At 71.9% G+C, this 57,671-nt stretch carries 47 protein-coding genes, 1 tRNA gene and 3 pseudogenes (1 of these 51 running past the window's edge); 15 read left to right on the top strand and 36 right to left on the bottom strand.

All coding sequences use genetic code 11. The features are described 5' to 3' along the window. Positions 1-424: the 3' portion of a 2-amino-4-hydroxy-6-hydroxymethyldihydropteridine diphosphokinase gene (gene folK, locus ABT288_RS24100; protein ID WP_351611292.1), read on the top strand. The gene continues 188 nt to the left of window position 1, outside the view; 424 of the gene's 612 nt are visible here — the last part of the coding sequence; the start codon falls outside the window, past its left edge; the stop codon is at positions 422-424. An 80-nt stretch (positions 425-504) separates the two neighbouring features. Next, entirely contained in the window at positions 505-993 is a 489-nt protein-coding gene (locus ABT288_RS24095; protein WP_351611290.1) for a DUF3180 domain-containing protein, read from the top strand. 24 nt (positions 994-1,017) lie between these two features. Here the strand turns inward: ABT288_RS24095 and folE are convergent, their stop codons facing one another. The 6 genes from folE to dacB form a co-directional block, all read right to left on the bottom strand. After that, positions 1,018-1,623, bottom strand: coding sequence for a GTP cyclohydrolase I FolE (folE, locus tag ABT288_RS24090; protein WP_351611288.1), 606 nt, complete (start codon positions 1,621-1,623; stop codon positions 1,018-1,020). A gap of 133 nt (positions 1,624-1,756) precedes the next feature. After that, positions 1,757-3,799 carry an ATP-dependent zinc metalloprotease FtsH gene (ftsH, locus tag ABT288_RS24085; protein ID WP_351611313.1) on the bottom strand — a complete coding sequence of 681 codons (2,043 nt, stop codon included), beginning with the start codon at positions 3,797-3,799 and terminating at the stop codon, positions 1,757-1,759. Between the two features lie 216 nt (positions 3,800-4,015). Next, a complete protein-coding gene (gene hpt, locus ABT288_RS24080) occupies positions 4,016-4,576 on the bottom strand; it encodes a hypoxanthine phosphoribosyltransferase (protein ID WP_031165039.1) in 561 nt (186 codons plus the stop codon). A gap of 90 nt (positions 4,577-4,666) precedes the next feature. After that, the gene (tilS, locus tag ABT288_RS24075) at positions 4,667-5,770 is read right to left on the bottom strand and encodes a tRNA lysidine(34) synthetase TilS (RefSeq protein ID WP_351611285.1); all 1,104 of its coding nucleotides are present in this window, start codon (positions 5,768-5,770) and stop codon (positions 4,667-4,669) included. A gap of 190 nt (positions 5,771-5,960) precedes the next feature. Continuing rightward, a complete protein-coding gene (locus ABT288_RS24070; RefSeq protein WP_351611283.1) occupies positions 5,961-7,094 on the bottom strand; it encodes an Rv3626c family coenzyme F420 biosynthesis-associated protein in 1,134 nt (377 codons plus the stop codon). A 161-nt stretch (positions 7,095-7,255) separates the two neighbouring features. Further along, positions 7,256-8,851, bottom strand: coding sequence for a D-alanyl-D-alanine carboxypeptidase/D-alanyl-D-alanine endopeptidase (dacB, locus tag ABT288_RS24065; RefSeq protein ID WP_351611280.1), 1,596 nt, complete (start codon positions 8,849-8,851; stop codon positions 7,256-7,258). A gap of 79 nt (positions 8,852-8,930) precedes the next feature. On the opposite strand from dacB, the gene ABT288_RS24060 reads away from it, so the two are divergent. Together ABT288_RS24060 and ABT288_RS24055 are read left to right on the top strand one after the other, a co-directional pair. Further along, complete coding sequence (locus ABT288_RS24060) at positions 8,931-9,422, top strand: inorganic diphosphatase (RefSeq protein ID WP_030342671.1); 492 nt, start codon at positions 8,931-8,933, stop codon at positions 9,420-9,422. Between the two features lie 141 nt (positions 9,423-9,563). Then, positions 9,564-11,219, top strand: coding sequence for a threonine/serine exporter family protein (locus ABT288_RS24055; RefSeq protein ID WP_351611276.1), 1,656 nt, complete (start codon positions 9,564-9,566; stop codon positions 11,217-11,219). Positions 11,220-11,229: 10 nt separating this feature from the next. Here the strand turns inward: ABT288_RS24055 and ABT288_RS24050 are convergent, their stop codons facing one another. Beyond that, on the bottom strand, positions 11,230-12,138 hold the full coding sequence (locus ABT288_RS24050) for a DedA family protein (protein ID WP_351611273.1): 909 nt from the start codon (positions 12,136-12,138) through the stop codon (positions 11,230-11,232). A 166-nt stretch (positions 12,139-12,304) separates the two neighbouring features. On the opposite strand from ABT288_RS24050, the gene ABT288_RS24045 reads away from it, so the two are divergent. Next, entirely contained in the window at positions 12,305-12,670 is a 366-nt protein-coding gene (locus ABT288_RS24045; protein WP_351611270.1) for a YbjQ family protein, read from the top strand. Positions 12,671-12,698: 28 nt separating this feature from the next. On the opposite strand, the gene ABT288_RS24040 is transcribed toward ABT288_RS24045, so the two are convergent. Then, a complete protein-coding gene (locus ABT288_RS24040) occupies positions 12,699-13,466 on the bottom strand; it encodes a MerR family transcriptional regulator (protein ID WP_351611267.1) in 768 nt (255 codons plus the stop codon). Positions 13,467-13,579: 113 nt separating this feature from the next. Between ABT288_RS24040 and ABT288_RS24035 the strand changes: the two genes are divergently transcribed. Both ABT288_RS24035 and gad read left to right on the top strand, forming a co-directional pair. Beyond that, positions 13,580-14,866 carry an ion channel protein gene (locus tag ABT288_RS24035; protein WP_351611264.1) on the top strand — a complete coding sequence of 429 codons (1,287 nt, stop codon included), beginning with the start codon at positions 13,580-13,582 and terminating at the stop codon, positions 14,864-14,866. Between the two features lie 29 nt (positions 14,867-14,895). Then, entirely contained in the window at positions 14,896-16,305 is a 1,410-nt protein-coding gene (gad, locus tag ABT288_RS24030) for a glutamate decarboxylase (RefSeq protein ID WP_351611262.1), read from the top strand. 18 nt (positions 16,306-16,323) lie between these two features. Here the strand turns inward: gad and ABT288_RS24025 are convergent. The 4 genes and pseudogenes from ABT288_RS24025 to ABT288_RS24010 all read right to left on the bottom strand — a co-directional run. After that, positions 16,324-16,494, bottom strand: a pseudogene (locus ABT288_RS24025) (ABC transporter permease); the annotation flags it as partial. Between the two features lie 48 nt (positions 16,495-16,542). Next, a complete protein-coding gene (locus ABT288_RS24020) occupies positions 16,543-17,091 on the bottom strand; it encodes a DinB family protein (protein WP_351611259.1) in 549 nt (182 codons plus the stop codon). Between the two features lie 146 nt (positions 17,092-17,237). Beyond that, a complete protein-coding gene (locus ABT288_RS24015) occupies positions 17,238-18,698 on the bottom strand; it encodes an aldehyde dehydrogenase family protein (protein ID WP_351611256.1) in 1,461 nt (486 codons plus the stop codon). Positions 18,699-18,790: 92 nt separating this feature from the next. Next, positions 18,791-19,627 (bottom strand): Sco1979 family transcriptional regulator, encoded by an 837-nt coding sequence (locus tag ABT288_RS24010; protein ID WP_502972802.1) that lies wholly within the window; start codon positions 19,625-19,627, stop codon positions 18,791-18,793. Positions 19,628-19,959: 332 nt separating this feature from the next. On the opposite strand from ABT288_RS24010, the gene ABT288_RS24005 reads away from it, so the two are divergent. Next, positions 19,960-20,454, top strand: coding sequence for an ATP-binding protein (locus tag ABT288_RS24005; protein ID WP_351611253.1), 495 nt, complete (start codon positions 19,960-19,962; stop codon positions 20,452-20,454). 115 nt (positions 20,455-20,569) lie between these two features. Here the strand turns inward: ABT288_RS24005 and ABT288_RS24000 are convergent, their stop codons facing one another. The 4 genes from ABT288_RS24000 to ABT288_RS23985 form a co-directional block, all read right to left on the bottom strand. Next, positions 20,570-20,839: a DUF397 domain-containing protein gene (locus ABT288_RS24000; RefSeq protein WP_351611250.1), complete on the bottom strand. Its 270-nt coding sequence runs from the start codon at positions 20,837-20,839 to the stop codon at positions 20,570-20,572. A gap of 169 nt (positions 20,840-21,008) precedes the next feature. Then, the gene (locus ABT288_RS23995) at positions 21,009-21,488 is read right to left on the bottom strand and encodes an SRPBCC family protein (RefSeq protein WP_351611247.1); all 480 of its coding nucleotides are present in this window, start codon (positions 21,486-21,488) and stop codon (positions 21,009-21,011) included. After that, positions 21,485-21,841, bottom strand: a complete 357-nt coding sequence (locus tag ABT288_RS23990; protein WP_351611244.1) for an ArsR/SmtB family transcription factor — start codon at positions 21,839-21,841, stop codon at positions 21,485-21,487. The genes ABT288_RS23995 and ABT288_RS23990 overlap by 4 nt, the downstream gene beginning before the upstream one ends. Positions 21,842-21,848: 7 nt before the next feature. Next, positions 21,849-22,223: a VOC family protein gene (locus ABT288_RS23985; RefSeq protein ID WP_351611242.1), complete on the bottom strand. Its 375-nt coding sequence runs from the start codon at positions 22,221-22,223 to the stop codon at positions 21,849-21,851. A 251-nt stretch (positions 22,224-22,474) separates the two neighbouring features. Here ABT288_RS23985 and ABT288_RS23980 point away from each other — a divergent pair, with 251 nt between their 5' ends. Next, positions 22,475-22,948, top strand: coding sequence for a hypothetical protein (locus ABT288_RS23980; protein WP_351611239.1), 474 nt, complete (start codon positions 22,475-22,477; stop codon positions 22,946-22,948). A 267-nt stretch (positions 22,949-23,215) separates the two neighbouring features. After that, on the top strand, positions 23,216-23,731 hold the full coding sequence (locus tag ABT288_RS23975; protein ID WP_351611236.1) for a DUF4232 domain-containing protein: 516 nt from the start codon (positions 23,216-23,218) through the stop codon (positions 23,729-23,731). Positions 23,732-23,815: 84 nt separating this feature from the next. Here ABT288_RS23975 and ABT288_RS23970 read toward each other — a convergent pair whose 3' ends face one another. After that, positions 23,816-24,925, bottom strand: coding sequence for a DUF2786 domain-containing protein (locus tag ABT288_RS23970; RefSeq protein WP_351611233.1), 1,110 nt, complete (start codon positions 24,923-24,925; stop codon positions 23,816-23,818). A 215-nt stretch (positions 24,926-25,140) separates the two neighbouring features. On the opposite strand from ABT288_RS23970, the gene ABT288_RS23965 reads away from it, so the two are divergent. The 3 genes from ABT288_RS23965 to ABT288_RS23955 all read left to right on the top strand — a co-directional run bounded on the left by ABT288_RS23965 (position 25,141) and on the right by ABT288_RS23955 (position 28,351). After that, on the top strand, positions 25,141-25,767 hold the full coding sequence (locus tag ABT288_RS23965; protein WP_351611230.1) for a LysE family translocator: 627 nt from the start codon (positions 25,141-25,143) through the stop codon (positions 25,765-25,767). Positions 25,768-25,837: 70 nt separating this feature from the next. Then, a complete protein-coding gene (locus tag ABT288_RS23960; RefSeq protein WP_351611227.1) occupies positions 25,838-26,602 on the top strand; it encodes a Clp protease N-terminal domain-containing protein in 765 nt (254 codons plus the stop codon). A gap of 48 nt (positions 26,603-26,650) precedes the next feature. Further along, a complete protein-coding gene (locus tag ABT288_RS23955) occupies positions 26,651-28,351 on the top strand; it encodes a bifunctional 3'-5' exonuclease/DNA polymerase (protein ID WP_351611225.1) in 1,701 nt (566 codons plus the stop codon). Between the two features lie 55 nt (positions 28,352-28,406). On the opposite strand, the gene ABT288_RS23950 is transcribed toward ABT288_RS23955, so the two are convergent. The 3 genes from ABT288_RS23950 to ABT288_RS23940 all read right to left on the bottom strand — a co-directional run bounded on the left by ABT288_RS23950 (position 28,407) and on the right by ABT288_RS23940 (position 34,946). Then, complete coding sequence (locus ABT288_RS23950; RefSeq protein WP_351611223.1) at positions 28,407-31,655, bottom strand: AfsR/SARP family transcriptional regulator; 3,249 nt, start codon at positions 31,653-31,655, stop codon at positions 28,407-28,409. 1,004 nt (positions 31,656-32,659) lie between these two features. Beyond that, positions 32,660-33,553, bottom strand: coding sequence for a glycosyltransferase family 2 protein (locus tag ABT288_RS23945; RefSeq protein WP_351611220.1), 894 nt, complete (start codon positions 33,551-33,553; stop codon positions 32,660-32,662). Between the two features lie 682 nt (positions 33,554-34,235). Beyond that, the gene (locus ABT288_RS23940) at positions 34,236-34,946 is read right to left on the bottom strand and encodes a 2-phosphosulfolactate phosphatase (protein WP_351611217.1); all 711 of its coding nucleotides are present in this window, start codon (positions 34,944-34,946) and stop codon (positions 34,236-34,238) included. 126 nt (positions 34,947-35,072) lie between these two features. Here ABT288_RS23940 and ABT288_RS23935 point away from each other — a divergent pair. Beyond that, positions 35,073-35,360, top strand: a pseudogene (locus tag ABT288_RS23935) (tyrosine-type recombinase/integrase); the annotation flags it as partial. A gap of 13 nt (positions 35,361-35,373) precedes the next feature. Here ABT288_RS23935 and ABT288_RS23930 read toward each other — a convergent pair. The 11 genes from ABT288_RS23930 to bldG all read right to left on the bottom strand — a co-directional run bounded on the left by ABT288_RS23930 (position 35,374) and on the right by bldG (position 52,054). Continuing rightward, a tRNA-Thr gene (locus tag ABT288_RS23930) sits at positions 35,374-35,450 on the bottom strand. 108 nt (positions 35,451-35,558) lie between these two features. Then, a complete protein-coding gene (locus ABT288_RS23925) occupies positions 35,559-37,163 on the bottom strand; it encodes an alpha/beta hydrolase (RefSeq protein WP_351611214.1) in 1,605 nt (534 codons plus the stop codon). A 140-nt stretch (positions 37,164-37,303) separates the two neighbouring features. Then, the gene (locus ABT288_RS23920) at positions 37,304-38,509 is read right to left on the bottom strand and encodes a DNA polymerase III subunit delta' (protein ID WP_351611211.1); all 1,206 of its coding nucleotides are present in this window, start codon (positions 38,507-38,509) and stop codon (positions 37,304-37,306) included. Positions 38,510-38,685: 176 nt separating this feature from the next. Then, positions 38,686-41,958 carry a dTMP kinase gene (tmk, locus tag ABT288_RS23915; protein WP_351611208.1) on the bottom strand — a complete coding sequence of 1,091 codons (3,273 nt, stop codon included), beginning with the start codon at positions 41,956-41,958 and terminating at the stop codon, positions 38,686-38,688. A 133-nt stretch (positions 41,959-42,091) separates the two neighbouring features. Further along, a complete protein-coding gene (topA, locus tag ABT288_RS23910) occupies positions 42,092-44,926 on the bottom strand; it encodes a type I DNA topoisomerase (protein ID WP_351611205.1) in 2,835 nt (944 codons plus the stop codon). Positions 44,927-45,194: 268 nt separating this feature from the next. Further along, complete coding sequence (locus ABT288_RS23905) at positions 45,195-45,392, bottom strand: hypothetical protein (protein WP_351611202.1); 198 nt, start codon at positions 45,390-45,392, stop codon at positions 45,195-45,197. Between the two features lie 455 nt (positions 45,393-45,847). After that, positions 45,848-47,368 (bottom strand): DUF7059 domain-containing protein, encoded by a 1,521-nt coding sequence (locus ABT288_RS23900; RefSeq protein ID WP_450861735.1) that lies wholly within the window; start codon positions 47,366-47,368, stop codon positions 45,848-45,850. Between the two features lie 154 nt (positions 47,369-47,522). Continuing rightward, a complete protein-coding gene (locus ABT288_RS23895) occupies positions 47,523-48,152 on the bottom strand; it encodes a small secreted protein (RefSeq protein WP_351611196.1) in 630 nt (209 codons plus the stop codon). Positions 48,153-48,406: 254 nt separating this feature from the next. Then, on the bottom strand, positions 48,407-50,809 hold the full coding sequence (locus tag ABT288_RS23890) for a sodium-translocating pyrophosphatase (RefSeq protein ID WP_351611193.1): 2,403 nt from the start codon (positions 50,807-50,809) through the stop codon (positions 48,407-48,409). 270 nt (positions 50,810-51,079) lie between these two features. Continuing rightward, on the bottom strand, positions 51,080-51,511 hold the full coding sequence (locus tag ABT288_RS23885) for an ATP-binding protein (protein WP_351611192.1): 432 nt from the start codon (positions 51,509-51,511) through the stop codon (positions 51,080-51,082). 201 nt (positions 51,512-51,712) lie between these two features. Further along, entirely contained in the window at positions 51,713-52,054 is a 342-nt protein-coding gene (bldG, locus tag ABT288_RS23880) for an anti-sigma factor antagonist BldG (RefSeq protein ID WP_010986038.1), read from the bottom strand. An 82-nt stretch (positions 52,055-52,136) separates the two neighbouring features. Between bldG and ABT288_RS23875 the strand changes: the two genes are divergently transcribed. Continuing rightward, complete coding sequence (locus tag ABT288_RS23875) at positions 52,137-54,704, top strand: DEAD/DEAH box helicase (protein ID WP_351611190.1); 2,568 nt, start codon at positions 52,137-52,139, stop codon at positions 54,702-54,704. 380 nt (positions 54,705-55,084) lie between these two features. On the opposite strand, the pseudogene ABT288_RS23870 reads toward ABT288_RS23875, so the two are convergent. From ABT288_RS23870 to ABT288_RS23850, 5 genes and pseudogenes are all read right to left on the bottom strand, one after another. Beyond that, a pseudogene (locus ABT288_RS23870) lies at positions 55,085-55,450 on the bottom strand (Rv3654c family TadE-like protein); the annotation flags it as partial. Next, positions 55,447-55,785: a TadE family type IV pilus minor pilin gene (locus ABT288_RS23865; RefSeq protein ID WP_351611188.1), complete on the bottom strand. Its 339-nt coding sequence runs from the start codon at positions 55,783-55,785 to the stop codon at positions 55,447-55,449. The pseudogene ABT288_RS23870 and the gene ABT288_RS23865, both read right to left, overlap by 4 nt. 22 nt (positions 55,786-55,807) lie before the next feature. Beyond that, positions 55,808-56,008 (bottom strand): DUF4244 domain-containing protein, encoded by a 201-nt coding sequence (locus tag ABT288_RS23860; protein ID WP_351611186.1) that lies wholly within the window; start codon positions 56,006-56,008, stop codon positions 55,808-55,810. Positions 56,009-56,095: 87 nt separating this feature from the next. Then, positions 56,096-56,875, bottom strand: a complete 780-nt coding sequence (locus tag ABT288_RS23855; RefSeq protein ID WP_351611184.1) for a type II secretion system F family protein — start codon at positions 56,873-56,875, stop codon at positions 56,096-56,098. A gap of 373 nt (positions 56,876-57,248) precedes the next feature. Then, a partial coding sequence (locus tag ABT288_RS23850) for a type II secretion system F family protein (RefSeq protein ID WP_351611182.1) occupies positions 57,249-57,671 on the bottom strand: 423 nt, incomplete at its 5' end.

Genomic DNA, 57,671 nt, shown 5'->3' with positions numbered 1-57,671 from the left:
CCCGGGTGTCCGCGTGAAGGCCGTCTCCCCGGTGTACGAGACCGAGCCCTGGGGCGTGGAGCCGGGCAGCCAGCCGTCGTACTTCAACGCCGTCGTGGTCCTCAAGACCACCCTGCCCCCGGCCTCCCTCCTGGAGCGGGCCCACGCCATCGAGGAGGCGTACAAACGCGTCCGCGACGAGCACTGGGGCCCGCGCACCCTGGACGTCGACATCGTCGCCTACGCGGACGTCACCTCCGACGACCCGCAGCTCACCCTGCCCCACCCCCGCGCCCACGAGCGCGCCTTCGTGCTCGCGCCCTGGCACGACGTGGACCCGCAGGCCCAGCTGCCCGGCCGCGGTCCGGTGGCCGAACTGCTGTCGGCCGTCACCCGTGCGGGCGTCGAACCCCGCGAGGACCTGGAACTCCGACTGCCCGAATAGTCGTTAAGGTCAAGACGACTCAAACGACAAGGTCGAGACGACCGCAGTCCGGACCGGTCCGGGGGAGCTGAAGGGACACCGTGAGAGAGCTGCGCATCAGGGTGCTGGCGGGCGTGTTCGTCGTGGCCGGCATCCTGTCCTGGGCGGGCGCCCGCCTCTGGAACTCGACCGGGACCCTCCCCAGCGTCCCCCTGGCCGCCCCCATCGTGCTCGCCCTGATCGCGGTGGTGCTGCTGTCGACGGCGCTCTCGCTGCGCGCCCGTCTCAAGGCCCAGCGCGAGCGCCGCCCCGGTGCCAAGGGCGTCGACCCCCTGATGGCCGCCCGCGCGGTCGTCTTCGGCCAGGCCAGCGCCCTGGTCGCCGCCCTCGTCGCCGGCATGTACGGCGGCACGGGTGTCTTCCTGCTGGAACTCCTCGACATCCCCGCCCGCCGGGACCAGGCGTTCTACGCCGGCTTCTCGGTCGTGGCCGGCATCGGTGTCATAGCGGCGGCCCTGTTCCTGGAGCGGGTGTGCAGGCTGCCGGAGGACGACGACCAGAACCCCCCGGGAGCGGAACCGGCGGCGTGACCGCCGGTTTCCCCAGACACCGGTTCAGCGCGCCATGATCAGGCTCATGGCCTCGTTCCGCGTCGCCGCATCCCGCAGCTGACCGCGCACGGCGGACGTTATGGTCTTCGCGCCCGGCTTGCGGATGCCGCGCATGGACATGCACATGTGCTCGCACTCGACGACCACGATGACGCCCCGCGGCTCCAGGATCTCCATCAGGGAGTCCGCGATCTGCGTGGTGAGTCGTTCCTGCACCTGCGGCCGACGGGCGTAGACGTCGACCAGGCGGGCCAGCTTGGACAGGCCGGTGATCTTTCCGGTGACGGACGGGATGTAGCCGACGTGGGCGAGCCCCCGGAACGGGACCAGATGATGCTCACACGTGCTGTACACCTCGATGTCCTTCACGAGCACCATCTCGTCGTGCCCCAGGTCGAACGTCGTGGTGAGCACGTCCTCGGGCCGCTGCCACAGGCCGGCGAAGATCTCCTTGTAGGCCCGCGCCACCCGCGCCGGTGTCTCCCTCAGACCCTCCCGGTCCGGGTCCTCGCCGACCGCGATCAGCAGTTCCCGTACGGCATTCTCGGCGCGCTTCTCGTCGAAGTCACCGATGCGGCCCTCGCCGTCCAGCGTCACCGGGTCGGTCATGTGCTTCCTCGTTCCTGTACCTCTTCCGCGCGGCGGCGGCCACGCGTCTGACTGCGGACATACGAACGCCGCGCCCCCAGGCTAAAACCTGGTGGACGCGGCGTTCATTCCAGGCCGGTTGGCCGAAACGCGGTCAGCTCTCCGGGCGGTCCTCCGGCGTCTGGTCCGTCACCGGGGCCGACTCCGCGGCGGTGGACTTGACCGTGCTGATCGCGGCCGTCGCGCCGTTGGCGCCGTTCGTCAGTGCCAGCTCCTTCGGGGAGAGCACCGGCGGACGGGTGGACGGGGTGCGACGGGAGGAGCCGGTCCAGGCGGGCCGCGGGGGGCGCTTGACGATCGGGGCGAAGATCTCGGCGATCTCCTCCTTGCCCAGGGTCTCCTTCTCCAGCAGGTGAAGGACGAGCTGGTCGAGCACGTCACGGTTCTCGACCAGGATCTCCCAGGCCTCGTTGTGCGCGGTCTCGATGAGCTTCTTGACCTCTTCGTCGACCAGCGCGGCGACCTCTTCCGAGTAGTCGCGCTGGTGAGCCATCTCACGTCCGAGGAAGGGCTCGCTGTTGTCGCCGCCGAACTTGATGGCGCCGAGCCGCTCGGTCATGCCGTACTGGGTGACCATCGCGCGGGCCAGGTTGGTGGCCTTCTCGATGTCGTTGGCGGCGCCGGTGGTCGGGTCGTGGAAGACCAGTTCCTCGGCGGCGCGGCCGCCCAGCATGTAGGCCAGCTGGTCGAGCATCTCGTTGCGCGTGGTCGAGTACTTGTCCTCGTCGGGCAGGACCATCGTGTAACCGAGGGCACGGCCGCGGGACAGGATCGTGATCTTGTGGACCGGGTCGGAGTTCGGCGAGGCCGCCGCGACCAGGGCGTGACCGCCCTCGTGGTACGCGGTGATCTTCTTCTCCTTGTCCGACATGATCCGGGTCCGCTTCTGCGGGCCCGCGACCACGCGGTCGATCGCCTCGTCCAGCGCCCGGTTGTCGATCAGCTTCTGGTCGCCTCGGGCGGTGAGCAGCGCGGCCTCGTTCAGCACGTTCGCGAGGTCGGCGCCGGTCATGCCGGGGGTGCGGCGGGCGACGGCGGCCAGGTCGACGTCGGGCGCGACCGGCTTGCCCTTCTGGTGGACCTTGAGGATCTCCAGGCGGCCCTGCAGGTCCGGCGGGTCGACCGCGATCTGGCGGTCGAAGCGGCCGGGGCGGAGCAGTGCCGGGTCGAGGATGTCCGGGCGGTTCGTGGCGGCGATGAGGATCACGCCGCCCTTGACGTCGAAGCCGTCCATCTCGACGAGCAGCTGGTTCAGGGTCTGCTCGCGCTCGTCGTGACCACCGCCGAGGCCGGCGCCGCGATGGCGGCCGACCGCGTCGATCTCGTCGACGAAGACGATCGCCGGGGCGTTCGCCTTGGCCTGCTCGAACAGGTCACGCACTCGGGAGGCACCGACACCGACGAACATCTCGACGAAGTCGGAACCGGAGATCGAGTAGAACGGCACCCCGGCCTCGCCGGCCACGGCGCGCGCGAGCAGCGTCTTACCGGTACCGGGGCGGCCGTAGAGCAGCACGCCCTTGGGGATCTTGGCGCCGACGGCCTGGAACTTGGCCGGCTCCTGCAGGAACTCCTTGATCTCGTGGAGCTCCTCGACGGCCTCGTCGCAGCCGGCGACATCGGAGAAGGTCGTCTTCGGGGTGTCCTTGGTGATGAGCTTGGCCTTGGACTTGCCGAAGTTCATCACCCGGGAGCCGCCGCCCTGCATCTGGTTCATCAGGAACAGGAAGACGACCACGATCAGCACGAAGGGCAGCAGGGAGAGCAGGACGCCGACGAACGGGTTCTGCTTGGACGGCGAGACCGTGTAGCCGTCCGGGATCTGCTTGCTCTCGTACTTGGTCTGAAGGTTGGTGGCGAGCTGGGTGCCCTGCTGGTCGCCGATGTAGCTCGCCTGGATCTTCGAGCTGCCGTCGACCTTCTGGCCGTCCTTGAGGGTGACCTTGATGGTCTGCTCGTCGCCGGTGGTGAGCTTGGCCGACTGGACCCTGTTGTCATTGATCGCCGCGACGACCTGGCCGGTGTCCACCGTCTTGTAGCCGCCGGACGAGCCGACGACCTGCATCAACACGACCACGGCAAGGACGGCCAGCACGATCCACATGACCGGCCCACGGAAGTATCGCTTCACGTCCATCCATACGGAGCGGTGCCGCCCCGTCCCTCCTGCCATAGTGAGTTTGATAAGACAGTTCTTCTGACGGTACCCCAGCGCGGTGGCCCGAAGCCGCACGAAGTTCGCTTCGGACCGCCGGGGAGCCCGTCTCTGCACGCTTCAACGGCCCGGAACCCGCCGGGGTTCCCGATCGTCCTACAAGGCTTGAGCCGAGTGGCTCACACCACGCGGTGCGGCTCAGCCGCCGTAGACGTGAGGCGCGAGCGTACCGACGAACGGCAGGTTCCGGTACTTCTCGGCGTAGTCGAGGCCGTACCCGACGACGAACTCGTTCGGGATGTCGAAGCCGACCCACTCGACGTCGATGGCGACCTTGGCGGCGTCCGGCTTGCGCAGCAGCGTGCACACCTTCAGCGAGGCGGGCTCGCGGGAGCCGAGGTTGTTGATCAGCCAGGACAGGGTCAGGCCGGAGTCGATGATGTCCTCGACGATCAGGACGTGCTTGCCCTTGATGTCGGTGTCGAGGTCCTTGAGGATCCGCACGACACCGGAGGACTGGGTGCCCGCGCCGTAGGAGGACACGGCCATCCAGTCCATGGTGACGGGGGTGGACAGCGCCCGGGCGAGGTCGGCCATGACCATCACCGCGCCCTTGAGGACGCCGACGATCAGCAGGTCCTTGCCCGCGTACTCCGCGTCGATCTTCGCGGCCAGCTCGGCCAGCTTCGCGTCGATCTCTTCCTTGGTGATGAGCACCTGCTGGAGGTCGGCACCCATGTCTTTCGCGTCCACCCGCATCACTTTCGGTCGTCCCGCACTTACGGCCGTAGGTCACGGCCACCGGCTGCCCGGACCGGCCGCCGGAGGGTCGCTCCGCGGGGCCTGGATTCAGCCTTGCCGAATCACCAGTCTGCCACCCTGCCGCTGGGCGACGACTTTGCCCGGGAGATTGATGGCTCCCTGACCGCGCCAGCCGGTGATCAGCCGGTCGACTTCCTCGATGTGGCGGGCGAACAGTGAACCGGCCGGGGCACCGGCCTCGATGGCGGCGCGGCGCAGGATGCGGCGGCGTACGGCGGGCGGGAGGGCGTAGAGCTTGGCGCACTCCAGCAGGCCTGCGGCGTCGCGTACGGAGGCCTCGGCGCGGCTGGCCCAGGCGTCGAGGGCGTCGGCGTCGTCGCGGGAGAGCTGGGCGGTGCGGGCGAGCGCCTCCACGACGCCTTTGCCGAGGGCCTTCTCCAGGGCGGGCAGGCCTTCGTGCCGCAGCCGGGAGCGGGTGTAGGCGGGGTCGGCGTTGTGAGGATCGTCCCAGACGGGGAGGGACTGGACCATGCAGGCCTTGCGGGCGGTCTGCCGGTCGAGCTCCAGGAAGGGGCGCCGGTAACGGCCGCCGGCCCCCGAGACCGCGGCCATGCCGGACAGGGAGCGGATGCCGGAGCCGCGGGCGAGGCCGAGCAGGACGGTTTCGGCCTGGTCGTCGCGGGTGTGGCCGAGCAGGACGGCGGTGGCGCCGTGGCGTTCGGCGACGGCGTCGAGGGCGGCGTAGCGGGCGTCGCGGGCGGCGGCTTCGGGTCCGCCGTCGCGGCCCACGGTCACGGCGACGGACTCGACCGGGTCGAGGCCCAGTTCGCGCAGGCGCAGGACGACCTCGTCGGCGCGGAGGCCGGAGCCGGGCTGGAGGCCGTGGTCGACGGTGACGCCCCCGGCGCGGATGCCGAGCTTGGGCGCTTCGAAGGCGAGGGCGGAGGCGAGGGCCATGGAGTCGGCGCCGCCGGAGCACGCGACGAGCACGAGCGGGGAGGGGAGCCGCTCGGCTGTCCGGTCCGGGTGCGTGGCGACGGCCTGCCGGCCGGGCTCGCCGGAGGTCTGCCGGCCGAGCTCGCCGTAGGGCTGCCGGCCCGGGCCGCCGGAGGTGTGGTGGTCGTTGAGGATGTCGTGGAGGACGCGGCGGACCGCCAGGCGTATCGCCGCGACCGCAGGATGGGGACCCATGTCCGGTTCCCTTCATGAAGTTTTCGGGGGTGAGCCCGAGTCGGTCACTCAGAGTGTGTAGATGGTGACAGAAGCGGGCGGTTCCCCGAGCATTGCACGCCTACGCATGCCCCACGGTCCCTCGGACGGGTGATTGGAGGGGCGTTCGCCTGCCGTCGGCCGGATTCTGTTCACGACGTGTCCATGCCGTTCACGACTCGGCCTTGCGGTGCACCCGCGCGACCCAGTCCGCCGGTTTGGCGATCTCCGCCTTGGTGGGCAGGGTGTTGGGCGAGGTCCACACGCGGTTGAAGCCGTCGATGCCGACCTGCTCGACGACGGCCCGGACGAACCGTTCGCCGTCCCGGTACTGCCTCAGTTTGGCATCCAGACCGAGCAGCTTGCGCAGGGCGAGGTCGAGGCGGGAGGCACCCTTGGCGCGGCGCTGCTGGAACTTCTCGCGGATCTCCGCCACGGTCGGTACGACGCTGGGGCCGACACCGTCCATGACGTAGTCGGCGTGGCCCTCCAGCAGGGACATCACGGCGGTGAGGCGGGCGAGGATCTCGCGCTGGGCGGGGGTCTGCACCAGCTCCACGAAGGAGCGGCCGCCGTCCTCCTCCTCGCCCTCGGGGCGGCCTCCGGCGAGAGACTGGGCGGCTTCCCTGATGCGCTCCAGGAAGGTCATCGGGTCGACGTCGGTCTCCGCCAAGAACGACTGGATTTCGCCCTCCAGATGGTCGCGCAGCCAGGGCACGGCCGTGAACTGGGTGCGGTGCGTCTCCTCGTGCAGGCACACCCACAGGCGGAAGTCATGCGGCTGGACGTCGAGTTCGCGCTCGACGTGGACGATGTTCGGCGCGACGAGGAGGAGCCGGCCGCCGCCGTTCTCGCCGGCCGGGAGGTCGCGGGTGGCGGGGGCGAAGGTCTCGTACTGGCCTAGGACGCGCGAGGACAGGAACGACAGCAGCATGCCCAGTTCCACGCCGGTGACCTTGCCGCCGACGGTGCCGAGGACCGCGCTGCCGGGGCTGCCGGCGCGCCGTTCCTGCATCTTCTCCAGCAGCGGCCTGAGGATCTCGCGGAAACCGGCGACGTTGGCGCGGACCCATCCGGGGCGGTCGACCACCAGGACGGGGGTGTCGTGGACCTCGTCGAGGCCCATACGAGTGAAACCCCGGACGTGTTCCTCCGAGGCTTTGGCGTGCCGGCGCAGCTCCGCGACGACGGCGCGGGCCTCGTCGCGGCTGACGTCGGGGCCCGGTCGTACGAGCCGTGTCGCGGTCGCCACCGCGAGGTTCCAGTCGACCATCCCGGGAGATGCTGTGCCACCGAAGCCAGTCATGCCGTCAACCGTACGGGACCGCTCCCGCTTGGGGCAGGCCGTGACGGGCTGGCGGGGGCCGGGGCGTTGAGCGGGCACCCGATGGTGTCGGCGCGTACGACGGTGCGGCCGGCCGGGTGTGGGTACGGCGGCGCGGCCGGGCCCACGGCAGTCGGCAGGAGTCACCGGCAACCGCAGGCCGCCAGCGCCGTGGCCGTTTTGTCCAGGGCCGATTCGGCCTCCACGGGGTCCGTCGTGCCGGAGGCCATGAAGGCGAAGGCCAGCAGGCGGCCGTCGGCGTCGACGACCGTGCCGGCGAGGGTGTTCACGCCGGTCAGGGTGCCGGTCTTGGCGCGTACGACGCCTGCCGCGCTGTCGGTGTAGCGGTCGGCCAGGGTGCCGGTGAAGCCGGCCACGGGCAGGCCGGTGAGGACGGGGCGCAGGCCGGGGCGGCCGGGGTCGCCGGCCGTGACCAGGAGGGCGGTGAGGAGGTCGGCGGTGAGCCGGTCGTCGCGGTCGAGTCCGCTGCCGTCGTGGAAGGAGGCGCCGGACATCGGCAGGCCGAGCTTGGTCAGCCGGGCGGAGATCGCCTTGGCGCCGCCGTCGAAGCTGCCGGGTTCGCCGCTGGTGAGGGCGGTCTGGCGGGCCAGGGCCTCGGCGATGTCGTTGTCGCTGTTGGTCAGCATGCGCTCGACCACGTCGGACAGCGGGGGCGAGGAGACCGTGGCGAGGGTCTGCGCGCGCGTGCTGGCCTTGGAGGGGCCGGGGGACGTGGTGGTGATGCCGACGTCCTTCAGGAAGCCCGCGAACTTGCCCGCCGCGTCCTTCGCCGGATCGCTCACGCGGGGCGCCGGGCCGCTGCTGGAACCGTCGGTGCGGCCTTCGTCGGCGATCAGGGCGCTGACCGGCGCGAGGTTGTCGTTGACGCCGATGGGGTGCAGGGCGGGGCCGGAGTACAGGGTCGTGTCGTAGGAGAGCGTGACCTTGCGGATGCCGCGCTTGTGGAGCGCCTCGGCGGTGTTCACCGCCAGCTCGCGCAGGTCGGCCCAGCCTCCCGCGGCCTTCCCGCGGGCGGTGAGGGTGGGGTCGCCGCCGCCGACCAGGACGAGTTCGCCGGTGTCGGGTTCGAGGGCGGCGCGGGTGGTGAAGCGGTGGTCGGGACCCAGGGCGGACAGGGCTGCGACGGCGGTGGCGATCTTGGTGGTGGAGGCGGGGGTGAGGGCCTTGCCGGCGTCGGTGCCGTACAGGCGCTTGCCGCTGGCCACGTCGACGACGGCGGCCGCGTGGGTGCCGCCCAGCGCGGAGGCGCCCAGGAGGGGCTTCAGGACGTCGGAGAGCGCCTTTCCATCCGGTGCGGCCTTCTTGGTGTCGACGGCGCTCGTCGTGCCGTCCAGGCCCACCAGGACGGGTTCGGCGCTGGGCGCGGGCCGGGGCAGCCCCGCCGTCGTATCCGACCGGCCGTGATCTGCGCCACCTGTCCGCTCCAGGGCGGCGGCCCGGTCCCGCTCGGCCGTACGCTGACCGTTGGCGTCCCAGGGGCCGGCCGCGGTCACCACGCCGGCGGCCAGCACCAGGCCGGCGGTGGCGGCGCCCGCGGTGTACTGCCAGGTCTGCACGGCCCGTGGCCGCGGCAGGTGCAGGGCCAGGGACCGTGTCAACCGCGCGACCCGCGGCCTCGCGGCCGCCCCGGCCCGCTCCAGACGCGGTCGTACGGCGTTCGCGATCCGCTCCACCCGCGGTCTCGCGGCCCGCCAAGGCCTCAGCTCTGGCACGACCACCAGCCCCTTTCGCGATCACACACCTGCGTGAGGGACACTTAATCACCAGAACTATGTGCTGATCATGGAGGAGCCACCGGTGGAGTTCGACGTCACGATCGAGATCCCGAAGGGTTCGCGCAACAAGTACGAGGTGGACCACGAGACCGGTCGGATCCGCCTGGACCGTCGCCTCTTCACCTCGACCGCCTACCCGACCGACTACGGCTTCGTCGAGAACACCCTCGGCGAGGACGGCGACCCGCTGGACGCGCTGGTCATCCTGGACGAGCCGACCTTCCCGGGCTGCCTCATCCGCTGCCGCGCGATCGGCATGTTCCGCATGACGGACGAGGCGGGCGGCGACGACAAGCTGCTGTGCGTTCCGGCCACCGACCCGCGCGTGGAGCACCTGCGGGACATTCACCACGTGTCGGAGTTCGACCGCCTGGAGATCCAGCACTTCTTCGAGGTGTACAAGGACCTGGAGCCCGGCAAGTCCGTCGAGGGTGCCAACTGGGTGGGCCGCACGGACGCCGAGGTGGAGATCGAGCGGTCGTACAAGCGCTTCAAGGAGCAGGGCGGCCACTGAGCCCTGAGCCCCTTTCTTCTCGCTGACGGGCCGTACGCGCACGCGTGCGGCCTGTTCGCGTCCACGCACGCGTACGGACCGCCGGGGCACCTGTGCGCATACTGAGCCGTACGGAAGGTGTCGTTCAGGGAGCGGTGCGAGGTGTCGGAGGCGGAGGACCGCAAGCCCCGGTCGGACGAGGCGCGGTACGACCCGGAGATCACGTCCGAGTTCGCCATTCCGGAGGGCATCGAGGTCTCCGAGGGCGGTGGTGAGCCGGAGACCACCTCGGAGTTCGTCCTGCCGAAGGGCCTGGAGACACCGCAGTCGCCGACTGCCGAGCCGGAGGGCTCGGCGTTCAGCACACCGAGCGCCTACAGCGCCAAGGACGCCCTGACGGCGTTCACCCCGGCCGCCGGCGTTCCGCTGGTCAGTCTGGTCAAGGACGCGCCCTGGCAGGACCGGATGCGCACGATGCTGCGCATGCCGGTGGCCGAGCGGCCCGCGCCGGAGCCGGTGCAGCGCGCCGAGGAGGAGGGCCCGGCCGTCCCCCGCGTGCTGGACCTGACCCTGCGCATCGGTGAGCTGCTGCTGGCCGGCGGCGAGGGGGCGGAGGACGTGGAGGCCGCGATGTTCGCGGTGTGCCGCTCCTACGGCCTGGACCGCTGCGAGCCGAACGTCACCTTCACGCTGCTGTCGATCTCGCACCAGCCGTCGCTGGTGGATGACCCGGTGACGGCCTCGCGGACGGTACGGCGGCGGGGCACGGACTACACCCGGCTCGCGGCCGTGTTCCGGCTGGTGGACGACCTGACCGACCCGGAGACCCATGTCTCCCTGGAGGAGGCCTACCGGCGGCTGGCGGAGATCCGCCGCAACCGGCACCCCTACCCCGGCTGGGCGCTGACCCTGGCCAGCGGGCTGCTGGCGGGTGCGGCGTCCGTGCTGGTCGGCGGTGACCTCATCGTGTTCGTCGCGGCGGCCGTCGGCGCGATGCTCGGCGACCGGCTGGCCTGGCTGTGCGCGGGGCGCGGGCTGCCGGAGTTCTACCAGTTCACGGTGGCCGCGATGCCGCCCGCGGCGGTCGGGGTCGCGTTCGCGCTCGCGCACGCCGACGTGAAGGCGTCCGCCGTCGTCACCGGTGGACTGTTCGCGCTGCTGCCCGGGCGGGCGCTGGTGGCGGGCGTGCAGGACGGTCTGACCGGCTTCTACATCACCGCGTCGGCCCGTCTGCTGGAGGTCCTGTACTTCTTCGTGGGCATCGTCGCCGGTGTGCTGGTCGTCCTGTACTTCGGGGTGAAGCTCGGCGGCAAGCTCAACCCGGACGCGGCGCTCGTCATCGACGAACGGCCGCTGATCCAGATCGCGGCCTCCATGCTGCTGTCGCTGACCTTCGCGGTGCTGCTCCAGCAGGAACGGTCCACCGTGCTGTGGGTGACCCTCAACGGAGGCGTGGCCTGGACCGTGTACGGCGCGATGCACTACGTCGCCGGCATCTCGCCGGTGGCGTCCACGGCCGTGGCGGCGGGGCTGGTGGGCCTGTTCGGACAGCTGCTGTCGCGCTACCGGTTCGCGTCGGCGCTGCCCTATACGACGGCGGCGATCGGCCCACTGCTGCCTGGCTCCGCCACGTATTTCGGGCTGCTGAACATGGCCCAGAACGAGGTGAACAAGGGGCTGGTGTCGCTGGCCAACGCGGCGTCGCTGGCCATGGCCATCGCCATCGGGGTCAATCTGGGCTCGGAGGTCTTCCGGTTGTTCCTGAGGGTGGGGTCGGTCGGGAAGCGGCGGGCCGCGAAGAGGACCAGGGGGTTCTGAGCGGCCGCTTCTACTGCGGGCGGTAGTCGTACGGGTACTGGTGCTGCTGCTGGTACTGATGCTGCTGCGGGTCGTACTGCTGCTGCGGGTACTGCTGCTGGTCGTAGCCCTGGTTCCAGTACTGCTCCTGCTGGTTCCAGTCCTGCTGCTGGGGCTGCTGGTACGGCTGCTGCTCGTACTGGTTGCCGTAGTGCTGCTCGTACGGCTGGTCCGGCTCGATGCGGCGCAGCTGGGTCGTCGCGGTGTCCATGGCCGGCGGAGCCGGGCGGGACGCCTCCGGTGTCGCCTGCGCGGCCTTCTTCCCCTTGCCGCGGGCCCGGAGGAACTCGATCGCGATCGGGACCACGGAGACGAGGACGATCAGGATGAGGATCGCCTCGATGTTGTTCTTGACGAAGCCGATGTTGCCGAGCCAGGAGCCGAGCAGGGTGACGCCCGCTCCCCACAGGGTGCCGCCGATGACGTTGAAGATGAGGAACGAGCGGTACTTCATGCCGCTGACGCCGGCGATGATCGGCGTGAACGTGCGCACGATCGGTACGAAGCGGGCCAGGACCAGCGACTTCGGGCCGTACTTCTCGAAGAACTCGTGCGCCTTGGTGACGTTCTCCTGCTTGAACAGGCGGGAGTCCGGGCGGTTGAACAGGGACGGGCCGACCTTCTTGCCGAACATGTAGCCCGCCTGGTCGCCGAGGATCGCGGCGAGGCAGATCAGGCCGATCGCACCCCACAGCGGGAAGTCCAGCTGGTTCGACGTGATCAGCAGGCCGCAGGTGAACAGCAGCGAATCACCCGGCAGGAAGAAGCCGATGAGCAGGCCGGACTCGGCGAAGACGACGAGCAGCAGGCCCCAGATGCCGTAGGTGCCCAGCAGATGGTTGGGATCGAGCCAGCTCGGGCCGAGGGCGAGTGTCATCACGGGTCCGGGCTCCTGAGGGGGTGAAGGCGGCTACGGCTGCTGGTCTTCGGCGAAGTGCCGCACAAAGCGAAGTGCCGCACAACGCTATCAACGTGATGTGACCGCCCCAGGTTCCAGCGGTGTCCCCGGGATGCACTGTGGGATGACTGGGAGAAAGCTGTGACTCATGGGACTCGATGACTACGGCGGCGGCCAGGGGCCCCAGCCGGACGTGCTGGTCGTGACGACGAACGACGTGCCCGGATACCGGGTGCAGCAGGTGATCGGCGAGGTCTTCGGACTCACCGTGCGCTCGCGGCACCTCGGCAGCCAGATCGGCGCCGGACTGAAGTCGATGATCGGCGGCGAGCTGAGGGGGCTCACCAAGACGCTCGTGCAGACCCGCAACCAGGCCATGGAGCGCCTGGTGGAGCAGGCACGCGCGCGTGGCGCCAATGCCGTGCTGGCGTTCCGGTTCGACGTGACCGAGGCCGCGGACGTGGGCACCGAGGTGTGCGCCTACGGCACGGCGGTGGTCCTGGCCCGGGAGTGAACCCCGCGCACTCCCGGGCCGGGCGCGGTCAGGAGGTCCGACGGTCGGCGTTGGCGAGGATCGCGTCGCGCAGGTGCTCGGCGACACCGGGTCCCATGGCGTCGTAGTACGCCTTGAAGCGCTCGTCGGAGACGTACATCTGCCCGAAGCACCGGTGCATCTCGTACGGGACCTCGAAGTACCACCTGTTCATGTGCTGGCGGTGCTCCTCCGCCATGTCCATGGCGGTCTCGTCGGACGGCTGCTCGCCCGCGGCGACCAGGGCGGCGTACCGCTCCTGCCAGTCGTCGACCTCGGCCTTGATCCGCTTCCAGTCCTCCTTGGTGTAGCGCGCGGCGCGGCGCTGGGACTCGGCCCAGGCCTCGGTGTTGCCCCAGCGCTGCTCCGCCTCCTCGGCGTACTCCTCGTTGAAGGGGTCCTTGTCCCCGAACACCTCGAACCGTTCCTCCGGGGTGAGGTTGATGCCCATCTTGCGTGCCTCCATGGCGTGCTCCACGGCCGCGGCCATCCTCTGGAGCTTCTCGATCCGGGCGGTCAGCAGTTCGTGCCGGCGGCGCAGGTGCGCGCGCGGGTCCACGTCCGGGTCGTCGAGCAGGACCGCGACCTCGTCGAGCGGGAAGCCGAGCTCCCGGTAGAACAGGATCTGCTGGAGCCGGTCGAGGTCGGCGTCGGTGTAGCGCCGGTGGCCGGCGTACGTGCGCTCGCCGGGCACCAGCAGGCCGATCTCGTCGTAGTGGTGCAGGGTGCGCACCGTGACTCCGGCGAACCCCGCGACCTGTCCCACGGAGTAGCTCACTTTTCCGCTCCTTCGGTCGGTACGCCGTCCACGCTGAGGCCTCACGCCACGTGAGGTGCAAGCCGGATTTCCTTCGGGATGTTGTGTCTGTTTTGTCCGTTTATGGTGAGCCCGTGGCCCAGGAGACCGCGCAGCAGGCGCCGACGACCGCTCACACGGCCCCGGCACGGGCCCTGCTGCCGCTCATCCTGCCCGCCGCGGCCGTGGGCGTCGTGGCCAGCCTGGTCTACGTCGGCGTGAGCGTGGCGGCCGAGCAGCTCCAGCGCGTGCTGTGGGGGCCCCTTCCGGACGCGCTCGGGGTGGGCCGGTACTCGGTGCTGTGGATGTTCGTCATGCTCGTGGCGACCGGCATCGCCGTCGGGCTGGTGGTCTGGAAGGTCCCCGGCCACGCCGGTCCCGACCCGGCCACGCTCGGCCTGGACGCCCCGGTGCTGCCGCCCGTCGTGCTGCCGGGTCTGGTGCTGGCGACCGGCCTGATGCTGGCCGGCGGCCCGAGCCTCGGCCCGGAGAACCCGATCATCGCCGCGAACGTGGGCCTCGCGGCCTGGCTCGGCGGGCGCTTTCTGCCCCGGGCGCCGGGCACCCTGTGGCCGGCGCTGGCCGAGGCGGCGACGATCGGCGCGCTGTTCGGTACGCCGGTGGCGGCCGCGCTGGTCATCTCGGAGGCCATGGCCGGACGGCCGATGCGCGGCCGGCTGTGGGACAACGTGTTCGCCCCGCTGACCGCCGGCGCGTTCGGGGCCCTGACGACCACCCTGGTGTTCCATCCGACCTTCGACCTGGGCCTGCCGCCCATGGGGCACCCGCACGCGAAGGACCTCCTGGCGGCGCTCGTGATCGCCTCGGGGGCAGCCGTGCTCGGCATGAGCGCCGTGTACGCCTTCCCCTACGTCCACAAGGCCTTCCGGCGGCTGCGGCATCCGATGCTGATGCTTCCGGCCGGCGGGGTCGTCCTGGGCGCTCTCGCGGCCGTGGGCGGGCATCTGACGCTCTTCAAGGGGCTGGCCGAGATCGCGGAGCTGGCGCACGGCCCGGAGGGCTGGTCGGCCGGGCAGTTCGCCACGATGGCGGTCGTGAAGCTGGCCGCGCTGCTCGTCGCCGCGTCCTGCGGCTTCCGCGGCGGCCGTATCTTCCCGGCCGTGTTCGTCGGCACCGCCCTGGGACTGTGCGCCCACGCGGTCGTTCCGGCCGTGCACCCGGCGCTGGGCGTGGCGACGGCCGTCCTGGGCATCCTTCTGGCGATCACCCGGCAGGGCTGGGTGAGCCTGTTCACCGCTGCCGTCCTAGTCGCGTCGCCCGACATCCTCGCCGTGCTGTGCATCGCCTCGCTGCCGGCCTGGCTGCTGGTCACCGGGCGACCGCAGATGCAACTCCGGGACGACAGCACCCCGATCCGCTGAGTCGCCGAGCACTACCTGGAGGCACGTTCATGGCCCTGCACAAAGGTCCCGAGAAGCAGCACCAGCAGCGAGTGATGTCGGTCAACCCGTTCTACGGCGAGGCCAATCCGGTCGGCGGCATGACCGAGGCCCCGCCGACCCACCGGCTCCCGGACGCGCCGCTGGCCCCGTCCACGGCGTACCAGCTGGTGCACGACGAGCTGATGCTGGACGGCAACTCCCGGCTGAATCTCGCCACGTTCGTCACCACCTGGATGGAGCCGCAGGCCGGGGTGCTGATGGCGGAGTGCCGGGACAAGAACATGATCGACAAGGACGAGTACCCGCGCACCGCCGAGCTGGAACGGCGCTGTGTGGCCATGCTCGCCGACCTGTGGAACGCGCCGGATCCGGCTGCCGCGGTGGGCTGTTCGACGACCGGGTCGAGCGAGGCCTGCATGCTCGCCGGGATGGCCCTCAAGCGACGGTGGGCCAGGCGCAACGCCGACCGGTACCCGGGCGCCCGCCCCAACCTGGTGATGGGCATCAACGTCCAGGTGTGCTGGGAGAAGTTCTGCAACTTCTGGGAGGTGGAGGCCCGGCTCGTACCCATGGAGGGCGACCGCTTCCACCTGGACCCGCAGGCCGCCGTCGAGCTGTGCGACGAGAACACCATCGGCGTCGTCGGCATCCTCGGCTCGACGTTCGACGGCTCCTACGAGCCGATCGCCGACCTGTGCGCCGCCCTGGACGGCCTCCAGGAGCGCACCGGGCTGGACGTCCCGGTGCACGTGGACGGCGCGTCCGGCGCCATGGTGGCGCCCTTCCTGGACCCGGACCTGGAGTGGGACTTCCGTCTCCCGCGCGTGGCGTCCATCAACACCTCCGGGCACAAGTACGGGCTGGTGTACCCGGGCGTCGGCTGGGCACTGTGGCGGGACGCGGAGGCGCTGCCCGAGGAGCTCGTCTTCCGGGTCAACTACCTGGGCGGCGACATGCCGACCTTCGCGCTGAACTTCTCCCGGCCCGGCGCGCAGGTGGTCGCGCAGTACTACAGCTTCCTGCGTTTGGGCCGCGAGGGGTACCGCGCGGTGCAGCAGTCGACGCGGGACGTGGCGACCTCGCTGGCGGACGGGATCGCGGAGCTCGGCGACTTCCGGCTGCTCACACGCGGCGACCAGCTGCCGGTGTTCGCCCTGACCACGGCCGACGACGTCACGTCCTACGACGTCTTCGACGTCTCCCGGCGGCTGCGCGAGGGCGGCTGGCTGGTGCCCGCGTACACCTTCCCGGCGAACCGGGAGGACCTGTCCGTGCTGCGGGTCGTGTGCCGCAACGGCTTCTCCCGCGACCTGGCCGACCTGTTCCTGGACGACCTGACCCGCCTGCTGCCCGAACTGCGCCGGCAGCCGCATCCGCTGACCCGGGACAAGGAGGCGGCCACCGGTTTCCACCACTGACGGAAGCGGTGCGCGCTGACGTCCCAGGCGCGCGAACCTCCGTACCGCCGACGGGAAGAGGACCGCCGGCAGGGCGAGGGGCCGGAGCACGCCCGGCCAGATGTGGCCCGGTTCGCCGCCGGGGCTGCCCAGGAGGTCGCGTACGGCCGTCGCCGTCTGGGACAGGGGTCCCTGCACGGCCGTGCCGAGGGCTGACATGCGGTCCAGGTCGTTGCCGTACGACCGACCGCCCCGCCGTCACCCCCAGGAGCCGCCCTGCTCCTGGGCCACCAGCTCGAAGGCCGTCCTGCCGTCCAGGGACTCGCGGATGATGTCGGCGTGGCCCGCGTGCCGGGCCGTCTCGCGGATCAGGTGCAGACACAGCCAGCGCAGCGAGACCCGGCCCTGCGGCGGGAACCAGGGGTCCGGCGGCAGCGGGAAGGTGTCGTCCAGGCTCGGCACGGAGCGGATGTACTTCTCCGTCTCGGCGGCGACCTGCTCCCAGTACGCCAGCTGCGAGGCGACCGTCTCCTCGCCGACCAGCTGGAAGCTCTCGTGCCAGTTCGACTCGTCGCGCGTGACGGCCGGGGGTTCCTGCTTGGCCCGTGCGATCCAGATCTGCTCGACCTCGGCGACGTGCTTGAGCAGGCCGCCGAGCGACAGCTCGCTGGCGCTGGGCTGGGAGCGGGCCTGCTCCTCGGTCAGCCCGAGCAGGGCCCGGCGGATCCCGCCGCGCTGCTCCTCGATGAACGCGAGCAGCGCCCCGCGCTCGTCGCCCTGCGCCTCCGCCGGTACGTGCCTGACCATGGCCGGCCGCCTTTCATCACCGTCGCCGGGGCCCTTCGCCCCCTGACACCGATGACGCTACGGGCCATTGCGGTCAGATGCTGTCCGCAATGGCCCGCCCGTCACGAAAAGCTGGGCCGGAAAAAGGCCGGCCGGAGAAAGGCCGACTAGAACGGGAAGCCGCTGCGGCCGTGCTGGACCGAGATCCACTTGACGGTCGTGAACGCCTCCATCGTCGTCTCGCCGTTGAGGCGGCCGATGCCGGAGTGCTTCTCGCCGCCGAACGGCACGATCGGCTCGTCGTGGACCGTGCCGTCGTTCACATGGAACATGCCGGTGTCGATCTGCTTGGCGAAGGCCACACCCCGCTCGATGTCACCCGTGTGGACGGCGCCGCTGAGGCCGTACGGGGTGTCGTTGACGATGCGCAGCGCCTCCTCCTCGCCGTCGAACGGGATGAGGAAGGCGACCGGGCCGAACACCTCCTGCTGGAGCAGCGCGGAGTCGGCGGGGAGGCCGGTGAGCACGCTCGGCTCGACCAGGTTGCCGGAGGTCGTGCCGCGCACGAGCGCGGTGGCACCCTCGGCGACCGCCTGCTCGACGGCGCCGGAGATCGCGTTCGCCTGCTGGGAGTTGATCACCGGGCCGATGACGGTCTGCGGGTCGCGCGGGTCGCCGACCTTCAGCGACTTCACCTTGGCGACGAACTTCGCGGTGAACTCCTCGGCGACGGACGCGTCCACGAGGACCCGGTTGGCGGCCATGCAGACCTGGCCCTGGTGGACGAACCGGCTGAAGACCGCCGCGTCCACGGCGTAGTCGATGTCGGCGTCGTCCAGGACCACCAGCGCGCTGTTGCCGCCGAGTTCGAGCACCGAGCGCTTGAAGTTCGCGGCGCAGACGGTCGCCACGTGCCGGCCGACCTTGTCGGAGCCGGTGAAGGAGATGACCTTCGGCACCGGGTGCTCGATGAACGCGTCGCCGATCTCGGCGATGTCGGTGACCACGACGTTGAGCAGGCCGCCGGGCAGCCCGGCCTCCTCGAAGAGCTTCGCGATCAGAGTGCCGCCGGTGATCGGGGTGTTCTGGTGCGGCTTGAGGACGACGGCGTTGCCGAGCGCGAGCGCCGGGGCGACCGACTTGATCGACAGCAGGAAGGGGAAGTTGAAGGGGCTGATCACGCCCACGACGCCGACCGGCACCCGGTAGACGCGGTTCTCCTTGCCGTCGGCCGGGGAGGGCAGGATCTTGCCCTCGGGGCGCAGCGCCAGGTGGATCGACTCGCGCAGGAACTCCTTGGCGAGGTGCAGCTCGAAACCGGCCTTCACGCGCGTGCCGCCGAGTTCCGCGATGATCAGGTCGGCTATCTCCTGCTCACGGTCCTCTATGAGCCGAAGCACCCGCTCGAAGACCGCGCGGCGGGCATAGGGGTTGGTCTCGGCCCACTTCTTCTGGGCACGTGCGGCGGCCCGGTAGGCCTGGTCGACCTCGTCCACCGTGGCCACCGTGATCGAGGCCAGCTTCTCGTCGTCGTAGGGATTGAAGTCGATGACGTCCCAGGAGCCGCTGCCCGGTCGCCATTCTCCGTCGATGTACTGCTGGGCCAGATCGCTGAAGTAGGACGACATGTGATCCCTCAATCACTAGCGGAGCCAGATCCTGGTCACGGTCTGATCGCACGTCATCGTACTTGCGTTTCAAGCGAGTTGGAGGGGGGTCCTCAGGACAGCTGAAGCAGTCCCCGGAGCAGATCCCGGCTCTCGTCGGCACCCGGGCTGTCCTGCTGCAGCTCCTTCAGGGCCTGCTCGTACTGGGCGACGTCCTCGCGCTTGTCGAGATACAGGGCGCTGGTCAGCTGCTCCATGTAGACGACGTCGGACAGATCGGCGTCGGGGAAGCTGAGGATGGTGAAGGCGCCGCTCTCACCGGAGTGCCCGCCGAAGCCGAACGGCATGACCTGCAGCCGCACGTTGGGCCGCTCGGAGATCTCGATCAGGTGCTGGAGCTGACCGCGCATCACGTCGCGGCCGCCGTAGGGGCGGCGCAGGGCGGCCTCGTCGAGGACGAAGTGGAACTCGGGGGCGCGGTCCGCGAGCAGGTGCTTCTGCCGCTCCAGGCGCAGGGCGACCCGGCGTTCGACGTCGGCGGGGCTCGCGCCCTTCATGCCGCGCCGGACCACCGCGCGGGCATAGTCCTCTGTCTGGAGCAGGCCGTGGACGAACTGCACCTCGTAGACACGGATGAGGGACGCGGCGCCCTCCAGGCCCACATAGGTGGGGAACCAGGTGGGCAGGACGTCGGTGTAACTGTGCCACCAGCCGGCCACGTTGGCCTCCCGGGCGAGGGAGAGCAACGACTCGCGCTCCACCTCGTCCGTGATGCCGTACAGCGTCAGCAGGTCTTCCACGTCCCTGGTCTTGAAGCTCACCCGGCCCAGCTCCATCCGGCTGATCTTCGACTCGGAGGCGCGGATGGAGTACCCCGCCGCCTCGCGTGTGATGCCGCGCGCTTCCCGCAGTCGCCTGAGTTGCGAGCCGAGCAGCATCCGCCGCACCACCGATCCGGGCTCTCCCGCGCTCACGTTCGCCAGCCTCCCCAACCGTCCTCAGGGCCCGCAGTCTGCCACTAAAACACTTCGAGCAGTACTCGTCCGGTTACGGAAACGGAAAGAGGCGGGCCGTTTCCGCCTGCGTGTGACCGGGAAGAGGTCAGGACCTCTGAAGACAACCGCTGGAAGATGGCGGAAAAAATGGCCAAGAAGCGGTACGGTCAGGGCCATTTCGGTCGCGTGCACGTGCATCTGCCCTTGCATCTGCTCTGCGCATCCGAAACCATGGTGCCGCGCCACCGCTGCATCGCAACGACCGCGAATTCCCGGGAGTGCCTCGCATGGGAACGAATGGATCGACCATGCTCAAGCCGTTACGGCAGGGCCTTCCGCCGCTGGATCCCGCGGCCGTGTCCGATGCCGCCTCCTGCGCCCTGCCCGCCCGCTACGAGGCGGTGCGCGAGGCCAGGCGCTTCACCCGGGGCACCCTCGACCAGTGGGACGTCGGCGAGCGCTTCGACGACATATGCCTCGTCGTCTCCGAACTCGTCACCAACGCCCTGCGCCACGCCCTGCCGTCCGACCCGGGGTGCATCGAGCACCAGCCCTCGGTACGGCTGCACCTGATGCGCTGGACCGAGCGGCTGGTGTGCGCGGTGCGCGACCCGAGCCATGAGTCCCCGACGCCGCGCGACTCGGACGACTTCTCCGCCGAGTCCGGGCGCGGGCTGTTCCTGGTCGACTCCTTCGCCGACAGCTGGGGCTGGCACCCGCTCGCGGGGACGCTCGAGGGCAAGGTGGTCTGGGCGCTGTTCCGGCTCCAGCCGGCCGGCTGACGCGGTACGGCACCTACGGACGCGCGGTTTCTACGCGCGTCGCGCTCCGTCCACGACCCCGTCCGACATCGTTGCCAGGGGGCCACCGAGGGGCGCCTCCCGCCGCCTCGCGCTCTCAGCTCACTATCAGGTGGTCGAACTCGCCGTCCTTGACGCCGAGGAGCATGGCCTCGATCTCCGCGCGCGTGTAGACGAGCGCCGGGCCGTCCGGGAAACGCGAGTTGCGTACGGCGACGTCACCGCCGGGCAACCGCGCGAACTCCACGCAGGAACCCTGCGAGTTGCTGTGCCGGCTCTTCTGCCAGGCCACTCCGTCCAGCTGCGCGGCAGCCATGCCGTTGTACACGTCGTACCCCCCGTACACGCCGTCAACGTCGCGGTCCACAGGTCGCTCCCCGGTGGTGCACTGGCTGTGTGGCCATAGATGCTGTAGTCAACTGACCCGGATCATAACCCTGTTCACATGCAGATGCATGAGCAAATGCACGTGCACGGGCAGTGTTCCCGTGATTACAGGCTTGACGTTCGCTTTACCCACCCGGGAGGCGCCTGTGTCAGCCAAGCTGTTCCAGCGCCTGCCCCAGAGCAGGCAGGACATGCCCCCGCCAACCCCCGTCCATGATCTTGCGTGCCATCAGCTGAGCCGGATCGTCCGGATCGAAACCTTCGTGCACCAGAAAGAGACGCGTACCGCGCCCTTCCTGTTCCAGGGTCCAGGTGATGGTCCAGTCCGCGGGATTGGCCGGATCGGCGTCGGCCCAGCGGACGGACAGCATCCGTTCGATGTCGTAGGCCAGCACCCGCACCTCCACGACCCCGGAGAAGCGGGCGTTGGGCCGCGGGACCGAGGTCATCCGGTACCGGTGACCGACCTCCAGCCGGAAGCCCTCCGCGCCGGGCATCTGCCACTGGGCGAGCAGTCCGGGGTCGGTCAGCGCGCGCCAGACCTTGGCGGGCGGGTGCGGGAAGAACTGGTCGACGCGGATGGTGGTCAGATCGTCCGCGTCGTGGTCACTGCCGGGTTCGGTGCTCATGGCTGGTCATCGTCGGGCAGACGGTCGAGCAGCTCGCCCAGGCCCTTCAGCCGGTCGCGCCAGAACCGCTCGTACGGGTGGAGCCAGTCCTGCACCTCGGCGAGGGGAGCCGCCTCGAGGCGGTAGATGCGCTGCCGCCCTGAGCGCTGTTCGGAGACGAGGCCGGCCTCCCGGAGCACCCTGAGGTGTTCCGAGAGGCTCGGGCGGCGCATGTCGAAGTGGTCGGCCAGGGCCTGGACGGGCTGCGGCCCGCGCTCACGCAGCAGCCGCAGCACCTCGCGGCGCGTGGCGTTGGCGAGCGCGGCGAAGACGCGGTCCTCGGCGGCCGTGCCCGTCCCGGTCCCAGTGCTCATGGTGCGCTCAGAAGCCTTCCTTCTCCGTCAGCAGCATCAGACCGTTGCCGTCGGGGTCCGCGAAGGAGGCCATGCGCCCCCACGGGTACTCCTCCGGGCCCTGCACCTCGATGCCCGCCCCGGCGAGCCGCGCGCAGTCGGCGTCGACATCGGTCGTCACCAACATGATCCCCCGTGCCGAACCGGGCTCGAAACCGCCCATGCCGGGCCCCGAGAGCGTGAAGACGGTCTGCGCACCCTTCGGCGCGACCTGGAGCCAGCGCCCGGGCGGCATCTGCAGATCGGCGGTGACCTCGAAACCGAGGACGTCCCGGTAGAAGCGCAGGGCACGGTCCTGGTCGGCGACGGGGAGGGTGACGAAGGAGGCGTGAGTGATGTTCATGGCAAGGACAATAGGTAGGTGATTCCCTACCAGTCAAGCGTAGGAAATCTCCTACCTGTGTGGCATGAGCAGGCTCACAACGGATTCCTGTGCGGCGTCCGGAAGTCCGCCCGGTCACTGCTGGTAGCTTGCTGCGGGCCGTCCGGCCGAGGACGGCCGGCCGCTAACAGCTTGGGAGCTTTCCGGTGACTACTGCGACTGGTGCGACTGGTGCTGCGACTGCCCTGCCTGCAAGGGTGCGGACCGCGATCGTGGCAGCAGGTCTGGCGGGCGCGCTCGCGGCGCTGACCGCGTGCAGCGGGGGCGGGGGCGACGGCGACAAGACCGCCGCCAAGACGACGCCGAGCGCGACCGCGTCGCCCTCCTCGTCGGCCTCCTCCTCGGCCGCCGGAGCGGAGGCCGGGGCCTCCGGCAAGCTCCAGGGCAGCTGGATCACCACGAGCGGCGGCAAGATCGTGGCCCTGGTGATCACCGGCAAGAAGGCCGGGCTCTTCGTGACCGGCCGGAAGGCCTGGTGCCAGGGTGCCGCGGGCAAGGAGTCCGGGATGCAGATGATCCATCTGACCTGCCCCGACGGCAACACGGACCGGGTCACGGGCATGGTCGACTCCGTGGACGCCAAGGGCATGACGGTGAGCTGGTCGGGCAGCACCGGCAAGGAGACGTACACCAAGGCGGAGGGCGGCAAGCTGCCTTCGACGCTGCCGACCAAGCTGAAGCGGTGAGTTCGCTGCTGTGCAGCTGTGCACCTGTGCAAGGGAGCAGCGCGGCGCGGCGGGGCGGTGAAGCAGTGCGTTGACGCGGTGCGTTGACGCGGGGACAGGTGCGGGCCCGCAGTGACGGGTGCGGGTCCGGAGCGACGGGCGCGGGAGGCGCGGGTCCGGTGGGAAGCGCCACCTGAAGCGGTGATTCCGCTGGGGGTGGGGCAACCGGGCGCGAGCGCAGGCGCCATGATGCAGGGGCACCGTCACAACCTCGATGGGACCTGCCTCATGCGCGCCATTCCGCTCACCGTCACGGCCCTCGCCGCCGCCATGCTGCTCACCGCCTGCAACGGCGGCGGGAGCAAGAGCGCCGGCAAGAACGGCTCGGCCTGCGAGATCGGCGGGGTCTCCGTGCAGATCGGGTCCGCGAGCGTGGCGCCGAAGGCCGGGGACACGGGTGAGATCCCGGTCAGCATCACCAACCAGAGCAAGCCCTGCACCCTGGACCACTTTCCGGGGGTCGCCCTGAGCGCCGGCAGCACCGAGGCCAACGTACCGGCCCTCAGGGGCGCCAAGGCCCAGAAGCTGAAGCTCGCCAAGGGCGACTCGGCGTCCTTCACGATTGCCTATGTGCGCGGCAAGGCGGGCGACAAGACCGCGCTGGACGCCAAGAGCGTGAAGATCACCCTGCCCGGCACCACCGCCTCCCAGAGCTTCCCCTGGTCGTACGGCCCCGTCGCCCCCCAGACCGGCGGCACCGGCCCGAACGCCTCCGTGACCGCCTTCCAGCAGGTCGGCGACTGAGCGGTACGGCAGGCTGGGGCGGGTGCCCTCACGGCTGCGGGGCGGCTTCGCATGCGGGCGGACCGACGTCGGCTTCGGGTGGGTTCACTCAAGCCTTGGGCGGGTCCTGACCTGCGCCTGGTTCGCCGCTCGTGCGCCCTCCGTCCACCCGGCCGCGTCGCTCACCCCGCGCAGGCGGGTGGTGGTGGTCTCGGGGAACATGCGCTCCAGCCGGTCGGTAACGGCTATCTCCCTGGTGGCCAGGACAGGCAGCAGGTCCTGGCCGACCTGGGTCTCGGCGGCGGCCGCGAGCCGGTCGCCGATCCGGTGGGCGTAGGCGGCCAGGAACGACTGCCGGAAGGCCTTCGTCCGTTTCCGCCCGCCGGCTCTCTGCGCGGCCTCCGCCTTGGTCATCGCGTGCGTGGCCTGCACCAGCAGCGAGGTGTAGAGCAGTTCGACCGCCTCCAGGTCCGCCTCGAAGCCGACGACCGTGGAGAAGCCGAGCGGTTCGTTCCACACCGCGCGGCAGTTGTTCGCACCGGCCACGGCGTCGAGCAGGACCGCCTTGGCCTGTTCGTACGGCGGCTCGAGCCCGATCCGGCAGGCGCCGGGCGCGTCCGGCGCGGGCGCCTCGGCGGCGAGCAGCGCCTCGTCGACACTGTGCCGCGCCATCAGCTCCTGCGCCTTGGCGCTGAGCGCCTCCGCCTCCTCCGGATACCCGGTCGCCTCGGCCTTGGCGAGCAGCGCGCGGATCCGGGCCGGCATCCGGGAGGCAGCCTGACCGGGGGCACGCCGGGACTCCTCCTCCAGGGGTTCCAGGGCGGGCAGGCGCAGCAGCAGGCGATAGAGCTCCAGCGCGGTCGTGGCCTGGGAGAAGCGGTCGGACTCGCGGGCCGGGCCCTCGGGCAGCTCCGCCAGCTGGGCGACCCAGCGGCGCCCGCGCGGGCGGTCCCGCCCGGCCTGCGCACGGATCAGGGCGCCGGCCAGGCGCACATGCACGTCCTCCAGCTCGCGCCGCACCAGCCGTACGACATCGGCGGGCTGCCAGCCACGCCGCCAGGCCGTCGCCACGAACTCCTCGCCGCGCCGGGCGAGTTCGGCATCCGCGGCGGGGTCGGCGGCGAGCAGGGAGGCACCGGTGTCGAGACCGGTGTCGGTGTCGTCGTAGAGGGCGGCCCCGAAGGCCCTCTCGACCGTGCTGGCAGTGCTGGTCACACCGTCGATCGTGCCATGCCCCACCGACAGCGGACCGGGCTTTGTCCACAGGCTGTGGATGAAGAGGTGGCGGGGGACGCACAAGACAGTGGTCGAGACCAAGGTAGTTGCCACCGGCCCTCACCACCGCCAACTCATGGACCACTTGGCCGGCGGTTCGTCTCAGTCCCCGGAATTCCGCCACGCGCGCGTGGGCGCGGGCCAAGCATGGCGGCATGGTGGACACGTCTCTCTACGCGGCGTTCCTGATCGCCGCTTTCGCGCTCTGCGTCACTCCCGGTCCCGACATGATGTTCATCGTCGCGGTGGGCGGCCGGGGCGGCCCCCTGACGGGAATGGCGGCCGCCGTCGGGGTCGCCTGCGCCATGCTCGTGCACACGGTCGCCGCGGCGCTCGGTCTGTCGGCCCTGTTCCTGACCCTGCCGACGCTCTACGAGGCGCTGCACTGGGCGGGCGCGGCCTACCTGCTGTTCCTCGCGGTCAAGGCGTTCCGGGGCGACGGCGGCCCGGTCGAGGCGGAGGCGGCACCGGGCAACGGGCGCCGGCGCGCGTTCTGGCGGGGCGCCGTCACCAACCTCCTCAACCCGAAGGTGATCCTCTTCAACGTCTCCTTTCTGCCGCAGTTCGTGAACCCCGCCCTGGGGCACGTGCGCGAGCAGTTCCTCGTCCTGGGCTGCACGATCACGGTGATGGGCGTGGTGGTGGACGGCTCGGTCGGCCTGCTCTCCGGCAAGCTCGCCTCGCTGCTGCGGCGCAGCCGGCGCCTCGCCCGGGGCCTGGACTACTTCAGCGGGACGGTGTTCGCCGGCCTCGCGGTGCGCCTGGCGGCCGCTCCGAAGTGACCGGCGACCACATCCGAAATGGTGTCAACCATCGGTTGACAGTCAGAGGGGCGCAACCTACGGTTGACGCATGGCGACCAACCCGAACATCACGGCATCCGTACGCCTCGACGACCTCATCGAGGCCATCAAGAAGGCCCACCACCAGCCCCTCGAACAGCTCCAGGACGCGGTGATCGCCGCCGACCACCTCGGTGACGTGGCCGACCATCTGATCGGTCACTTCGTCGACCAGGCCCGGCGCTCCGGCGCGTCCTGGACCGAGATCGGCCGGAGCATGGGCGTCACCCGGCAGGCGGCGCAGAAGCGGTTCGTACCGAAGGAGTCCGCCGAACTCGACGCCGGCGACTTCAGCCGCTACACCCCGCGCGCGCGGAACGTGGTCATCGCCGCGCACAACGAGGCGGTGGCCGCCCGCAACCCCGAGGGCCGCCCCGAGCACCTGGTCCTCGGACTGCTGGCCGAGCCCGAGGGCATCGCCGCGAAGGCGATCACCGCGCAGGGCGTCCCGCTGGACGCCGTGCGGCAGGCCGCGACCGCCGCGCTCCCGCCCGCCGCGGACGACGCTCCCGACCTCGTCCCCTACGGCCCCGACGCCAAGAAGGCACTGGAACTCACCTTCCGCGAGGCCCTCCGGCTCGGCCACAACTACATCGGCACCGAGCACATCCTGCTGGCGCTCCTGGAGCAGGAGAACGGCCAGGGCGTCCTGAGCGGCCTCGGTATCACCAAGGCCGCGACGGAGGAGCACCTGGCCGAGGTGCTGTCGCTGCTGCTGGAGCAGACGAAGGCGGCGGCCGCCGGGACGGACGACCCGACCGCCTCACAGGACTGAAACCGCAGGTCAGGGCGATTGTCAGACCCGGCTGCCACACTCGCAGTCATGACCGACCGGTGGGCGCTCGCACCGGCCGAGGACACGGGCGTGGACGTCGCCCCCCTCGGCCCGGACGGCCTGCCCACCGGGCCGGTGCGGCGGGAGAGCGATCTCGCCCAGGCGGTGCGGAGCCGCCCGGAGGTGACGCGCTGGGTGTGGCGGTCCACCCCCGAGGTCTACCCGCGTCTGCTCGCCACGGGGGTGCGAGTGGAGCGGTGCTACGACATCGAGGACGCCGAGACACTCCTGCTGGGTCACGAGGGCCGGTACGGCGAGCCACGCTCGGCCGCCGCCGCCCTGGCCCGCCTCCGCGGCGGCCCCGTACCGCCCGACCCGCCCCAGCGCTCGGCCGAACCGGGCGCCCAGTCCCCGCTGTTCGAGCCCACGGGCACCCGCCTGCCCCTGACCGACCTCCTCGCGGTCTACGCCGAGCAGCTGCGGCGGCACGAGCGGACCGCCCACCCCGACCGGATGCGCCTGCTGACCGCCGCCGAGTCGGCCGGCATGCTGGTGGCCGCCGAGATGAACCACGCGGGCCTGCCGTGGAGCGCCGAGGTCCACCGCCGCCTGCTGCACGACCTGCTGGGCGAGCGGTACGCGGGCGGCGGCGAACCGCGCCGCCTCGCCGAGCTGGCCGACGAGGTCTCCGCCGCTTTCGGCCGCCGCGTCCGCCCCGACCTGCCCGCCGACGTGATCAAGGCCTTCGCCCAGGCGGGGATCAAGGTGAAGTCCACCCGCCGATGGGAGATCCAGTCCCTCGACCACCCGGCCGTCGGACCCCTGCTGGAGTACAAGAAGCTGTACCGCATCTGGGTGGCACACGGCTGGTCCTGGCTGCAGGACTGGGTTCGCGACGGCCGCTTCCGCCCCGAGTTCCTCGCCGGCGGCACGGTCACCGGACGCTGGGTGACCAACGGCGGAGGCGGGCTGCAGATCCCCAGGGTGATCCGCCGGGCCGTGGTCGCCGATCCCGGCTGGCGGCTGGTGGTGGCCGACGCCGACCAGATGGAGCCGCGCGTGCTCGCCGCCATCTCCCGCGACCCCGGCCTGATGGAGGTCGCCGGCCGCGAGAGCGACCTCTACCAGTCCGTGTCCGACCGCGCCTTCTCCGGTGACCGCGACCAGGCCAAGGTCGCCGTCCTGGGCGCGATCTACGGCCAGACCTCGGGCGACGGTCTGAAGAACCTGGCCGCCCTGCGCCGCCGCTTCCCTAAGGCCGTCGCCTACGTCGACGAGGCGGCCCGCGCGGGCGAGGAGGGCCGGCTCGTGCGCACCTGGCTGGGCCGGACCTGCCCGCCGGCCGCCGGTGCCGGCGAGGACACGGCGGGAGAGGCGGGCATCCCGATCGCCGACGACGACACCGAGACGCAGGCCGACGGCCAGACCGCCTGGGTCCCCGGCTACGCCTCCAGCAACTCCCGGGCGCGGGGCCGCTTCGCGCGGAACTTCGTCGTCCAGGGCAGCGCAGCCGACTGGGCCCTGCTGATGCTCGCCGGGCTCCGCCGGGCCTGCGCGGACCTCAGGGCGGAGCTGGTGTTCTTCCAGCACGACGAGGTGATCGTGCACTGCCCCGCCGAGGAGGCCGAGACGGTCGCCCAGGCCATCCGCGCCTCCGCCGACCTCGCCGGCCGGCTGACCTTCGGCGAGACACCGGTGCGGTTCCCGTTCACGACAGCGGTGGTGGAGTGCTATGCCGACGCCAAGTGAGCGCCGCCCGAGCGCACTTCGGTCACTCGTCCAGGGCTGCTCCCGACTCCTTCGGTCACTCCGCGAGAAGCTCCCGCAGCTCCGACACGACCGCCTGCTCGTCGGTGCCGTCCAGCGCCGCGAGCGCCGCGCGCCAGGCGTCGTACGCCTCCGCCGCCCGCCCGCGCGCGCTCAGCAGCAGCCCGTGCTGGTGCCGGGCGAGGCCGCCCATGTAGCGGTCGGCGCGGGCGTCGGCCCGGCGCAGCAGCTCGGCGCACTCGCGGCCCGCCCGTCCGGTCTCCCCCAGCTGCCGCAGCGCGCGGACCAGGCCGAGCCGGGTCTGGGACTCGCCGTGCCAGTCGCCGTGGCCGCCGAGGATGCGCAGGCTCTCCTCGAAGTGCTCCGCCGCGGCGGCCGGTTCGCCGAGGGTGAGATGGGCGTAGCCGATGTTGCAGTGTGCCGAGTGCTGCACGATGACCGCGCCGATCGCGTCACCGATCGCCAGCGAGCGCCGGTGCTGCTCGATCGCGGCACGCGGGTCGGTGTGCTCGTAGAGGTTGCCGAGATGGCTGTGGGTGACGGCCTCTCCGTAGGGGTCGTTCAGCCGGCGCGAGTACGCGAGGCTCTGCCGCAGCGCCTCCCCGGACTCCTCGAACCGCCCGAGCCCCTCCAGCAGCAGGCCCCGGTTGTTCAGGGAGCGCCGGATCCTGGAGACGGCACCGAGCCGCCGCCAGATCTCCAGGGACTGGTCGGTGAGGGCGAGGGCGTCCTTCTGGCGGCCGGTCAGGAAGTGCAGGGCCGCCAGGTCGCCGAGGGCGTACGCCTCGGCCGCCGCGTCCCCGAGCCGCCGCGCCGCCCCGAGCGCGGCCCGCCCCAGCACCTCCATCTCGGCGACCAGGCCGCCGCGCTGGACGTAGGGGAAGAGCAGCCGTGCGAGCGTCGAGAGGTGCGCGGCCCGGCGCGGTTCGGACGTGCCCGCGTTGCGTGACACCAGGGCGACGACGTTCTCCAGCTCCACCTCGCCCCAGCCGAAGGCCTGCTCGGCGGACTCGAAGGACGCCAGCGCGGCCACGTCGGCCGCGTGCTCCGGCGGCTGCGCCGAGGTGGGCCGGCGCCGGTCCTCCTGGTCGATCCCGGGTTCCACGATCGCCTCCAGCAGCCGTTCGGCCACGGCGGCGTACCAGCGCAGGGCAACCAGGTCGGGGACGGGAGCGGCGGCGAGGCCACTCCGGGGAGCGGCCTCCTGCCGCGGACCAGGGCGCTGCTCGGCCTCCGAGTCCCTGTCCGTCTCCGGAAGGGCGCTCGGCGCCCCCGTGCCGGGGTCCTTCCCCGTGTCCGTCAGTTCGCGGGCGAAGTCGCGGACCAGGTCGTGCGGGGCGTAGCGGCCGTAGGCGGTCTCCTCCAGGAGGGCGACGTCGACCAGGCGGTCCAGGGCTGCCTCGGCGCGCCGCGCGTCGGTGCCGGTGAGGCGGGCGATCAGCGGGGCGCCGTAGGTCGGCAGGTCCAGCGCGCCGATGCGGCGCAGCGCGAGAGCCGCGTCCCGGTCCGCCTCGCGTTCGGCTGCGGCGAGCGCGTCGTGGGCGACGGCCAGGGAACGCCGGACGCTCAGGTCGTCGTACTCGAGATGGCGCAAGCGCCCACCGGTCTCGGCCAGTTGGCCCGCCAGCACATCCGGGGTGAGGGCGCGGCGGGCGGCGAGCCGGGCGGCCACGACGCGCAGCGCCAGCGGAAGCCGGCCGGTCAGCTCGACCAGCGGGTGACCGGCGTGCAGCCCCTCGCGTCCGCTCACCGCGCGCAGCAGTGCCGCGCTGTCCTCGCCGGTCAGCGGGGCGAGCGGGAAACGACGGGCGCCGTCGAGGGCGGTCAGCGGCGAACGGCTGGTGACGATCACCGCGCAGCCGGGCCCGGCCGGCAGCAGGGGTCGTACCTGGGCGGCGTTCGCCGCGTCGTCCAGCACCAGCAGGACGCGGGCGGGGGCGAGCAGCGAGCGGAGCAACGCGGCTGCCGCGTCCGGGTGTTCGGGGATGCTGCGGGGCTCGGCGCCCAGGTCCCGGAGCAGCGCGGCCAGCGCCTGGGCGGAGCCGAGCGGGGCCATGCCGGGGGTGGCACCGTGCAGGTTGACGTACAGCTGCCCATCGGTGAAACGTTCCCGCAGCTCATGCGCGACGGCCAGCGCGAGCGCGCTCTTGCCGACGCCCGCCATGCCGCTGATCACGGCGACGGCCGGAGCCGGGGCGGGCGGCTCGGTGAGCGCGCGCCGCAGTTCACGGCGGGCGTCGATGCGACCGGTGAAATGGGCCGGCGGCGGCGGGAGTTGGGCGGGACGCGGGGTCGGCCGGGTGCCCGGTGCGAGACCGTCCTCGTCCGGGGCCGGCGTTTCGGCCTCCTCCTCGGCGGCGCCCTCCAATCGGCCACCGCCCGCAGGCTGTTGGCGGTGGTCGCCCTCCGCGCCCCGCCGACGACCGTCGCGCTCCCCCTCGGCGCCCTGCCGTTCCTCGCCACTCCCCCGCAACACCTCGACATGGGCCTCGCGGACCGCCGGGCCGGGTTCGATGCCGAGTTCCTCGATGAGGCGGGCACGCAGATCACGGTGGACGGCGAGGGCCTCGGCCTGACGGCCGGTACGGTGCAGGGCGAGCATGAGCTGACGGTGGTACGCCTCGCGCAGCGGATACTCGGCGACCAGCGCCGCGAGCTCCGGGACGATCCCGGCCAACCGTGCGCCGCCCAGGGCGAGTCCGGCGTCGTAGCGCCACTCCAGCAGGAGCAGCCGGGCCTCCTCCAGGCGCTGCACCAGGGCATAACCGCCGAGATCGGCGGGGAGCCCGCTGAGCGGGGTGCCGCGCCAGAGTGCGAGTGCGGCCGTGCAGGCCCGTACGACGCCGGGCCAGTCCCGCCGGGCATGCGCGGCACGCGCCGCGGCGACCCGGGCGTCGAAGACGTGCACGTCCAACTCGCCCTGATCGACGCGCAGCAGGTATCCCGGCGGTACGGCCCTGAGCCGGTCCGGGTCGTCCAGGAGCCGGCGCAGCCGGGTGACGTGATTGTGCAGGGACGCCTGCGCGGAGACGGGCGGCGCCCCGCCCCACAGGGCGTCCTTGAGCGACTCCACCGACACGACCCGGCCCGGCTCCAGCAGCAGAGCGGCCAGCAGCGTACGCACCTTGGGGCTGCCGATGGCGCGGACGCCGTTGTCGGTATCGGTGCCGTCGTGAGGAGAGTTGCCCGGAAGGGCATCGGGGATGTCGTACGAGATCCCGAACGGCTGTCGGTCGTACAGGACCGGCGGTCCCAGCAGTCCGAACCGCAGCTCGCACCGCCGCATCACGCCGCTCCACTGTCTTCCTGCGCGGTCGGGGTCGACCGCGCTGCACCACGGGCCTCAGCCCGCCGCTCCCTGGCGGAATTCCGCCCTGTCCACAACGGTTTCCCGCCACCTCCTGCCGACGGGACCGGCCTCGGAACGGCCTGTCCGAGGGCCGGTTTCGGTTACTGTCGGCGAGTTCCGGCCAACGGGTCCGTCACCTGCCGACGAACCGTTGGCCACATGTTAGCGATCCGTTGGTGAATCCTGATGTGATCATTTCCATCGGATCTGGCCCGACGGCGCGCGCGTATGTCGCGTAACTCGGGGGAGTGTCGCCGTAGGCCGGGTCCGGGGACGCAAGGGGCCCCGGTCGGCGGAGGTGAACGCCCGGGGCCCCGTCCCGTTCCCTGCCCCAGCCCCGTCCCGCACCGGCCAGGCGATCAGCGGAGGCACCCGCGCCCCCAGATCCTCCGGACCCCCATCGGCACCACTGCCGAGACGCCCCACCAGGGTTGGCGACGAGGCCCCGCACATCGGCCCACCGGCGAAGGCGCCCCAGCCTCAGCCACCGACGAAAGCCGCGAGCGAGCCCCGTGCCCCTGCCGAAGGTCCCGGGCCCAGCCCCCGGCGATCGACGGAGGCCCCCGCGATCGACGGAGGCACCCGCCCCCCGGATCCTCCGGATCCCCATCGGCACCACTGCCGAGACGCCCCACCAGGGTTGGCGACGAGGGTCCGCGCGACAGGCGGCCGGCGAAAGCCCGGAGCTCCGTGTCCCTACCGAAGGCCGAGCCCCAGCCCACCGACGAAGGCCCGAGCCGGTTCCCTGCCGAAGGCCCAGCCACAGCCACCGGCGAGGCTCCGAGCCCAAGATCCATGCCAGGGATCCCGAGCCCAGCCCACCGACGAAGGCTCCTGGCCCCAGAACCCTGCCGAAGGCCCCGAGCCCAGCCCAGCGTCAAGGCCGCCGCGCCCCAGCGACAGCGGCCCCTCACCTCAACCCACCGCCGGGCGCCCCGCGCTCAGATCACCGGCGGACGTCCCAGCCGGGTGAGCCGCCACACCGTCCGCCAGCGCATGGGCCGGCGCTCGCCGGCCGGTTTCCGCAGTCCTTCCACGAAACCGCCGAACCACGCCTTCAGCCCCGCCGGGGACCGCGTGCGGGCGAGAGTGAGCAGCGTCCACACCCCGAGGTGTACGGGGATCAGCGGCAACGGCAGCCGGCGCCGGACGAGCCAGACGCGGTTGCGGGCGTTGACGCGGTAGTAGATGGCGTGCCGGGCCGGTGAGGTCTTGGGGTGCTGGAGCAGCAGTTCGGGGGCGTAGAGGATCTTCCAGCCGGCGTCGGCGGCGCGCCACGCGAGGTCGGTCTCCTCGTGCGCGAAGAAGAACTCGGCGGGCCAGTCCCCCGTCTCGGCCAGCATCGCCATGCGCAGGGCGTGCCCGCCGCCGAGGAAGCCGGTGACGTAACCCCCGTGCATCGGATCGGACTTGCCCACGCGGGGCACGTGCCGCTGCTGGGTCTCGCCGTGCTCGTCGGCGATGCGGAAGCCGACGATGCCGAGGCGCGGGTCGGCGGCGTACAGGTCCCGTACGCGCCGCAGGACGTCGGCGTCGACGAGCAGGCCGTCGTCGTCCAGTTCCACGACGACGTCGACGTCGCCGTACTCCCGCAGGCGGGCGAGGGCGACGTTCCGGCCGCCCGGGCAGCCGAGGTTCTCCTCCACGTCGATGGTGGTGACCTCGCCGGGCAGGGAGAGCCGGCGGGCGAACTCGGGCAGTCGGCAGCCGTTGCCGACGATCACGATGCGGGCGGGGGCGAGGTCCTGCTTGGCCACGGACTCCAGCAGGGCGTCGACCTCGGCGGGCCGGTTGCCCATGGTCACCACGGCTACGGCGATCCTCGGCTCCACCACGTCCCTCACCCCATCCGGCCGACGGCGGCACCGCGCCCTGACCGCTGGGTGCCCACCGTTCACCAAGATGTTGCCTCAGGTCTGCGGGTTCACCCGACCCCGATTCACTTTGCGGCCCCTTTGCTGGGGTTTTGTCCGGGCGTTGGTGAGTGGAGCCGGCGACGGGCAGTGATCCGTGATCATGCCCGGTCGGGCTTTGCCTGGCCGGAGACTTGTCGGCATCGCCGGCCTGACGCTCGGTCCGTCCACGATCTTCAAGGTCTCCAGGCCGACTGTCACGATCCGCCCTAGGATGTCAATGATGTAGCACGGGTCGTCGGACCAGTCGTTGAGGTCGCCGAGGGTTGCCGGCGCAGGTCCAGGCGGTGGTGTCGGTGCTGCCGTGCTCGGCGGCCTTCATGGCGGCCTTCCAGGCCCCTTCGTTCCTCTTCGGTGGTGCGGGAACCCGTACTGGGCCAGTTGGGCGTCGGAGGCGCCAGCCGTACCGGGCAGCAGCAGGCACGGGACGAGGGACAGCCTGGCAACGAACAGAAATGCCTTGGACGCTCCGCACCGGTGGGAATCTTCCGCACCATGACCAGCCAGACGGAATACAGCGCCGAGAAACGGATCAAACGGGCACGCAGGTCGGCGCCCTCTCGCCCCCACCTCGCGTCGGCGCGAGGCGGGAACGGGTCGTCGATCACCGTGCGCGGTGTACGGCGGACACCGCATCTGGTCGAGTCCGGAACGGCCGCAGCACTGCCATCCCCTCCTCGAGCCCGACCTTCATGGCGAAGTCGAACCGGTCGACCTCCAGACACAACTCCACATCGGCGGGGTGAGCACCGCGGCGTCGCCCACGGCGCAGGTCGTCCGCGGCCGAGGAGGTGCGGGCGCGGTGCAGATAGGGGCCGGGGTCGAGACGCTCCCCGGTCAGGAGCCGGTCCAGGTACTCCGCACAGGCCAGGTCCTCGGTGGCACGGCCGTCCTCGCCGGTGGCCACGAACGTCACCGAGTCGGCTCCGGCATCCGCCAGGGCCCGGGCCGTCGGGCCGGCCACGACGAAACTGGCGCACAGCGCCAATTTCGCCTCGACAACCGCCAGGGCCCCGACCGTTCCCGCAGTGGTCTTCTGAATCACGGTGCGGCCGGTCAAATCGGCCTCCCGGATCAGGCCAGGGGAGTTGGCCAGGTCGAACCCGCTGACGGGCGCCCCGTCCTTGAGCGCAAGCCAGCCCGGGTGACGCCCCTTGATCGCCAGCGCCTCGTCCTCGTCGGCAGCCAGAACGATCTTGTCCGCCCCGCGGTGGAAAGCCCATGCGGCGGCGGTGAACGCTCGCATCACATCGATCACAACGGCCACCTGTTCGGTGCCGTCCACCTCTGGCGTTCCGACCACTCGCGAGTCCATGGGGGGATGGTCGCAGTCAACTGCGGTGTCCACAAACCGGGTTGACGATCGTTCGGCTGCTCGGCACCTGCGGGCGGCGACTACGTGGGCACGCGCTCAAGTATCGGGCGGGCCGTCCGGCGGGGGGATCTGTTCGAGCGGCTCGTCGCAGCCTCCAGCCTCCCGCCGATCCGGCTGCACGACCCCCGCCACGGCACCGCAACCCTCATGCTCGCGGCCGCCATCGACATCAAGATCGTGTCGGACACCCTCGGGCACAGCGATACCCCAATCACGCGGGACATCTACCAGAGCGTCCTCCCCCACGTCGGCAAGAGCGCCGCCGAAGCCACCGCGAAGCCGGTCCCGCTCCAGCGGAAGGCCGAGGCGGAGGCGGAGGAAGCAAGACAAAACCCCAGATCAGCGGATATCTGACCTGGGGTCCCAGTGGAGCCGCCTTCGGGATTCGAACCCGAGACCTACGCATTACGAGTGCGTTGCTCTGGCCATCTGAGCTAAGGCGGCGCGCCGTCCGCACTATGGTGCGATCGGCAACGTCGGTAAGTCTACACAGTTTCCGGGGGTGCTCCGACCACGCCCCGGAGGTGAGGAGTCCGGGGCGGGGCACAGTGGCTATGAGCAGCGCTTTCCCGTGGCCGGCGGGGGGCCGCCGAGCAGGTAGGTGTTGATCGCCGTGTCGATGCAGGTGCTGCCGCGGCCGTAGGCGGTGTGGCCGTCGCCGACGTACGTCAGGAGGCGGCCCGAGGAGAGCTGGTGGGCCAGGGACTGGGCCCAGTGGTAGGGGGTCGCGGGGTCGCGGGTGGTGCCGACGACCACGATCGGCGCCGCGCCCTTCGCCTCGATGCGATGCGGCTCACCCGTGGCCTTCACCGGCCAGTACGCGCAGTTCAGCGAGGCCCAGGCCAGGCCGTCGCCGAAGACCGGGGATGCCTTCTCGAAGGCGGGCAGCGCCTGCTCGACCTGCTCGGGGCCGGTGAAGGCCGACGGCAGGTCCAGGCAGTTCACGGCCGCGTTGGCCATCATCAGGTTGCTGTAGTGGCCGCCGGCGCCCCGTTCGTAGTACGTGTCGGAGAGCGCGAGCAGGCCCGCACCGTCGTTGTGCCTCATCGCCGAGGCCAGCGCCTCGCGCAGCTGCTCCCACGTGCCCTGGTCGTACATCGCCGCGATCACCCCGGTCGTGGCCAGCGCCTCGCCGAGCTTGCGGCCGTCCGCGTCGCCCGCCGGGATGGGGTGCGCGTCCAGCTTCCGGAAGAACGCCCTGAGGTGGTCGCCGACCTGAGCCGGCGTCGTGCCCCTGCTGCCGAGCGAGCAGTCGGAGTGCCGTACGCAGTCCGTCGCGAACGCCTGGAAGGCCGTCTCGAAGCCGGCCGTCTGGTCGAGGTTCATCTGCCGGGCGTCCAGGGACGGATCCATCGCGCCGTCCAGGACCATCCGGCCGACCCGGTGCGGGAACAGGCCCGCGTATGTCGCGCCGAGGAACGTCCCGTACGACGCCCCTACGTAGTTCAGTTTCGGATCACCCAGTGCCGCCCGCAGGATGTCCATGTCGCGCGCCGCCTCGACGGTGGACACGTGCCGCAGCAGCCGCGCCGAGTGCGCCCCGCAGCTCGCCGCGAACTTCGTGTCCGCCGCGACCAGCGCGTTCCGCTCCTGCTGGTCGTCGGGCGTCAGGTCCGTCTGCGTGTACGCGTCCATCTGGCGGCCGTCGAGGCACTCCACGGGCTCGCTGCCGGCCACGCCCCTCGGGTCCACCGCGACCATGTCGTAGCGGGCACGGACGTCGGCCGGGTAGCCGATGCCCGCGTAGGTCTGCAAGTAGTTCACCGCCGAGCCGCCGGGGCCGCCCGGGTTGACCAGCAGCGAACCGAGCGGCCTGCCCTTGCCGGTGGCGAGCTTGCGGGCCACGGCCAGCTTGACGTCGCCCGCACCGGGGTCGGCGTAGTCCAGCGGGGCCGTCATCGTCGCGCACTGGAAACCGGAGACCCCGCAGCCGTGCCAGCGCAGCCGCTGGGAGTAGTACGACGACAGCGCCGACGGCGTCGCACGCGGCAGCGCGGCCAGCACCGTGTCCGCCCCACCGCCCGCCGACGTGGTGGAGCTCCCGGAGGAGCAGGCGGACACGAGCAGGGCGGCGGCCGTGAACAGCGCGGCCGTGAGGCGAGCCGTCGTCCGGGGGCGGACGCCCGGGTTCCGGCGGAGGGATGGCCTGGTGTGCATCAGGCGAGCGTAACGCTGTGCGACGCCTCCGATGCGATGCGTGGGCATTGTGGCCTCGTACGAGGGACAACGGCGGCGGCTTCTTACCTGTGGCATCGTCGGTCGGCCTCCCGCTTCGGTGTTCAGCCCGCGAGCAGTGCTCAGCCCGCCCGCAGCGCCATCGTCATCGCCTCCACCGCCAGCAGCGGGGCCACGTTGCGGTCGAGGGCCTCGCGGCACGCGGCGATCGCCTCGATGCGGCGCAGGGTGGATTCCGGGGTGCTGCCGCGCGCAAGCCGCTCCAGGGCGTCCCCGGCGTCGCCGTTGGCGATCGCCACGCGGGAGCCGAGCTGGAGCGCGAGGACGTCGCGGTAGAAGGCGGTGAGGTCGCCGAGGGCGACGTCCAGGCTGTCGCGCTGCGTCCGGGTTCTGCGGCGCTTCTGCATGTCCTCGAGGTCCTTCATCACGCCCGCCGTGCCGCGCGGCAGCCGGCCGCCCTGGGCCGCGCCCAGGGCCGCCTTCAGCTCCTCGGTCTCCTTGCCGTCCATCTCCTCGGCGAGCTGCTTGGCGTCCTCGGCGGCCGCGTCGACCAGCTCCTGGGCGGCCTTGAGGCAGGCACCGACCTCGTCGAGGCGCAGGGGCAGCTTGAGGACGGCCGCGCGGCGCTCGCGGGCCGCCGGGTCGGTGGCCAGGCGCCGGGCGCGGTCGACATGACCCTGGGTGGCGCGGGCGGCGGCCGCGGCGACCTCGGGTTCGATGCCGTCGCGCCGTACGAGCGTGTCGGCGACCGCGTCCACGGACGGCGTGCGCAGGTTCAGGTGGCGGCAGCGGGAGCGGATCGTCGGCAGGACGTCCTCGATGGAGGGGGCGCACAGCAGCCAGACCGTGCGGGGGGCGGGCTCCTCCACCGCCTTGAGGACGGCGTTGGCCGACTTCTCGTTCAGCCGCTCGGCGTCCTCGACCAGGATGATCTGCCAGCGGCCGTTCGCCGGGGCGGTGAACGACTTGCGGACCGTGTCCCGCATGTCCCTCACCAGGATCTCGGAGCCGACGGCGGCCACCGTGGTGACGTCCGCATGGGTGCCGAGCAGCGCGGTGTGGCAGCCGTCGCAGAAGCCGCAGCCGGGGGTTCCGCCGAGGGCGCGGTCGGGGCTGACGCACTGCAGGGCCGCGGCGAAGGCCCTGGCCGCCTGGTTCCGGCCCGCTCCGGGCGGGCCCGTGAACAGCCAGGCGTGCGTCATCTTCGACGCCTCGGGCAGCGGCTCGTCGGCCGCGGCGGCCGTGACGAGGGCGTCGGCGTCCCGCGCGGCCGCGTCGAGCACCGCGCTCACCTTCTCCTGCCCGACGAGGTCGTCCCATACGGTCATGGGTCACGCCGCCCTTCCGTCACTCTCCGCGTACTGGAGTCCATTGTGCGGGTGGGCACTGACAACGCGGTCCGCGTGCGCCTCGACGGCCGGTGGGAACGGCGAGGGCGGCACCGGTCGGTGTACGACCCGCGCCGCCCCTGTACTTACTTCGCCGCACCCGGCGGTACCGGCCGTCAGCCGCGCCGGCCCTGGCCGCGTCCCCTGCGGTCCTGCTCCTCGTCGTGGTCGCCGTGCTCCCGCTCGTCGTACGACCCCAGCAGTTCGTCCGCCAGCGACGGCAGGTCGTCCAGCGGGGTCTCCTCGGCCCAGTCGGGACGCGGCCGGCGACGCAGGGTGCCGTCGGCGTCGATCTGCGGCATCTCGCGCGTACGGTCCTCGGAGCCGTCGGGGCCCGCGGCGGGCCGCTCGTCCCGGAAGAAGCCGGACGGCATCCGGTCCGCCGGGTCGTCACCCCGTACGGGCGGCAGTACGGCCGTCTCGTCGGCCGCACCCGGAACGGGCGGCAGCACCGCCGTCTCGTCCGCCGCGCCCGGCACCTGGGGCAGCACCGCCGTCTCGTCGGCCGCGCCCGGGGCCGCCGGAGGCTGCGGCAGTTCTGCGGTCACCTCGGCGTCCGGGTGGGGGACGTCGGAGGCGGCGGCGTCCCGGGCGTGCTCGGCGGAGCCGCCCCGCTCCTCGCGCACCGGACGCAGCACCGTCGTCTCGTCCGTGCCCGCCCCGCGCGTGCCCGGCTCGCCCTGATCGGGCGACACCACCGGGGTGGGAACCGTCACCGCGTCCGGGACCGGGCCCGGCGCGGCCGGCAGGGGCGTGCCGGACCGGCGGGCCGCCGTGTCGGCCGCCGCCGCTGCCTCGGCCGCCTGCCGACGGGCCTCCTCGGCTCGCAGCAGCGCCTCCTCGGCCTTGCGCTGCTTCTCCAGACGGCGCGCCTCCTCTTCCGCACGCAGCCGGGCCTCCTCCTCGGCCTGCCTGCGGCGCCGCTCCTCCTCGGCCCTGCGGCGAGCCTCCTCCTCGGCGCGGGCCTTCTCCTCGGCGAGGAGGCGCTGCCGCTCCTCCTCAGCGCGCCGGGCGGCCTCCGCCGCCCGCTGCCGGGCCTCCTCGGCCTGCCGTTCGGCCTCGCGGCGCTGCGCCTCCTCCAGCTCGCGGCGCTTGCGCTCCTCCTCCTCGGCGCGCAGCCGGGCCAGCTCCTCCTGGCGCTCGCGCTCCAGGCGCTCCTCCTCGGCCTTGCGCGCGGCCTCTTCCTCGGCCTTGCGGCGGGCCTCCTCCTCGGCCTTCCTCCGCGCCTCCTCCTGTGCCTGGATCTCGGCCTCGGACAGGGGGAGCACGGTGTCGAGCCGGTGCCGGATCACCGTGGTGACCGCCTCGGGCTCCTGACCGGCGTCCACGACCAGGTAGCGGCCGGGATCGGCGGCGGCCAGCGTGAGGAAACCGGACCGCACGCGCGCGTGGAACTCCGCCGGCTCCGACTCCAGCCGGTCCGGCGCCTCGGTGAACCGCTCGCGGGCGGTCTCCGGGGAGACGTCCAGCAGGACGGTGAGGTGCGGGACGAGCCCGTTGGTCGCCCAGCGGTTGATGCGGGCGATCTCGGTCGGGGACAGATCGCGGCCGGCGCCCTGGTAGGCGACGGACGAGTCGATGTAGCGGTCGGAGATGACCACCGCGCCGCGCTCCAGGGCGGGCCGTACGACGGTGTCGACGTGCTCGGCCCGGTCGGCGGCGTACAGCAGCGCCTCCGCGCGGTGCGACAGGCCCGCCGAGGACACGTCCAGCAGGATCGAGCGCAGCCGCTTGCCGACGGGCGTGGCCCCCGGCTCGCGGGTGAGCACGACCTCGTGGCCCTTGGCCCGGATCCACTCGGCGAGGGCCTCGGCCTGGGTGGACTTGCCAGCGCCGTCGCCGCCCTCCAGGGCGATGAAGAAGCCGCCCGCCGCCGGTGCCTCGACCGGGTCGTCGCCGCCGAGCAGCGCGTCCTTGAGGTCCTGGCGCAGCGGGATGCCGGAGCGGTCGTCGACCTTGGCGAGCACCAGGGCCGCGACCGGCAGCAGCAGCGCGCCGACCAGCATCAGCGTGAAGGAGGCGCCGCCGTGCGCGAAGACGAACTTGCCGTTCTCCAGCCGGTGCCGGCCGATGAGCCCGGCGACCACGGGCGCGATCAGGGCTCCGAGCGCTATGAAGACCCGGACGACCGCGTGCAGGTGCCCGGTGACGCGCGACCGGCGGTAGTCCTCGGTCTCCTGGTCGAGCAGGGCGTGCCCGGTGTTCGCGGCCACGCCCGCGGTGACGCCGGCCAGCGTGACGATCAGCAGCACCGTGGTGACGTCCGGGACCAGCCCGGCGGCCAGCAGGGCGATGCCGGTGAAGGCGATCGCGAGGGCGAGCAGCCGGCGGCGCGAGAGCGAGGGCAGCAGCGCGGGCGCCGTACGGATGCCGACGGCGACACCGCCGGTCAGGCCCAGCACCAGCAGGCCGTACAGGACCGGGCCACCGCCCAGGTCGGTGGCGTGCAGCACGCACACCGAGACGGCCGCCGCGATGGCCCCGGCCACGGCTGCGCAGGCCGGGACGAGCAGCGGGATCGCGCCCGTACGGCCCTTGTCGACACCGGTGCCGGTGCGCGGGCGGCGCAGGCCCTCCAGCGGGGAGCGTGCGCGGGGGGTGCGGACCTCGGGCAGCTCCAGGAAGGTCAGCACGGACAGGGAGGCGGCGAACAGGCCGGCCGCCACATACGAGGCGAGGGCCGCGTGATGCTGGTCGAACCAGGCCACGCCGGTGCCCAGCAGGTTGTTGAGCAGGCCGGCCACGACCAGCGCGGCGGCCGCCAGCGGCACGGCCAGGAAGCTGGTGCGCAGCGAGAGGCGGCGCAGGGCGTCCATGTGGTCGGGCAGCGGCCGTACGGTGGCGCCCTCCGGGGGCGGGCCGGGCAGCAGGGCCGGTGCCGCGCTCTCCCGGCACACCGTCCACAGGCGCTCGGCGACGCCGGTGACGAAGGCGGTGACCAGCAGGACGGCCAGCGCGTTGTCCGGGGTCCAGTCGATCCACAGGGGCGCGACGATCAGCAGCGCGGCGCGCACGCCGTCGGCGCCGACCATGGTCCAGCGGCGGTCGAGCGGGCCCTCCTGGGCGGTGAGCGTGGTCAGCGGGCCGAGGAGGACCGCGCCGAACAGCAGGGCGGCGAGGACGCGCGCGGCGAAGACCATCGCCACTGCGAACGCCACACCCCGGTATCCACCGCCGAACGCGCCCTGGACGATCGCCGCCTGGAGGGCGAGGACGACCAGGACGAGGAGGGCGAGGGTGTCGCCGACACCGCTCACCAGCTGTGCGCTCCACAGGCGCCTCAGCTGCGGTCGGCGCAGCAGGGAACGGACGGCGCGCTCGCGGGAGTCCGCGACCAGGGCGTCGTCCGGGGCTGTGGTGGGGGCCGTTGGCTGCTCGGCTCGCGTCATGCGTTCAGCCTATCGGCAGCCACCGACACCACACCCCGCCTCTCCTGGCATGGGCACGCCCCGACATCAAAGTGATGCCGGGGCGTTCGCATAGCGAAGCCGAGGAGGCGCCGGCGGCGGCCCGCCGGAGGCGTCAGTCCTCCGCGCCGGACGACGTGGCCTTGGAAGCGGTCGCCTTCTTGGCGGTCGTCTTCTTCGCCGTGGTCTTCTTCGCCGCCGTCTTCTTGGCGGCGGTCTTCTTCGCCGGGGCCGCCTTCTTGGCCGGGGCCTTCTTCGCGGTCTTCTTGGCGGGCGCCTTCGCACGCTTCTCGGCGAGCAGCTCGAAGCCGCGCTCCGGGGTGATCGTCTCGACGCTGTCGCCGGAGCGCAGGGTCGCGTTGGTCTCGCCGTCGGTGACGTACGGACCGAAGCGGCCGTCCTTGACCACGACCGGCTTGCCGGAGACCGGGTCGGCGCCCAGCTCCTTCAGCGGCGGCTTGGCGGCGGCCCGGCCACGCTGCTTGGGCTGGGCGTAGATCGCCAGCGCCTCCTCCAGCGTGATCGTGAAGAGCTGGTCCTCGGACTGCAGCGAGCGCGAGTCCGTGCCCTTCTTCAGGTACGGCCCGTAGCGGCCGTTCTGCGCGGTGATCTCCTGGCCCTCGGCGTCGGTGCCGACGACACGCGGCAGCGACATCAGCTTCAGCGCGTCGTCGAGCGTGACCGTGTCGAGCGACATCGACTTGAAGAGCGAGGCCGTGCGCGGCTTGACCGCGTTCTTGCCGGTCTTCGGGGTGCCCTCGGGGAGGATCTCCGTGACGTAGGGGCCGTACCGGCCGGCCTTGGCGACGATCTGGTGGCCCGTGGCCGGGTCGGTGCCCAGCTCGAAGTCGCCGCTGGGCTTGGCCAGCAGCTCCTCGGCCAGCTCGACGGACAGCTCGTCCGGCGCCAGGTCGTCCGGGACGTCCGCGCGCTGGTGCTGCTCGGTGTCCTTCTCGCCGCGCTCGATGTACGGGCCGTAGCGGCCGACGCGGAGCACGATGTCGTTGCCCACCGGGAACGACGACACCTCGCGCGCGTCGATCGCGCCCAGGTCGGTCACCAGCTCCTTGAGACCGCCGAGGTGGTCCCCGTCGCCGTTGCCCGCATCGGCCGCGGTGCCGTGGCCGCCCGCGGCGGCGCCGCTGTCAGAGAGGGTCTCGCCGAAGTAGAACCGCTTCAGCCACGGCACGGCCTTGGCCTCGCCGGCCGCGATGCGGTCGAGGTCGTCCTCCATCTTGGCGGTGAAACCGTAGTCGACGAGCCGCCCGAAGTGCTTCTCCAGGAGGTTCACCACAGCGAAGGACAGGAAGGACGGCACCAGGGCCGTGCCCTTCTTGAAGACGTACCCGCGGTCGAGGATGGTGCCGATGATCGACGCGTACGTCGACGGGCGGCCGATCTCGCGCTCTTCCAGCTCCTTGACCAGGGAGGCCTCGGTGTAGCGGGCCGGGGGCTTGGTGGCGTGGCCGTCGACCGTGATCTCCTCGGCGGACAGCGCGTCACCCTCGGCGACCTGCGGCAGCCGGCGCTCGCGGTCGTCCAGCTCGGCGTTCGGGTCGTCGGCACCCTCGACGTAGGCCTTCAGGAAGCCGTGGAAGGTGATCGTCTTGCCGGAGGCGCTGAACTCGACGTCCCGGCCGTCGGCGGCGGTGCCGCCGATCTTCACGGTCACGGAGTTACCGGTCGCGTCCTTCATCTGGGAGGCGACGGTCCGCTTCCAGATCAGCTCGTAGAGCTTGAACTGGTCGCCGGTCAGGCCGGTCTCGGCGGGAGTGCGGAAACGATCACCCGAGGGGCGGATCGCCTCGTGGGCCTCCTGCGCGTTCTTGACCTTGGCGGCGTAGGTACGCGGCTGCGGGGGCAGGTAGTCGGCGCCGTACAGCTGCGTGACCTGGGCGCGGGCGGCCGCGATCGCGGTGTCGCTCAGCGTCGTGGAGTCCGTACGCATGTACGTGATGTAGCCGTTCTCGTACAGCTTCTGCGCGACCTGCATGGTGGCCTTCGCGCCGAAGCCGAGCTTGCGGCTGGCCTCCTGCTGCAGCGTCGTCGTACGGAACGGGGCGTACGGCGAGCGGCGGTACGGCTTGGACTCGACGGAGCGCACGGAGAAGCGGGTGTTCTCCAGTGCGGCGGCCAGGGCCCGGGCGGTCGCCTCGTCGAGGTGGAGGGTGTTCTCGCCCTTGAGCTGTCCCAGGGAGTCGAAGTCGCGGCCCTGCGCGATCCGCCTGCCGTCGACGGTCTGCAGGCGGGCGACCAGCGACGACGGGTCCGACGGATCGCCCGCGCGGCCGGTCGCGAAGGTGCCCGTCAGGTCCCAGTACTCGGCGGAACGGAAAGCGATGCGCTCACGTTCCCGCTCGACGACGAGACGGGTGGCGACGGACTGGACACGGCCGGCGGACAGCCGGGGCATGACCTTCTTCCACAGGACCGGCGAGACCTCGTAGCCGTAGAGGCGGTCGAGGATGCGGCGGGTCTCCTGGGCGTCGACCAGCTTCTGGTTGAGCTGGCGCGGGTTGGCGACGGCCTCGCGGATCGCGTCCTTGGTGATCTCGTGGAAGACCATCCGCTTGACCGGGATCTTCGGCTTGAGGACCTCCTGGAGGTGCCAGGCGATCGCCTCGCCCTCCCGGTCCTCATCGGTGGCGAGGAAGAGCTCGTCGGAGTCCTTCAGCAGGTCCTTGAGCTTCTTGACCTGTGCCTTCTTGTCGGCGTTGATCACATAGATCGGCTGGAAGTCATGGTCGACGTCCACACCGAGGCGGCGGACCTCGCCGGTGTACTTCTCGGGCACCTCCGCGGCGCCGTTGGGGAGGTCGCGGATGTGCCCGACGCTCGCTTCGACGACGTAGCCGGGGCCGAGGTAGCCCTTGATCGTCTTCGCCTTGGCAGGCGACTCGACGATGACGAGTCGGCGGCCGCCCTGTGCGGTCTCGCTGGTCGGGGACAACTTCGCTCTTCTCTCCGGTCGACGCTGGGGCCTCCCCAGGCCTTTGGTCCCGGGGTCGCGGCGTACTGCTGGCACGTGTGACGCTGCGGAGTGTGACGGTACATCCCGCCCCCGTGTCAAACGGGAAAAGCCCACAACGGCCACTCGAACGGTAACCCGACTACCGCCATTCCTGCCGCCCGGACTACCGAGTACCCACTCGAGGCATGTCCGGAGCGTGACGCTCCCCTTACTCCTGCGCCACTCCTTCCCAGCGCACCTGCCGACGTCAGAGGCGGGTCAGGCAGTAGACGCCGAGGGCCAGCGCGACCGTCCCGGCCACGCTCGCAAGGGCCGCCGATGCGACCTGGTTCACACCGTGGGCGACCGGCTCACGGCGCCTGAGGCGGGTGCCGGTCCAGGCGAGCAGGGCGCCTCCGAACAGGGCGAACACCATTCCCGCGAAGATCGCCGGCCCGCTCTCCATCCCCCACCCACCTCTTCCGTGCCGTCCGGCTCCGCCCGCGCCGGGACACTGGCACGCGCGGGAGGCGGACAGGAGACGGCCGGGCAACATCGGGGTGAACGAGAAGTCGACGTGACATCGAACACACGGTCGAACAGGGCGTGGGCGGCCGCCACGCCCATATTTTTCCGGCCGTTTTCCCGGCATCGGCGCGTCACGGCACCCGCCGCCGGTCGGCACCGGGCCGCACACCGGTCCGTGCCCTCGGCATACGACGATGATCCGGACGCGGCCCACCGGGGCAACGGGGGACGGCTACGACCCCACCGGTACCGGGCATACCTCAGGCGACCCAAGCCGCCCTGGCCCACGGCACGCCGGACCGGCCGCCGTACCCCTGTCTGTGCCGGACCGGCCGCGGTACCCCGCCGCGCGCCGGACCGGCCGCCGTAGCCCCGCCGCCGTGCCCGGTCGGCTCAGTGCGCCGGGTCGAGGAAGCCCTGCTCCACCAGCAGGCGGATCTGCGCGGGCGTCCGGTCCCGGAGCACCACCGGGTCCTCGTCCATGAGCTGGGCGATGGCGTCCAGGATGCGGCCCGCGCTCAGCGTGCCGTCGCAGACGCCCGCGAACCCGGCGCCGACCGTGTCCACCTTCGTGGCCCGGCGCATCCCGCGGTGCTGGCGCAGCACCACATGCTCCGGGTCCTCGGCACCGGGCAGCCCGACCTGCTCCTGGACCACCTCCGCGGCGAGCTTGAAGTGGCTGTCGAGGAGCGCCGCGTCGTCGTGCTCCCGGAGATAGTCGAGGCGCTCGAAGTGCGCCCGGATCGTGTCCCCGAGGGGCTGCTCGACCGGGTGTGGCCACTCCTCCACCGTGACGACGGGCTCGGCGGAACCCGTCCGGCGCAGAGTGATCCAGCCGAAGCCGACCGCCCTGACCTTGCGCGCCTCGAACTCGTCGAGCCAGGCGTCGTACCGCGCCTGGTACTGCGCCGCGTCCCCGCGGTGGTCACCGGCGTCCCTCAGCCACAGCTCGGCGTACTGCGTGACGTCCTGTACCTCGCGCTGCACGATCCAGGCATCGCACCCGCGCGGCACCCACGACCTGAGTCTGTCCTGCCAGTCCTCCCCCGCTACGTGCTGCCAGTTGGCGAGGAACTGCGCGAACCCGCCCTCGTTCAGCCGTTCCCCCGCCTGCTGAACGAGCGAGCGGCACAGATCGTCCCCGCCCATGCCACCGTCCCGGTACGTGAGGCGAGCGCCGGGCGAGATGACGAAGGGCGGGTTGGAGACGATCAGGTCGAAGGTCTCGTCGTCCCGGACCGGTTCGAACAGCGAACCCTCGCGCAGGTCGGCGGAGGGGGCGGCGGAGAGCGCGAGCGTGAGCGCGGTGATGTGCAGGGCGCGCGGGTTGAGGTCGGTGGCCGTCACGCGCGTGGCGTGCTGGGCGGCGTGCAGCGCCTGGATGCCGGAGCCGGTGCCGAGGTCCAGGGCGGACGCCACCGGCGTACGGACGGTGATGCCGGCGAGGGTCGTGGAGGCACCGCCGACGCCGAGTACGACGCCCTCGTCGCGCTGCCCGATCCCGCCGGCTCCGCCGACCGCGCAGCCCAGGTCGGAGACGATGAACCAGTCCTCGCCCCCGGGACCGCCGTAGGGCCGTACGTCCACGGTGGCGGCCACCTCGTCGCCGCCCACGCGCGTGAGCCACCCGGCCTCCAGCGCCTCCTCGGCCGGCAGAACGGCCGCCACGCGCGCGTGCGGCACCGGCTGCTGGAGCAGGAAGAGCCGTACGAGCGTCTCCAGCGGCGTGTCGCCACGGGTCGCCCTCAGCGCGGGCACGGTCTCGCTGCGGGCCAGCGCCGCGTACGCGGGGGCGCCGAGCAGGTCCAGCAGCCCGTCGGCGGTGAAGGAGGCGGCCAGCAGCGCGTCACGCAGGCGCGCGGCGATGTCGGGCCGGTCGGAAGCGGGCAGGGAAGCGGGTCCGGAGTCAGTCACGCCCCCCATTGTGGCCCGCGGCACGTTCCGTAGGCGGCCTCAGCACGCCTCACCGGTACGGCCCCGGCCGGGCCCGCCGACCGGGCGCCGTAAGCACTGCCCGTCAGTCCTCGGCCGTCACCGGCGGTCGGCGGTCCGCCGTACAAGCGACCGGTCAGCCCGCCGACGGCGAGGACGAGGAGGAAGCCGTGGCCGCGACCTTCTTGCAGCTGGCCTGCTGGGCGATGGCGTTCTTGACATCGCCCTGCTGGAGCTTCTCCAGCGCGTCGGTGCCGCTCTTGTGCTGCTTCTCCAGGTCCGTCATCTGCACCGCGATGTCGTGCAGACCCGAGGCGAACTTGGCCTGGTCCTTGGTGTTCAGCGCGTCGACCTGCTTCTTCAGGCCGGCGTAGGAGGCGGAGAGCCCGTTGAAGCTCTTCACGACGCCCTGGAGCCGCTCGGCGCCGTCCTGGACACCGGGAGGCGCGCCCGCGCTGCTGACGGCGGTGGCGATCGCCTTGTAGCCGTCGGCCATGTCCTGGAAGGCCTGCGAGTCCGTCTTCTGGAGGGTCTCGGGCTTTGCGGTGTCGGCGGCCGTCGTGCTGATCGCCGCGTTCGCCGCCTTGATCTTCGCGTCCTGCGCGGGCACCGCGTCGCACACCGACTTGGCCCAGGCGACCAGCTTGGGGTCGGGGCCCTTGTCACCGCCGCCGCTGCTGGTGCATCCCGACAGCGCCGCCACCAGTACCGCACCGCCGGACAGTGCGGCCGCGAGCTTCTTGTTCACCGGATTGGTCCCTTCCATGGCTCTCGGCCCACGGACCCTACACGGCGGACCCACACCCTCCGCACCCCGAACGCTCCCTAAGGCGCCCTTTGTGACTCTTCGCACCATGAGAGAGAAGACTCACCATGTGGCCGAGCCCACAAGCGGACCGGCAGACGCCCACGGATGCCCCGCACACGACCCCGCACAGACGGCAGCGGGCGGGCGGCACGCCAACACGTGCCGCCCGCCCGCCCGTTGAGCAGGACTTCTCGAACAGTCAGGGATTTCGGCTAGGAAACCACCGCCGTGTTCGCCGAGTTGGAGACCCGCCCGGTGCTCTCGTCGTCGCCGACGGCGATGCCGCGCCGCTTGGAGACGTACACGGCGACGACGATCACCACGAGCGCGAGGAGCGCGATCGTGATCCGCACGCCCAGGTTCTTGTCGTTGCCGTAGGAGAACTTGATGACCGCGGGCGCGATGAGCAGGGAGACCAGGTTCATGACCTTCAGCAGCGGGTTGATCGCCGGCCCGGCGGTGTCCTTGAAGGGGTCACCGACCGTGTCGCCGATCACCGTGGCCGCGTGGGCCTCACTGCCCTTGCCGCCGTGGTGGCCGTCCTCCACCAGCTTCTTGGCGTTGTCCCAGGCGCCGCCGGAGTTGGCGAGGAACACCGCCATCAGCGTGCCCGCACCGATCGCGCCGGCGAGGTAGGAGCCGAGCGAGCCGACGCCGAGCGTGAACCCGACGAAGATCGGCGCCATCACGGCGAGCAGACCTGGCGTGGCCAGCTCCCGCAGGGCGTCCTTGGTGCAGATGTCGACGACCTTGCCGTACTCGGGCTTCTCGGTGAAGTCCATGATCCCGGGCCGCTCACGGAACTGCCGCCGCACCTCGAACACCACCGAACCCGCCGAACGCGACACGGCGTTGATGGCCAGTCCGGAGAAGAGGAAGACGACCGCGGCGCCCGCGATGAGGCCGACGAGGTTGCTGGGCTGCGAGATGTCCAGGGACAGACTCATCGGCGCACCCGGCCCGGTGAGTTTCGCCCCGACGTCCTGCACGTTGGTGGTGATCGCGTCGCGGTACGACCCGAACAGCGCCGACGCGGCGAGGACAGCGGTGGCGATGGCGATGCCCTTGGTGATGGCCTTGGTGGTGTTGCCGACCGCGTCCAGGTTGGTGAGCACCTGTGCGCCCGCGCCCTCGACGTCGCCGGACATCTCGGCGATGCCCTGCGCGTTGTCGGAGACCGGCCCGAAGGTGTCCATGGCGACGATCACGCCGACCGTGGTGAGCAGGCCGGTGCCGGCCAGCGCGACCGCGAACAGCGCGAGCATGATCGACGTACCGCCGAGCAGGAACGCGCCGTACACGCCGAGCCCGATGAGCAGCGCGGTGTAGACGGCGGATTCCAGGCCGACCGAGATGCCGGACAGGACGACGGTGGCCGGTCCGGTGAGGGAGGTCTTGCCGATGTCCCGGACCGGGCGGCGGTTGGTCTCGGTGAAGTAGCCGGTCAACTGCTGGATGACGGCGGCCAGCAGGATGCCGATCGCCACCGCGACCAGGGCGAGGATCCGCGGATCGCCGTCCTTGCCCCTGATCGCCGCGTCCGTCACGCCGTGCAGAGCGGAGTACTTCGAGGGCAGGTAGACGAAGACCGCGACCGCGACCAGGGCGAGCGAGATCACCGCGGAGATGAAGAAACCGCGGTTGATCGCCGTCATGCCGCTGCGGTCGGCGCGCCGCGGGGCGACCGCGAAGATGCCGATCATCGCGGTGATGACGCCGATCGCGGGCACGAGCAACGGGAAGGCGAGTCCCGAGTTGCCGAAGGCGACCTTGCCGAGGATCAGGGCGGCCACCAGGGTCACGGCGTACGACTCGAAGAGGTCGGCCGCCATGCCCGCGCAGTCGCCGACGTTGTCGCCCACGTTGTCGGCGATGGTCGCGGCATTGCGCGGATCGTCCTCCGGAATGCCCTGTTCGACCTTGCCGACCAGGTCGGCGCCGACGTCGGCGGCCTTGGTGAAGATGCCGCCGCCCACACGCATGAACATCGCGATCAGGGCGGCACCGAGGCCGAAGCCCTCCAGCACCTTCGGCGCATCGGCCGCGTACACCAGCACCACGCAGGAGGCGCCCAGCAGGCCGAGCCCCACCGTGAACATGCCGACGACGCCGCCCGTGCGAAATGCGATCTTCATCGCGGTGTGCGAGACGGTGGTGAGATCCTTTTGCGGTTCGCCCGGTCCCGGGGTGGCTTCCCGGGCCGCCGCGGCGACCCGTACGTTGCTGCGCACGGCGAGCCACATGCCGATATAGCCGGTGGCCGCCGAGAACACCGCACCGATCAGGAAGAACACCGATCGTCCGGCACGTTGATTCCAGTCGTCCGCGGGCAGGAGCATGAGCAGGAAGAAGACGACCACGGCGAATGCGCCGAGCGTGCGCAACTGCCGGGCGAGGTACGCCTTCGCGCCTTCCTGGACCGCCTCGGCGATCCGCTTCATGCTGTCGGTGCCCTCGCCCGCGGCCAGCACCTGACGCACCAGGATCCCCGCGACCACCAGTGCGGCGAGCGCGACCGCCGCGATGACGGCCACGATGATCCGGTTGTCGCCGGTCAGAACTGCGGCTGCGAGGGATGTGGGATGACCCGATTGAGGGGTAGAAAGCCCCGCCATTCGTCCTCCTTGACGCTTGGGCTGAGCTCAAGATGTGGGGATTCTAGGTACCTCAGTGTGATCTAAACAGGGCGCGGTAAACGGAATTCGCCTCCGCCGACCCATCAGTAAATGATCGAGATCCCACCCGACCACCCGAATGGAGTAATGCCTCCGAGGCATTTTTAATGATCGTGAATTTATTCACGAATTCGGGATGTGCGCCTTGCGCTGGAAAAACACCGAGGGCCCTGCTCGGCAGGGCCCTCGTGAGGTGGTGCGGCGCGGCGTTCAGACCAGCGCCGTGGCCGGCGGTGTGGTCGGCCAGGTCATGCGGATCAGGCCGCCGTCGTGTCCGGTGGTGACCTGGACGTCGTCGACGAGGCCGCTGATGACCGCGAGGCCCATCTCGTCCTCCTCGACCTCCGCCTCGCCATCCTGCGCGGCGCCGGGCGTGTCGCCCGGGGCGGCGTGCGGCGCCTCGTCGCCGACCTCGATGGAGAACTGTTTCTCCTCTTCGATCAGCGCCACCTTCACGGGCGCGCTGATGCCGCTGCTCTGGTGCAGTCCGACGGCGCGGGAGCAGGCCTCGCCGACGGCGAGCCGGAGCTCGTCGAGGACGGCCTCGTCCACTCCGGCCCTGCGTGCCACCGCGGCCGCCACCAACCGGGCGGTCCGGACGTGCTCGGGCAGCGCGCTGAAGCGGAGTTCGACGGTGGCCATGCATCCCCCTCGCGACTACGGGCGTGCGGTCGGGGGCAGGGCCGCCGGGAGCCCGCACCCCTGATGTGCTTCTGTGCCCCGGGCCGCTTCAGGGCCCGGGACGGAACCGGTCGACGCCCCGGCCGCCGGCGCGGCGGACCGGACGCCATCGGCCGGCGTCCGGGCTCCGAAGGGAGCCCGGCGCCGGTCACCGCTCCAGGGTCAGTCGGTGGCCGCCACCGCTTCCTCGACCGAGGTGTGGATCGGGAACACCTTGGTGAGGCCGGTGATACGGAAGATCTTGAGAATGCGCTCCTGGTTGCAGACCAGGCGCAGCGAGCCCTCGTGGGCACGCACTCGCTTCAGGCCGCCGACCAGCACGCCGAGTCCGGTGGAGTCGAGGAAATCCACGCCCTCCATGTCGACGACGAGGTGGAAATTCCCGTCGTTCACCAGCTCGACCAGCTGCTCGCGCAGCTTGGGCGCGGTGTATACATCGATTTCGCCACCGACCTCGACGACCGTACGATCGCCGACGGTACGGGTCGACAGGGACAGGTCCACGGATCCTCCAGCACCTTGCTATCGAGCGGTCGCCCTTAAGGACACCTCGGCTTGCGGCCCCAGGGACGCAACGCCAGCCGCGATGGCATTCAATCACTTACCGGCAGGTGTGCACGACGCCTTGACTCCATTGTCCGTCACGCCAGTGACACACTCGGTGCCGATGGCCAAGAATCACCGATCCGATCGATCCCCGGCGGACCCGGCGTCCCGCCCGTCTCCGGGCGCGGTTCTGGACCGGCTCGCCTCCGGGCCGAGCCGGGCTGCGCGCATCACTCATACGGAGCACTTGCCCCCGCGCGCGGGCCGCCATGCCGTCTGGCCTGACCGAATCCGGTCCGAGGTGATCGCGGCCGTCCAGGCGTGCGGCATCGAACACCCCTGGGCGCACCAGGCGCTGGCCGCCGAGCACGCCCTGGACGGTGACTCGGTGGTCGTCGCCACCGGCACCGCCTCCGGAAAGTCCCTCGCGTACCTCGTGCCCGTCCTGTCCACCCTCCTGGACGGCTCCGAGGCTCCGAACGGCCGAGGCGCCACCGCCCTGTACCTCGCGCCCACCAAAGCGCTCGCGGCGGATCAGTGCCGTTCGGTGAAGGAACTTTCACAACCGCTCGGCACCTCGGTGCGCCCGGCCGTGTACGACGGCGACACCCCGTTCGAGGAACGGGAGTGGATCCGCCAGTACGCCAACTACGTCCTCACCAACCCCGACATGCTGCACCGCGGGATACTCCCCTCCCACCCGCGCTGGTCCTCCTTCCTGAAGGCCCTCAAGTACGTCGTCATCGACGAGTGCCACACCTACCGGGGCGTCTTCGGCTCGCACGTCGCCCAGGTGCTGCGCCGGCTGCGCCGCCTGTGCGCCCGCTACGGCGCCTCGCCCGTCTTCCTGCTGGCCTCGGCGACCGCCGCCGAGCCCGCCGTGGCCGCCCGCCGGCTGACCGGCCTGCCGGTGCTCGAGGTCGCCGACGACGCCTCCCCGCGCGGGGAGCTGGTCTTCGCCCTGTGGGAGCCCCCGCTCACCGAGCTGCACGGCGAGAAGGGCGCACCCGTACGGCGTACCGCCACCGCCGAGACCGCCGATCTGCTGACCGACCTCACCGTGCAGGGCGTGCGCTCGGTGGCCTTCGTACGGTCCCGGCGCGGCGCCGAGCTGATCTCGGTGATCGCCCAGGAGAAACTGGCCGAGGTCGACCGCGCCCTGGTCCGGCGGGTCGCGGCTTACCGCGGCGGCTACCTCCCCGAGGAGCGCCGCGCCCTGGAACGCGCCCTGCACTCCGGTGAACTCCTCGGCCTCGCCGCCACGACGGCCCTGGAACTCGGCGTGGACGTCTCCGGCCTGGACGCGGTGGTCATCGCCGGCTACCCGGGCACGCGCGCCTCCCTGTGGCAGCAGGCGGGCCGCGCGGGCCGCTCCGGACAGGGCGCGCTCGCCGTGCTGGTGGCCCGCGACGACCCGCTGGACACCTTCCTGGTCCACCACCCCGAGGCCCTGTTCGCCCAGCCGGTGGAGTCCACCGTCCTCGACCCGGACAACCCCTACGTCCTCGCCCCGCACCTGTGCGCCGCCGCCGCGGAACTCCCGCTGACCGAGGAGGACCTGGACCTCTTCGGCCCTGCCTGTGCGGACGTGCTGCCGCAGCTGGAGGGCGCGAAGCTGCTGCGCCGGCGGACGAAGGCCTGGCACTGGACACGCCGGGAGCGGGCCGCCGACCTGACCGACATCCGCGGCGCGGGCGGGCGTCCGGTGCAGGTCGTGGAGTCCGGCACCGGTCGCCTGCTCGGCACGGTCGACGCGGGCGCCGCGCACTCCACGGTCCACGAGGGCGCGGTCCACCTCCACCAGGGCCGCACCTACCTGGTCCGCCGGCTGGACCTGGAGGACTCGGTCGCCCTGGTCGAGCAGGCCGATCCGCCGTACTCCACGGTCGCCCGCGACACCACGTCGATCTCCGTCCTGGAGACGGACACCGAGATCCCGTGGGGCGCGGGCCGCCTGTGCTACGGCTCGGTCGAGGTCACCAACCAGGTGGTCTCCTACCTGCGCAGACGCCTCATGACCGGCGAAGTGCTCGGTGAGACCAGACTCGACCTCCCTCCTCGTACGCTGCGCACGCGCGCGGTGTGGTGGACGGTCACCGAGGACCAGCTGGACGAGGCCCGGATCACCCCGGAGATCCTCGGCGGCTCCCTGCACGCCGCCGAGCACGCCTCCATCGGCCTGCTCCCCCTCTTCGCGACCTGCGACCGCTGGGACATCGGGGGCGTCTCGGTCCCGCTGCACCCGGACACCCTGCTGCCGACGGTCTTCGTGTACGACGGCCACCCCGGCGGCGCGGGCTTCGCCGAGCGCGCCTTCCACACCGCCCGCACCTGGCTCACCGCAACCCGCGAGGCCATCGCCTCCTGCGAGTGCGAGGCCGGCTGCCCGTCCTGCATCCAGTCCCCCAAGTGCGGCAACGGCAACGACCCACTGCACAAGAGGGGGGCGGTACGGCTCCTCACGGTGCTGTTGCGGGGGGCACCGGAGGAGAAGCCGGCGGAGCAGCCGACGGGCGTGTCGGCTGCTCGGGAACAGCCGGCGGAGGGGCTGGCTCCGGCGGAGCAGCCGACGGAGGAGCCTGCTCCGGGGCCGGCACCGCGGGGTTGAGCGCGTGCGGCGCGGGGCTCTCCGGCACGAGGGGTCCGCGATGGGTGCGGGCTCCAGCGCGGGGGCTTTCCGGCGCGGGGCCTCCCGGCGCGGGGCCTCCCGGCGCGAGGACTTTCCGACGCTGGGGCTCCCGGCGCGGGGCCTCCCGGCGAGGGAGCCCGGCACGGGGCTCCGGGCACGGCTCACCGCACGGTGCCGCTTCGAGCCCCGCTCCTCCCGGTACTGCGGCTTCCAGCCCCCGTCCTCCCCCGTACGGCGGCTTCCGGCACCGGTCCTCCCCGTACGACGGCTTCCGGCACCGGTCCCCCAGGTACAGGGTCTTCCGGTGCCGGTGCACCGGACGCAGGGGAGTTCCCGCGCTGAACCTTCGGCACTGATCCGCTCGGCACCGGTCCCGCCGGCCCCGCTCTGGCCCTGGCCTCCGCCGCGAACGGCCCTCTTCCCGAGGCCGCCGTCACGTCCGAGGTCTCGCCGACGACCGTGCACCGGACCAGCCGTACCCCCTGGGCCGCCGCCACCCGCTCGGCCCGCGCGCAGGCCGCCGCGCCGCCCTGCTCCCAGTGGGCCGCCGCCGCGAGCGCCGCCAGATCCGCGCCGCCGGCCGCCCGGTGCCGGACGACGACGGCCTGCCCCAGCGCGAGCACGGCGCCGAACACCGCGCACAGCACGGCCATCGCCCCCAGACTCCACACGGTGGCGGACCCCCGGTCCGAGTGGTGCCGTTCCCTCGCCCCACAGCCCCTCACTGCTCCGCCTCCCCGGTCGCCGCGGTCTCCTCGGCCGGTGCGACGGCCTGCTCCCGCAGCTCGAACGGCAGTCCGCTCAGCACCGGCGGTCTGGCCACCACCGTCACCCGTACCTGGTCGCCCTCGCGACCGACCGTCACCCGGGCGCCGCGCGGCGCGGCCTGCCGGGTCACCGTCACCACGGCGTCGGCCGGATCCTGACGGGCGGCGGCCCGGGCGCCGATGCGGGCGGCGTCCACGCACTGGATCTGTGCGGCCACCACGAGCAGCCCCCAGACCAGTGCCATCGTGAACGCCACCAGCACGCACAGCACCACGGCCGCCTCCGCGGTCACGAACCCCCGGTCGGCTCCTCGCTCACATCCGCGCACTGAGGGCCTTCTTCACGATGTCCTGCAGCTCCGCCCGGACCTGGCCGCTGGTGACGACTTCGTAGAGCAGCAACGCGAAACCGACGGCCGCGATGATGCCCATCGCGTACTCGGACGTCACCATTCCGGCGTCCCCGCGGCCCTTCCGCCGCAGCCGTACCGTCGCTTCCTTGGTCTTCCTGTGCATTCCAGCCCCCTTGGGATTCAGGTCTTTCGTGGTTCTCCGCGATTGCTCGGCTCGGTGGCCGCCTGGGCTCGTTCGCTCTCGTACGCCTCACCTGCCTCCCATCACGCCGCCCGCGAGTCCGATCACGACGGGCAGGACGCCCACCGCGATGAAGGCGGGCAGGAAGCACAGGCCCACCGGGGCAGAGATCAGTACGGCCGCGCGCCGGGCCCGGGCCGTGGCGGTGCGGGCCCACTGTGCGCGTGCGTCGGAGGCGAGGCGGGCGGCCGGACCGGCCGCCGGGAGCCCGGACTCGTCGGCCCGCTCCAGCAGCCGCGCCAGCGCTGCGGCACCTGGCAGCTCGGCCAACCGCCGCCAGGCCTGAGCCGGTTCACCGCCGAGCCGCACCTCGGCCGCACCCCGCGCCAGCGCCTCCCCGACCGGCCCGTCGAGCGCCTCCCCCACCGCCTGTGCGGCGATCACCGGTGCGGCTCCGGCCGCGACACAGGCGGCCAGCAGATCGGCGGCCAGCGGGAGTTGGCGTGTGGCGGCGGCCGTGTCGACGGGCTCCGCCCGGCCGGCGGCCGCCTCCCGGCTCCGCCACCACCACAGCACGACTCCGGCGCCCAGCCCCAGCACGGCGCCGGTCACACCGCCGACCAGGACCCAGGCACCGCACATCGCCCCCGCCAACGGCAGCCACCGCCGCGCTACGCCCGCCGACGCGAACCGCCGCCTGGGCACCGGCACTTCGAGACCGAGCAGCTCGGTCACCCGTCGCCGTGCCCGACGCCTCCTGCGGACCAGCTCCAACCGCCGAACCGCCCAGCCGAGGACCAGCACAGCACCCCCGGCCGCCCCCAGCCTGTGGACAACTTCCCCGCTCATACCGCCCGCTCTCCCCACACGTCCCAGCCGACCCGCCCCGTCACGCACCTCGTCCCGCACACGCCGCTCCGCTCCCCCGCTGACCGCTCCCGCTCCACACGCCCTTGACAGCACGCTTCCTCGCACGCTCCCGCCCGCCTGTCCCGCCACGTCGCCCGGTACGGGACGCCCCCATTGCCCACGCCTTGGCCCGCGCATACCGCCCCGGCCGCCAGGCCCCGCACCCCCCGGCTCCCCACCACCGCGCCACACCTGCCGGCCCGCCACCAGTTCCCGGACGTCCCGGCCCACGCACCGCAGTTCGCTCCCCACCCCGGATGCCCTGGCCGGCGCATCCCTCGCGCGCCCGCCCCGAAGACCACCGCGTGCCCCCTCACCCCGCTCCCGCTCCCGCTCCCGCTCCCGCTCCCCGCACGATCCGCACGGCCCACCACATCCCGGCCACCTCGAAGGCGGACCCGATCGCCAGGCAACCGAGGCCGGCGCCCGTGTGGAGCAGGACGTGGAGCGGGGCCGCGCCCATGGCGGAGCCGAGGAGCAGGCCGAGCGCGGGGAGCACGGCGAGCAGCACCGTGGTCGCCCGGGCACCCGCCAACTGGGCGCGCAGATCGGCACGCTGGTCCCGCTCGGCGCGCAGGGCCGCCTCCAGCCGGTCCAGGCCCGCCGCGAGCCCGGCGCCCCGGTCCACGGCCACCCGCCAGCACGCGGCGAGCCCGAGCAGCCCCTCGGCGCCCGGCTGCCGGGCCGCCGCGGTGAGCGCGCCGGGCACGTCACCGCCGAACCGCGCCGCCGCGAC

Source organism: Streptomyces sp. NPDC001093, assembly GCF_040298985.1.
Classification (GTDB): domain Bacteria; phylum Actinomycetota; class Actinomycetes; order Streptomycetales; family Streptomycetaceae; genus Streptomyces.
The sequence above is the reverse complement of the archived record's forward strand: the minus strand, read 5'-3'. Positions and strand labels throughout refer to the sequence as shown.

Coding starts and splice junctions, on each gene's coding strand:
- ABT288_RS23920 (WP_351611211.1), bottom strand. CDS start 38,509: ATGACCGTATGGGACGACCTCGTCGGGCAGGAGAAGGTGAGCGCGGTG.
- ABT288_RS23905 (WP_351611202.1), bottom strand. CDS start 45,392: ATGGAGAGCGGGCCGGCGATCTTCGCGGGAATGGTGTTCGCCCTGTTC.
- ABT288_RS23885 (WP_351611192.1), bottom strand. CDS start 51,511: ATGGCCACCGTCGAACTCCGCTTCAGCGCGCTGCCCGAGCACGTCCGG.
- ABT288_RS23860 (WP_351611186.1), bottom strand. CDS start 56,008: ATGCACAGGAAGACCAAGGAAGCGACGGTACGGCTGCGGCGGAAGGGC.
- ABT288_RS23955 (WP_351611225.1), top strand. CDS start 26,651: ATGACCGACCGGTGGGCGCTCGCACCGGCCGAGGACACGGGCGTGGAC.
- ABT288_RS24015 (WP_351611256.1), bottom strand. CDS start 18,698: ATGTCGTCCTACTTCAGCGATCTGGCCCAGCAGTACATCGACGGAGAA.
- ABT288_RS23975 (WP_351611236.1), top strand. CDS start 23,216: ATGCGCGCCATTCCGCTCACCGTCACGGCCCTCGCCGCCGCCATGCTG.
- hpt (WP_031165039.1), bottom strand. CDS start 4,576: ATGCGGGTGGACGCGAAAGACATGGGTGCCGACCTCCAGCAGGTGCTC.
- ABT288_RS23895 (WP_351611196.1), bottom strand. CDS start 48,152: ATGGAAGGGACCAATCCGGTGAACAAGAAGCTCGCGGCCGCACTGTCC.
- ABT288_RS23950 (WP_351611223.1), bottom strand. CDS start 31,655: ATGCGGCGGTGCGAGCTGCGGTTCGGACTGCTGGGACCGCCGGTCCTG.
- ABT288_RS23965 (WP_351611230.1), top strand. CDS start 25,141: ATGGTGGACACGTCTCTCTACGCGGCGTTCCTGATCGCCGCTTTCGCG.
- ABT288_RS23995 (WP_351611247.1), bottom strand. CDS start 21,488: ATGAGCACCGAACCCGGCAGTGACCACGACGCGGACGATCTGACCACC.
- tmk (WP_351611208.1), bottom strand. CDS start 41,958: ATGACGCGAGCCGAGCAGCCAACGGCCCCCACCACAGCCCCGGACGAC.
- ABT288_RS24020 (WP_351611259.1), bottom strand. CDS start 17,091: ATGGTCAGGCACGTACCGGCGGAGGCGCAGGGCGACGAGCGCGGGGCG.
- ABT288_RS23875 (WP_351611190.1), top strand. CDS start 52,137: ATGGCATTCAATCACTTACCGGCAGGTGTGCACGACGCCTTGACTCCA.
- ABT288_RS24045 (WP_351611270.1), top strand. CDS start 12,305: ATGGGACTCGATGACTACGGCGGCGGCCAGGGGCCCCAGCCGGACGTG.
- ABT288_RS23990 (WP_351611244.1), bottom strand. CDS start 21,841: ATGAGCACTGGGACCGGGACGGGCACGGCCGCCGAGGACCGCGTCTTC.
- ABT288_RS23890 (WP_351611193.1), bottom strand. CDS start 50,809: ATGGCGGGGCTTTCTACCCCTCAATCGGGTCATCCCACATCCCTCGCA.
- ABT288_RS23940 (WP_351611217.1), bottom strand. CDS start 34,946: ATGGACTCGCGAGTGGTCGGAACGCCAGAGGTGGACGGCACCGAACAG.
- ABT288_RS23960 (WP_351611227.1), top strand. CDS start 25,838: ATGGCGACCAACCCGAACATCACGGCATCCGTACGCCTCGACGACCTC.
- folE (WP_351611288.1), bottom strand. CDS start 1,623: ATGACCGACCCGGTGACGCTGGACGGCGAGGGCCGCATCGGTGACTTC.
- ABT288_RS24070 (WP_351611283.1), bottom strand. CDS start 7,094: ATGACTGGCTTCGGTGGCACAGCATCTCCCGGGATGGTCGACTGGAAC.
- ABT288_RS23855 (WP_351611184.1), bottom strand. CDS start 56,875: ATGAGCGGGGAAGTTGTCCACAGGCTGGGGGCGGCCGGGGGTGCTGTG.
- tilS (WP_351611285.1), bottom strand. CDS start 5,770: ATGGGTCCCCATCCTGCGGTCGCGGCGATACGCCTGGCGGTCCGCCGC.
- ABT288_RS23925 (WP_351611214.1), bottom strand. CDS start 37,163: ATGCACACCAGGCCATCCCTCCGCCGGAACCCGGGCGTCCGCCCCCGG.
- ABT288_RS24005 (WP_351611253.1), top strand. CDS start 19,960: ATGGGAACGAATGGATCGACCATGCTCAAGCCGTTACGGCAGGGCCTT.
- gad (WP_351611262.1), top strand. CDS start 14,896: ATGGCCCTGCACAAAGGTCCCGAGAAGCAGCACCAGCAGCGAGTGATG.
- ftsH (WP_351611313.1), bottom strand. CDS start 3,799: ATGGACGTGAAGCGATACTTCCGTGGGCCGGTCATGTGGATCGTGCTG.
- ABT288_RS23985 (WP_351611242.1), bottom strand. CDS start 22,223: ATGAACATCACTCACGCCTCCTTCGTCACCCTCCCCGTCGCCGACCAG.